Origin of the sequence: Loigolactobacillus binensis, assembly GCF_005405165.1 — a bacterium.
GTDB classification, from domain to species: domain Bacteria; phylum Bacillota; class Bacilli; order Lactobacillales; family Lactobacillaceae; genus Loigolactobacillus; species Loigolactobacillus binensis.
Window position 1 is genome coordinate 1 of record NZ_BJDN01000015.1, and the last position, 57671, is coordinate 57671.

Genomic DNA, 57671 nt, shown 5'->3' on the forward strand with positions numbered 1-57671 from the left:
TTTAATATTGAGCGCAAATTTTATATGATGGTCTATAGGGTTCACGGTTTTCTCATATCCTTTTAAATGATACTGTTGTGGGTGGATTTTTTGGATGGGGGCTGTGGGCTCTTTTTTGCACAAAAAATCCTGTTAATAGCTTACCACTTTGTAAACGATCAACAGGAAAAAGTATAGAGCCAAAAGTGTTTACCAACAAGCTTCTGCTGGTAAACACTTTTTATATAACCGTTATTTTTCCGCGGCGGCTAACAGTTGACGTAGTGGGATCAATCCTTGCGCTTGATATTTTTCAATAAAAGCTGCGACCGTTGCCGAATCTTGGGTGGTGCTATCTAATTGGAGTTGTTCAACTGGTAATGGCCGTTTATTGGCAATTTTAACATCGATCACCACTGGCCCATTGGCGGCTGCTGCCTGCGCAAAAGCAGTTTTTAATTCAGTTAAAGTCGTTACTTTAAAGCCAGTGGCCCCCATATTTTTGGCGATACCGGCCCAATCGGCGTCGATCAAGTCAACACCGGAGCGGGGTTGCTTAGTGTCATCCTGTTCGGCTTCAATGAAGCCAAGTGATTGGTTACTTAACACCACATTGATGATCGGTAGTTGTTCCTTGACTTGGGTCAGGAGATCTTGCATCACCATCGACCAACCACCATCACCGGAGATCGAGAAGACTTGACGTTCTGGAAATGCTTCTTGAGCACCGATCGCGGCCGGTAAGGCGTAACCCATCGTCGCATACCAACCTGAGGTAGTAAATTGTTCATGGTGGTTCATTCGTAAGAAACGCATACCATCAATGGTGACATTGCCAACATCCACTTGGAAAATCGCATCTGGTTTGGCTAAGTCATTGATCTGCTTGAAAATCGGTTCAACCCGCATTGGGGTTTGTTCAGCTTCTTCAAAACGATCGATCCATTGGCGCCAATTGGCCTTATTTGCTAGAGCGGCCTGATAGAATGGTTTAGCATCTACCGCGGCGCCGCTACGCTGAACCAACGCACGGAAAGTTTTAATGGCATCAGCTAAAATTGAAATTTCAACGGCGTGCCGCTTACCCAATTTGGCTGAATCAGTATCGACCTGAATGAATTTAGCTTCTGGTTTGAAGAAATGAGTTGTAAAGGGGAAATCAGTGCCGACGAATAAAACTGTGTCGGCGGCTTGCGCTGTTTCCACACCAGGTTTACTAGCAACGCGGCCGGCAGAACCCATGTAGGCTTTGTAATCATCGGGAATGATCCCTTTGGCGGGCGCTGTTGACATGATCGGAATAGCCAATTTTTCTGATAAGGCGATAATATCGTTTCTTGCACCACGTGCGCCTTGGCCAACGTAGATCAAAGGCCTGGTCGCCGCCTTAAGTAAAGCGATGGCCGCGTCAATTTTTTCATTAGTTGGCGCAATGGTATCACCGGTAGTAGCAGCAGTGGCCGTCGATACAAAATTGTCGTCGATCTCGGCCCAGCCAAGATCTTTAGGAATCGTCACGACTGCAACGCCGCGATACTTATACGCTTGACGGATCGCTTCATCAACAACGTGCGGTAGACCAGCAGCTGTGGTAGCAGTTCGATTATAAACAGCAACATCGGCGAACATCGGATTCTCGTTCATTTCTTGAAAGTAGTCTGTATTCATCATTGACGTTGGTACTTGACCAACTAACGCCAATACAGGCACATGGTCGTACTGTGCATCGTATAAGCCATTGAGCAAATGGACGGCACCAGGACCAGCTGACCCAAAAGTGACCCCAATTTTACCGGTAACTTTTGCTTCACCACTAGCCGCCAGCGCACCGACTTCTTCATGGCGAACTTGAACATAATGCAAGGTTTCACGCCGATTATACAAAGCGTTCATTGTGGAATCAAAAGAACCACCAGGTAAGCCATAAATATTTTTAACGCCCCAATCTTCCAGTACTTTTAGCATTGCATCAGCCGCGTTGATCTTTGTGGTCATCGTTAAAACGCCTCCTTAAATTGAACGAACTCGTTTAGATACTTACTTTTTATAAGTATAGTCTTTAGTATAATAACCTTTCTAAATTTGTAAACCATTTATACTCAATGTAATCGGTTGCTCCTGCGTTAGCAAGAAAAACGCTTGTTAACAGTAAACCGGCTATTTAGCGAAGTAACATGAAAACGGATCGTTTAACGATTAGAAGTAATAGCCAGATACAAGTAGCTTTTTCGTTGTTACGTACGCAAAAAAATCGACTAGATCATCAAACCCTACACGCGGCATTAAAGGATGTTAACGTCCGCAATAGTGTTAGCGGCAGTAAGCTTATTTCTTTTAAAATAGTGCATGCGCTGGTTCGTGAATCATTGGCTACGACAGAACCTAGTATATTAGGTTAGTCACTAGTACAGATTTACGGTTAGCATGTTGCGGCCACTGAACCGTGAGCAATTTAGGGTGCACTTCTTGGTTGGTTTTTTCGTGTATGATAGGCCCGGCTAGACAATTAAAGTGGGCTATGCTAGCGTTAACAATGGTCAAAGCATGATGATGCCTCGTTTACCTGTTTTGAGTTTCAATATGCTATGCTTAGACCAGATAATTGAAATATTAGGAGACAAAGGTATGGCAGATTTAGTTTATCAACGCATTATTAAGGATTTGACCCGGCGGATCTTCGCCGGTGAATTTGCGGCAGAGATGAAATTACCGGATGAGCGCCACCTTAGTGAAGAATATGCGGTCAGTCGTAGTTCGATCAAGCGGGCGTTGGCTTTGTTGGCTAACGATGGCGTGGTGTTTAAAAAGCGCGGTTCAGGTACATTTATTAATCCACTTTATTTAGAAAATCAGTCATTATTCAACTATGAAGGTAGTAACTTAGGTATCACCGATAATTTACAAATGGCTGGTAAGAAACCAGGAATCAAATTATTGGCGTTTGCGGTGATTCCAGCAACAACAACTTTACAACGGGATCTATTTCTACAGCAGGGTGAGTTTGTTTATCAAATCAAGCGGCTACGATTATTAGATGAGCAACCATTTATGATCGAAGAAAGCTTTATTCCCATTAAAGTCGTGCCGGAGCTAAATCGGGATATTGCTGGACATTCGATTTTTAATTATTTACAATCTGTAAAAAAGCAGGCAGTGACGAAGTCGTTTCTGACTATCGGGGCGGCGCCGGCAACGGCTGAAGATCAGAAATTATTGCAACTGAAAGTCAATGAACCAGTAGGAACAATGGCCGGAATTTTCTTTCTTGATGATGGAACACCAATCGAGTATTCATTTATGCGGATGCATTATCGTTATTTAAAATTTAATTCTTTTGTAGCAATTGATAAGCCAGAATAAACTTCACTAAATTAGCGAAGTTTTTGTTTAAACTATTTTTAATATTGGTACGACCCAATTATCAAAAAGGTTGACTTTTACAGCCGAATTGATTATCTTAGTACGTGAAGTTAGAAACTGATCCGCTGAACTTAGTTTGTTAAGGCAATTGTTGTTTTAAAAACCATTTAATTTGTAAAGGAGAATCGATCATGACGGAAACACAAACCGTAGATTATTCATCACCAGAATATTTCAAAAAATTAGATGCTTACTGGCGAGCGGCCAATTATCTTTCTGTTGGTCAGCTTTATTTAAAGGCTAATCCATTATTGCGGCAACCATTAAAGGCTAGCGATGTTAAAATTTATCCGATCGGCCATTGGGGCACGATCGCTGGCCAGAATTTCTTGTACGCCCATTTAAACAGGGTGATCAACAAGTACAATTTGAATATGTTCTATATTGAAGGTCCCGGTCATGGTGGCCAGGTCATGGTTTCTAATTCCTATCTGGATGGTTCATACAGTGATATCTACCCCGAGATCACTCAGGATGAACAAGGAATGCAAAAGTTGTTTAAACAATTCTCTTTCCCTGGCGGGGTGGCTTCTCATGCGGCAGCTGAAACACCAGGTTCGATCCATGAAGGTGGCGAACTCGGTTACACATTATCCCACGCAACAGGTGCGATCTTGGATAATCCTGATGTGATCGCTGCGGCAGTCACTGGTGATGGTGAAACTGAAACAGGTCCATTGGCAGCTTCCTGGTTCTCCAACACGTTTATCAACCCAATTCATGATGGCGCGATTTTACCGATCGTTAACATGAATGGTTTCAAGATCTCGAACCCAACGATTTTGGCCCGTAAATCTGATACTGATTTGCGTAAGTATTTTGAAGGAATGGGCTGGGCACCGATCTTCGTTGAAGGTGACGATCCTAAAGTGATGCATCCTGCTTTGGCTAAGGCAATGGACGAAGCAATCGAATCGATCAAAGCCATTCAAAAGAATGCCCGGGAAAACAATGATCCCACGCAACCAACGTGGCCAGTGATCATTTTCCGCGCACCAAAAGGTTGGACAGGTCCTAAAACTTGGGCTGGCGAACCAATTGAAGGTTCATTCCGCGCCCACCAGATTCCAATTCCAGTTAACCAAAAAGACATGGCCCACGCTGATGCCTTAGTTGACTGGTTAGAATCATATAAACCTGAGGAATTATTTGACGAAAATGGCACCTTGATCCCTGAATTGCGGGCCTTGGCACCAAAAGGCGAGCAGCGGATGTCAACTAATCCGATCACTAACGGTGGGATCGATCCTAAAGATCTGAACTTACCTGATTATCGGCAGTATGCCTTGGATAACACTAAACACGGTCAACAAGTCAAGCAAGATATGATCGTTTGGTCAGATTACTTACGTGATCTGATCAAGAAAAATCCAGATAATTTCCGGATCTTCGGCCCTGATGAAACTATGTCTAACCGCTTATATGGCCTATTTGAAGCAACTAGCCGACAATGGTTGGAACCGATCAAGGAACCTCAAGACGAATTTATGGCACCATCTGGTCGGATCATTGATTCACAATTATCTGAACATCAAGCTGAAGGTTTCAATGAAGCTTATACGTTAACTGGTCGGCATGGTTTGTTTACAAGCTATGAAGCCTTCTTACGAGTAGTTGATTCAATGTTGACCCAGCACTTCAAGTGGATCCGTAAGGCTGATGAATTAGATTGGCGCAACAAGTACCCATCCTTGAATGTGGTCTCAACTTCAACCAGCTTCCAACAGGACCATAATGGTTATACCCATCAAGATCCTGGTATCTTGACCCACATGGCGGAAAAGAAACCAGAATATATCCGTGAGTATTTGCCAGCCGACGCCAACTCATTGTTGGCGGTTAGCCCATTGATCTTTAACAGCAAGCAAACGGTTAATATTTTGATCACTTCCAAGCAACCACGGCCACAGTTCTACAACATTGATGAAGCCACTAAATTAGCAACTAATGGTTTAGGCATCATCGATTGGGCTTCAACTGACCAGGGAAGCAAGCCGGATATCGTGATCGCCGCTGCCGGAACGGAACCCAATATGGAAAGCTTAGCGGCTATTAATATTTTGCACGACAACTTCCCAGACTTGAAGATCCGCTTCATCAACGTGATCGATCTGTTGAAACTGCGCAGCCCAGAACGTGATTCACGTGGGTTGTCTGATGCTGAATTTGATCATTACTTTACTAAGGACACCCCAGTCTTGTTCGCTTATCATGGTTTTGAAGACTTACCACGGGACATCTTCTTCGATCGCCATAATCGCAACATTATGTTCCACGGTTATCGTGAAGAAGGCGACATCACCACATCGTTTGACATGAGGGTGGTCAACGAACTTGATCGGTTCCATTTAGCGAAGGATATCATCATGCACTTACCAGAATTTGCCGATAAGGGCGCTGCCTTTGTGCAACAAATGGACGATAAATTACAATACCATCACGATTATATCCGTGAAAATGGGGAAGATATTCCCGAAGTCCGCGATTGGACTTGGCAACCATTGAAATAACGCGCAGTAAAAAATCGACTTTTTAAAGTCGATTTTTTTATTTGCTCGAAAGTCGTGACATACAGTGTGCTACGGCTTTTTTTATCTTTGCATACTTGGCTGCCTGCGATTTATAGATAGTTTCCTGTTATGCAAAGTTTAATCAAATGGGCAAGTCGCATTAATTCACGAATAAGATGGTGAAGTTAGCTTAGCATATTTCTAGAAATCAGTTTAACTTTCGGTATACGATTATGGAGCAGATAAGTAATCATTGATAGCGAAATGGAGGCCTAGCTTGTGGACGATTTAGGTAAATGCATTTTGAATTTAGGCATTGGTAATTTTGAGTATGGCTTTACTTGGGGTTTGGAAGTAGAACGCCATCGTATGAGTGCTAATGGCTATTTAAGTACAGAACCTTATCCAGAACTTTTGGGTCAGCAAAATGCCAATCCGTATATTAAAAATGATTATTTCAATACGCAAAGTGAAGTGATTACCCCAGTAGCCAATTCAATAGGCAACGCTATGAATTATTTAGCGGCGTTAGATCACACTTTGCGTGCTGGCCTGGCCACAAATGAATATCTTTGGCCGTTTTCGTTACCACCTAAGTTGACGGTGGCTCGTAGTGAGCTGGCTTATGCTGATGTTGATCCACAGAAATTGGCCTATTATCAGGAATTGGCTCGACGCTACGGCTTGACTGAAGGCCTACCGGCAGGAATTCATGTTAATTTAGCACCGAAGCGGATCTGGACACAGATGATCGCACAAAAGCTACGTCAGGATCCGCAAAAAGCGCGGGATGAATTATTGCTTAAGCAAGCAATCGGGTTTATGCACTATCGGTGGCTGTTTACTTATTTAAATGGTGCTAGTCCAATTGCTGAAGCTAATTATTTGGCTGATTTACCACCACAACCAGTTCGCTCATTGCGTAATTCGCGCCAATTCGGTTACGGTTTTGCCAGCCATTTTAAAGGTGATTATACTTCAGTAACGGCCTATAGTGAACAGATGCGAGCAGCAATCGCAGCCGATGATTTGATCGCTGAAACGGCTTTTCATGAGGCGGTACGCTTACGTCATCCGGCTGGACTGATGGCTATGCAGCAGCATGGTGTGAGTCATATTGAATTACGGATGTTAGATTTAGATCCAACAACTGCCATTGGAATTCGTGGTTCAACCTTGTTATTGGTACAATTATTAGCGTTGCATTTTATGCTGATGCCTAAGTTAGATGCGACCGTTTTAGTTACAGCTAGTGCAATCAATGATCAAGTTGCCTTGGAGCAACCGCAACAATTAACTAGCCAACAGCAAGTTGGCTTAAAGTTGTTTGAACAATTGCAGAAATTAGTTGTTGTGGCTGACTTACCACCGATTTACGCGGCAGTAGTTACCCAAGCGGCCGAAAAAATGGTGCATCCACAGTTAACTGCTGCAGGCCAACTACTGCCGCGGATCCACTGCCAGTCACTGGCTCGTTACGGCTTACAGCAGGCACGTAATTTTCAATTACAGTCTCATTTGAATCCGTCACCAATTTATCATGGTTTCCAAAGCAATCCGCATCCGTCCCGTGCGGTTCTACAACGTGATCTCTTTGACCGTTTTCGCCATTTACCACGATTGAAACGGTCCGAAACGGAAGCTAGTTCGTATTTTTAAATGAATGACGCCTCTGCTAAAAAGTAAGCAACTAATTTTTAGTTCTACGCTGATTTTTATCGCCAAACTTGATTTAAATCAATTGCATCCACTGAACCTGGCGTTAAACTAGAACCATAAGTTAATTAAGAAAACGGAGGTCATCATTATGGAAAAAGCGATTATGCAATTAGATAACTTAACTTGCCCGTCATGTATGCAAAAAATTGAAGGGGCGTTAAAACAACAAACCGGTGTCAGTGAAATTAAGGTATTGTTCAATGCCGCTAAAGTTAAGGTTGATTTCGACACTAACCAAACGACTGCGGAAAAGTTGGCCGCTGTGGTTGAACGTTTAGGTTATCCAGTCAAGAAAATGAAAGTTAAAGAACTAAGCTAATATCAGGGATCCTGTTTCGGCTAGCTCATTTAGAAAAGTAAATTAGATGGCGCGTCATATGATCGTATATGGTGCGCCTTTTTTGTTGTTTGAAAGAATTGTACCGGTGAACAAAAACGAGCAGTGGGATCAAAATCAATTTGCGTAAATTAAAAATCAATGAGATAATTTAGTCCTTAAGCTAAAAATTAGTATCTAGTGGCGTAGGGTCTTGTTGCAACTCGCGGTTTGCGCGGTAGTTGCATGGACACTGCCCGTAACATCAATAATTATTAGCGTTTTGGGCTAATAATTGACCTTAATATGTGGCGTAGGGCCATGTTGCAACTCGCGGTTTGCGCGGTAGTTGCATGGACACCGCCCGTAACATCAATAATTATTAGCGTTTTGGGCTAATAATTGACCTTAATATGTGGAGTAGGGGATTAATTTATGCAGGAACGTCATAAAATTGGTTTATTTTCATTAGTAATGCTGGCATTGAGCTCGATCATCGGTTCTGGTTGGTTGTTTGGTTCCGGAGAAGCGGCAGTAGTTGCCGGACCAGCAGCAATTATTTCTTGGATCATCGGTGCGATCGTGATCATGGCGATCGCCTTTAATTACGTCGAGTTAGGGGCAATGTTTCCCGAAAGTGGCGGTATGAGCCGTTACGCCCAGTACAGCCACGGTCCGTTGCTAGGCTTTATTGCGGCATGGGCGAATTGGGTATCGCTGGTGACGATCATCCCCATCGAAGCAGTGGCCGCGGTTCAGTATATGAGCTCGTGGCCGTGGACTTGGGCCAACTGGACGCAAAGATTTGTTGCGCATGGGGATGTGACCACATTGGGGCTGGTGATCGTCTTTTTGTTCATGCTAGTTTTTACACTGCTGAATTTTTGGTCGATCAGGCTACTAACCCGTTTTACTAGTTTGATCGCGATCTTTAAAATGGTGGTGCCGGCGCTAACGATCATTTTGTTAGTGGCTTCCGGTTTTCACAGCGCTAACTTTGGCCATAGTTGGGCGACCTTTGCACCGCGGGGAAGTGCGGCTATTTTTCAAGCGACGACGGCTTCAGGCATTATTTTTTCCTATAATGCTTTTCAAACGGTGATCAATATGGGCAGTGAAATTCGTGATTCACGGCATAATGTGGCGCGGGGGATCGCGATCTCGTTAGCGATCAGCGCGGTGATCTATACATTATTACAGGTCACTTTTATCGGCAGTGTTCCCCCACATTTGTTAGCTCAAAGTGGGTGGCATGGGTTAAATTTTGCTTCACCATTTGCGGACCTAGCGATTCTATTAGGGTTGCAATGGTGGTCAATTTTGCTTTACCTAGATGCCTTTGTGTCGCCATTTGGTACTGGGGTCACTTTTGTTGCGGTGACAAGTCGGACATTGTGGGCGATGGCGAAAAATAAACATATGCCCCAATGGCTAGGGCGATTAAATCGGCGTTATGGCATTCCGCGCTTAGCTATGGTAGCTAACTTGGTGATCAGTCTACTGATGGTCAGTGTTTTTCGTAATTGGAGCGTACTGGCCAGTGTGATCTCTACTTCGACACTGATCGCTTATTTAACCGGTCCAGTGACCGTGATCTCTTTGCGTAAATTACGGCCTGACTTTAAGCGACCTGTTGCTTCAAAATGGTTGCGAATCGTGGCACCGTTGGCCTTTGTTTTGGCTAGTCTAGCGACTTATTGGGCCATGTGGCCGACTACGATTGAGGTCATTTTAGTTATTTTGTTAGGGTTGCCGTTTTATATTTACTATGAATGGCGCCAAGGTTTTCCGGCGTTACGCCAGCAGCTTAAAGGCAGCTTATGGCTGATCATCTACTTGGTATTTTTATCCGTGGTCTCTTACTTAGGTAGCCGAGCGTTTGGTGGCACCAATTGGCTGCATTATCCGTGGGATTTTGTTTTGATCAGCGTGGTAGCGTATGTTTTCTATCGGTGGGGGGTTGCTAGTCGCTTGGAAAGCGCAGAATTAGTGGCAGCGGCTAAAGTTAATGAACAAGTTAAGGTTGATGATGATTAAAAATGTGGTTAGATAAAGGATCGTAACGTAAATAGCGTTACGATCCTTTATTAGTTACAGTTAAGTTTTGGTGACGACAACTTAGTTTGATTCTCAATTAAATATTACAAATAAATTACAAATGAACTTTGTTTTCAATTACCATTGCTTAAAAAAACGCTTTCTTGCTATAATTAAAGCTGTTTACAAGATGTTTTCAACCTATTTGCATTTTATAGTAATTGATTTAGAATTAATTTAATCAATTTTTAATTTTAAAACTGAACTAAATTAATGCTTAATTTATTTTTGACGTTATACAAATGCAATAAGCGTTTATGCTGATTTGTGAAGGGCTTAACGGAAGGAGTACTTTTTATGAAAGCTTTAGCCGAATTAAGGAGTCAAGGTAAATATATCATTGTCCAGGTCCTTGGTGAAACACGTTTGGTGAAACATTTAGCCGAGATCGGGATGATTCCCGGTCGCGATATTACGGTGATTTCGCTGGCTTCCACAACTTCGGGAATGATGATCTATTTTCAAGGGCAACGTTTGGCCATTAGTAATGATATTGCACAACGGATCGTTGTCCGTGGGGTCAATGATGCGGCCGCTGCTAAGTTAACGCCTTTGGCTAAGTTGGCGGTGGGCAAATCGGGGATCATTCGCAAAATGCTGGGTGATCGCGCGTTACGGCGCCGCTTGATGGATATGGGGCTGACTAACAATACCTTGATCAAGGTTAGTCAAGTCGCGCCTTTAGGTGATCCGATCGAACTACATGTGCGCGGCTACAAATTAAGCCTGCGTAAGCAAGACGCAACCTGTATTTTGTTAGAGGAGGCCGATTAAGATGGAGATGACAACAACTGCTTGGTCCTTGGCGGGGAACCCTAATAGTGGCAAGACCACACTATTCAATGTTTTAACTGGCTCCAATCAGCATATTGGTAACTGGCCTGGGGTAACGATTGAGCGCAAAAGCGGCAAATTAAAACACAATAGTCAGGTTGAGATTCAGGATCTACCAGGAATTTATTCTTTATCACCATACAGTTCTGAGGAGATCATCACCCGTAATTATATTTTAAATGGTCAAACTGACCGCGTTTTGGACGTTGTTGATGCGACTAATTTGGAACGTAATTTGTATTTGACACTGCAGTTAATGGAAACGGGTGTCCCGCTGATTGTTGGTTTGAATATGATGGATCGTCTGAAAAAAGAAGGCAATCGTAAAATTAATTTGAAAAAACTGGCTTATATTCTGAACCTACCGGTGGTCAGCATCAGTGCATTAAAAAATCAAAACGTCGATCAATTAGTTAAACAGATGCAAGAATCAGATCTACAAACTTATACATACCCTGAATATGATGATCGCTTAGAATCAGCGATCAAACTGATCAGTGCCACCATACAAGGTCTGGTTCCAACCAGTCAGTTGCGTTGGTACGCGATTAAATTATTTGAACGCGATGAAGAAATCAGCGCTGATTTGAAATTAACGGCGGTCCAAAGACAAGAAATCGAAAACACGATCAATACAACTGAAAAAGTATTTGATGATGTTAGCGATAGTATTGTGGTCAATACTCGCTATGACTACATTACTCGTATCATGAATATGTGTGTGATCGATACCAACGATTTTTCCATGTCGTGGAGTGATCGCGTCGATCGCATTGTCACTAACCGTTTCCTGGCGTTACCGATTTTTGTTTTTGTGATGTGGGTCGTTTATTATTTATCGATTCAAACCATTGGCACTATTGGTAGCGATTGGATGAATGATGTGTTGTTTGGTAAAGGGATTCCGGCCGCAACCACTAGTTTACTGAATCAGTGGCAAATCCAACCGTGGTTAATTAGTTTAGTCGTGGATGGTATTATCAGCGGAATTGGTTCTGTATTAGGCTTTTTACCGCAGATCATGATGCTATTTTTATGTCTGAGTATTTTAGAAGATTGTGGTTATATGGCGCGGATCGCTTTTGTCATGGATCGTATTTTCCACCGTTTCAATCTTTCGGGGAAATCATTTATTCCCATGCTGATCTCCACTGGTTGTGGCGTACCAGGCATCATGGCCACAAGGACGATCGAAAATGAAAAAGATCGGCGGATGACGATCATGTTGACTACCTTTATGCCTTGTTCAGCTAAGTTAACTGTGATCGCTTTGATCAGTGGGACCTTTTTCTCAGGCAATTCCTGGGTGGCACCGTCGGCCTATTTCTTAGGTATTATTGCTGTGATCGGGTCGGGGGTTTTCTTGAAAAAAACCCGTATTTTCAGTGGGGCACCGGCACCATTTGTGATGGAGTTGCCAGCCTACCATTTACCCCGCTTCAGTAATATTGTCCAAAGTGTTTGGCAGCGAGCTGAGGCTTTTATTATCAAAGCCGGAACGATTATTTTCCTATCTTGTGTGGCGATCTGGTTCTTATCCAGCTTTAATTTTCGCCTACAAATGGTTGGCCAAAACCACAGTATTTTAAAAGTCTTAGGTTCGTTGTTGGCGCCGGTTTTTGCGCCGTTAGGTTTTGGTGACTGGCACGCAACCGTGGCGGTGCTCGCTGGTTTGATTGCCAAGGAAAATTGTGTGGGTACGTTGCACATTACTTTCGGTGCCGGCACCAGTCATGCGTCATTTGTTTCCGCTTTGCAGTCGGTTTATTCGCCAATGGCTGGGTACGCCTTCTTAGTTTTCAATTTACTCTGCGCACCTTGTTTTGCTTCTATCGGCACTATGTATAAAGAATTTGGTGATACTGGTTGGACATTACGGGCAGTTGGCTATCAAACTTTAGTGGCCTATATGGTGGCCGTCGTGCTCTACCAAGGCTCACAAGTGGCCACGGCGCAGTTCTCACCACTTAGCCTAACTATTGCGGTGATTGCCTTAGCTCTGATGATCTACGGTATTTTTGTAAAAAGAGAAAAAACAGAGGGGATCCTTGATTTAAATAGTAGTGCGGCTTAACTTTGATAATTGTTTGTCAATAGTTTTGCCACAAAAATGGTCATCGGTCGTAACATCAAGGTTTATTAGCTTTTTAGGCTAATAAGCTACTAGCAGAAAGGGGATTTCGCAATGTCAACATTTATTTTAGCGGTGGTGCTATTTGCCGCTGCAGGTGCCATTGTCTATTTACGATTTTTCAAAAAGGGTGGCCATTCTAGTTGTCATGACTGCTCAGACGTGGGGTGCCCGCTGGCTGATCAAGCACATATCTTGCAGAATAATAATCAAAAGCGCGGTTAAGTTAGTTTGATCCGTGCTGTCCATCTAACAAGTGTTGGCTGACACCGCACTTGTTTTTTTGTGCCGTGAAAAGGATTAAACTTAGACTATGTAGAATAGGAGGAAATTAATTTGATTAAAAAATATTTTTTCTTCGATATTGATGGCACGTTAACGGATCGCAAAACCAACCAGATCGTGCCCAGTGCGCAGATGGCCTTGGATCAGTTACAGGCTAAGGGCTATTTCGTAGCGATTGCTACTGGCCGAGCACATTATAAGGCAGTACCGTTTATGCAGCAGGTAGGTTTACGTAACATGGTTTGTTCCGGTGGTGGCGGGTTGGTAGTGGAGCAGAAGTTGATCCAGAACAAGCCCTTAGATCTAAGTAAGGCTAAAGCAGTAATTCAGCAGGCCGAGAACCTAGGATACGGAGTTTTAGTGATGCGGGATGATTCAATTCGGGTGTGGAGCAAAAATGATTTATTCCGTCAGCAAGTTGGCGAGCGCCAAGAAGCCACTGACTACATCATTGATCCGCAATTGGATTTTCAAACGCTACCGGTGATCTACAAAATTTACGTCGCGATTCCAGCGGCGGCGGAGATGAAATTGACTTTGAAAGCGACCTTAGGTCATTTACGCTTTGTGCCGGAGTATCTAATGTTTCAATATGACGATAAGTATCGAGGAATCGTGGAGATGATGCAGCGACTTAATGCACCACTTAAGGATGTGGTGGTGTTCGGTGATGGTCTGAATGATCTCGTTATGTTTCGGTCACAATGGACCAGTATTGCTTTGGGCAACGCGGCGTCAGCGGTTAAAACACAAGCTGACTACGTGACTGCCGCTAACACTGATGATGGCGTATACCGAGCTTGTCAGAAATTTGGTTGGCTCTAGACTGACTTAACGGAAACTAGAATTTCCCCTATTTAGGCGCATGGTATAATAGAAAATAGGTGCAAGGGAGGAATTATGGTGCGAGCCAAACAATTAAAGGGGATTTTATTAGCGACGATCGGGGCAATTTTATGGGGTGTTTCTGGACCGATCGCGCAGTGGTTGTTTACTGCTTATCAGGTGGATTTGGTCTGGTTGATCGAATCAAAAATGCTGATTTCTGGCGTTTTATTATTACTAGTTGCAGCTTTATTGCCGCGCGAACGACAGCGTCTGTTTACAATTTGGCATTCTTGGCGAAGTAGCGGTGAATTGCTTATCTTCACCGTTGGCGGGATGTTGGCGATGCAATTTGTGTATTATAAAGCGGTCGCAGTGGGCAATGCTGCAACGGCCACTATTTTGCAGTTTTTGTCGCCAGTTTTCATTGTGGTTTACACCATGTTACGTGAACGGGCGGTACCGCGGCGCGCGGATGTTATTGCAGTTTTAGTTGCTTTGTTAGGGACTTTTTTGTTAGTTACAGGTGGGCAACCAACGCATTTAACGATTTCACCGGCCGCATTATTTTGGGGTGTGGCAACTGGAGTAGCTGCTGCGGCCTATGTTTTGTTACCTATTCGGTTGTTAGCACAATATGGTGCGATCGTGGTCTCCGGTTGGGCCATGGTTTTAGGTGGGTTATTATTTAACCTAGTTCATCCTGGCTGGCAGCAACTACCGCACTTGGATTTATTCGGCCAGTTAGGTTACTGGTTCATTGTTATTTTTGGTACTGTTTTTGCTTATTCACTCTATTTAGCTAGCTTAGACTATGCTTCGGCAACTGCAGTTGGGCTGTTGGATGCTTTTGAGCCATTAGCAGCAACGATTCTAGCCGTTTTATATTTAAATGTTCGTTTTGGTTGGGTCGAGTTTGGCGGCACCATGCTAATTTTAAGCACAGTCTTTATTTTGGCCTTAGCCCGGCCGCAACCGTTGACCAAGCAAGCTGGACAATAAGAAGTACAAATAGATTGGCTGGTCGAGGGTCTATTTGCGGCAAAAGGCTGATAGCGTTGTATACTAATTGCCAATAGTTTATTCACTAACGATCGGTGCATTGTGTAGATCTTGGATCTGCTGAACAAATTGGGCGATCAATTCTAATTGTTCAGGTTGATAGTTGGCTAATAAAAGTTGCATTTGGTGATCCAGTTGTTGATGTAATTGCTGGTGTGCGTAGTTTAATTGCTGCCCTTTTTCGGATAGAGAATAGTACACTTCCTTCCGGTTATCAGTGCGCTTAAATTTATCGATCAGTTCAAACTTGATCAGCTTGTTAACCGTTTTAGAAATGGCGCCTTTAGAAACCTGTAAATGGGCGGTTAATTCGGTACCGTTGACAGGCTGATTCTTACCAATATCAGCCAAAGTATGTAGCGAAAGCAACGGTAGATTGTTCAAAACTTGTTGCCATTCTGGTGTTGTTTTTAGGCGTTTGAGCAGCCATTCTTGTTCAAAGGAGCTATTACTGGCGGTGGTAGTCGCAACTTGCAGTAATAGCGGTTCGATAGTTTGTTTAAAATAATTGATTTTATCCATGTGTTTTACGGCCCCTTATTGAATTGATCTAATCCACAAAAAACAGCGACTTCTTACGGTATGATCTAAATAGTTTCCAGTCAAAAGATTAGGCGTTATTGATCGAAGTGCGGTAAACTTAGTTTCAGTGTAAACTATAGCATGAATTTTGTGATCGAAGCAATTACGGACTAATAATTAAACCGAAATGGAGGTCAATTTAATGACAACTTTTATCGTGGGCGCACATGGCCAAATTGGGCAGTTAACAACTAAGGCATTAGCAGCTACAGGTGAAAAGGTCGTCGCGGGAATTCGCGATCAACAGCAAGCAGCGACGTTAAGTGCGTTAGGTGCGCAGCCACAGGCCTTTGATCTAGCCAGTTTACCGGCTGAACAAGCGATTGCTTTTGAAGGTGTCGATAATGTGGTATTTACTGCTGGTTCTGGTGGTAATACCGGCTATGATGGCACCTTGCAAATTGATTTAGACGGTGCGATCAAAACGATGATCGCTGCCGAACAGGCTGGCGTCAAACGTTACGTGATCGTCAGTGCACTTTACGCAGAACAGCGTGATAAATGGGCACAAACTGGGATCGCGCCTTATTACGTGGCGAAATATTACGCCGATGAATGGTTACAGCACCGCACTCAGTTGGACTACACGATTTTACGACCAGGAGTGTTGACCAATGCTGTGGGCACAGGCAAAATTGATCTACAACCGGCCGCGGCTAAGGTTAAAAAAATACCGCGGGCGGACGTTGCGGCAGCAATTGTGGCCGTCCTGAAACAGCCGCAAACTTATAAACGTGTTTATGATTTAGTCAGCGGTACTACTGACGTTAATACCGCGTTTGCTTAAGCAATACTCGAGTAAGAAAACAATCTAAAATTAGTCCTGATGTCAATCGTTGAAAACCGATTAATACCAGAACTTTTTTGTTTACACTGAGAGTAAGGACAAAATTGAACATACTCCCTAAGATTTCAAGCTCAGCATTCAAAGAGACAATCATCATTTTCGGTGCACAAATAAGAATTTTCAAGATCTGGTTTAAGAGATGACATAATGTGTTGAGCATGAAAAAAATGAGTCTCAAAATTTTTAGAAAACAGTGATATCTTGTCTGATGCTAACATATGGAATGTTTGAAAAATTATAGTTACGTTTAAGACTTCTACATTACAAAGGGGGCGATGGGTATTGTACCAAGCCATTTAAAATTACGTATAGATTGTTATGGCTAAACGAACATCGGCCAAGTGAAAATAAAGCATGAGGTTTACTTCATGACCTATTTTTTAAATGTTTTGGTTGATAGCGCTTCTTTAAATGTAAAAATTGGACAGATAAACCGGAAAATGAGAGTAGCCACCAATAAATTACGCCTGCGATTAACGTAAAGATTGAACAAAATACAAATTGAGTAATTCTAGTATTGCTTAAAGAAATTAAAGATGACAGCCATTGAAGAATAATGATCACAACAATATATATGGCATTAATTTTAACTAGTGTAGTTAGATTGGCAAAGTTCCGAGTGACGCTACATTCCTGTAGGAGAAAGTGTACTGCTAGAACAGCTGGTACACCAAAGGCGATGGCCGTTGCTAATAAGGCACCATAGTCATAAAAAAGGTTAATCAGTGGATATTGAATCAGTATTTTGATTAGCAAACCGATCACTAATAGTAATACAGCAATACGGTGTTTACCAACAGCTTGCAATGAAGTTAAAATATCAGTGAAAATTGCTAGTATAAAACTAATCATGATTGCAAAACTCATTAAATGGCTACCTCGTATATTATAACCGAAAAAAATTGTATTGATTGGTCCAGCCAAGGCACTTAATGTGATGACAGTTGGGGTTAAGAGGCCGAATAGTAATTTGAAATTATCCTCAATAATTTGACTAACTTTTTTTTGATTATGCTGAGCCCCGGCCAAAATTGGTAATGTAGTTTCGGCGATTGCCAACGCTAGCGAAATAATTACCGTAGTTATTTTGTTTGGATTGGCCGAAAATAAGGTGAATAAATTCTGAATTTGAGTTTGTGTCCAATGTGTTGACTGCGCCATTATTTGCATAAATGTGAATTGATCAATCAGTTGACCGAGTGTTATTCCTGAACCAACGAACACAAACGGTAGCGCTTCTTTAAAAATATTTTTAAATAAACGTAGGTTTTTTGCTGGCTTGGCCGGTAAACTCTCTGCACTAAGTTGCCGGTAAATACCTGATTGTGATCGCAAGTAATAATAAAGATAACTTAAACTGGCTAATGCACCAATAAAAGCAGCGAAAGTACTCAAGGCGATGGCGGTTGTAAGTGATTGCCGTAGCAAAGTATAACTAGTAAAAGTAGCCAATAAAATAAAAATTACTCGAATAAATTGTTCAAGTAATTGTGATAAGCCAAATGGTTTCATATCTTGATTTCCTTGAAACCAGCCACGTGTTACACTCATGAGTGGTAAAATCAGCAATGCCGGTACTAGGGAGCGAATAACTGTTGTAGCTGCACTTTTGTTGACTATTGGTGATGCAGCTGCAATTAATGGAGCCAAAATAAAGAAAAGGCCACCACAAATAAGCCCAGAAATTGCCATGAAGAGTAATGCAGACTGAAATAATTTTTTACTATCTAAGAAACGATTTTGTGCGTTATAAATCGCGATTTTTCGAGAAATAGCAGTCGGAATGCCCGATGTACCTAGGACAAGGAACAGACCATAGGGTGTATAGGCCGTATTATATAGCGCCTGGGCACTATATTGATTTTGCACTGAACCTAACATTAATAGCCAAGGAATAATGTATAGAACGCCTAGTACTCGAGAGAAAATACTACCAAAAGACATCCAGAAGGTGCCGGCAAGCATTTTATTTTTCATTACTAAACCTCATTTAGATGTTTTTAACTACTTAAGATTATTAAATAGGCTTCCGTGACACAGTATATCATTGATGACGGTCGAACAAGAACATTAGTTGATGCGAACATGTTGATAGGAGACCTGCTTTTTAGACGAGGCAACCGGCAAAGCTTTTGTCCTTGCCTTAAGGGCCGTCAAGTTCATTATATTAAAATTGTGTTTGCCATATGTTGTCTAGTGGCCCAATTGACAAACTTGGTTATTTGGACTTAGCTAGTTTTCTTGAAGTGTGTGTCTAGATCTAGGTATACAATAATTCTCTTAATTCAGATGAATGATATTATTTGATTCGCGAGAGTGATAAAGGATTGCCGCAGATTCTAGCTACTTTCTTTACCGCGTTCTTAAATGGGGCTGGGATTAAGCTCGGTTTGTTGTATCTAATATTTGCAAACTTAAATGTCGATAAAAGTTAAGTCGTGTATCAACGTTAGTCGCTTTTTTTGCTGGCGGGAATAGAAAACCTAGGTTATACTAGACGGGTAAATAACGGATGAGCAATATCGTTATATTGAAGCGGAGGTTTTTACCGAATGGAAATGCAAAGCCAAGAATTTATCGCGGCGATCCGCGCAGAACAGTATACGACGACTGAAGTAGAATTGACGGCCACCGATATTAAGAAAGCGGATCTAACCAAATTAACGGCTGCTTATGCGCAACTACAGAAACAACTAGCGGCCGACCGGATCAGCCAGATCAAGATCACCTTACCTTTTGTTGAACCGGCAATGATTGAAATTCAAGCAAATATTATTAATTTGCCTTATGAATTAGTTGACAAAATTGCGTTACTGACCAATGCCGAGGAACAGCGACCGGTGAATCTTTATTTGATCACGACAGCAGCTAATTTGAATGCTTCTGGAATGCGAATTGATCAAATCAGCAGTGTCGCGGCTTTTATAGAGGCACCGGAAACAATTGCTGACCAAATCGATACGGCGATCAAACAAAAGCTGATCGAGTTACAAGCGGCTGCCGATGCTCCTGCTGAAGAATGAGTGAGCACGTTTAATTTTGTTATTAAAGTGAAATTGAAGCATAACGTAATTAATGCTATTCTTATAGTAGCAAGTTACGTGATATAATTAAAAAAAGCGTTGCCAATCAATGGTAATGTTAGAATGATTCTTAATTTTGGGAATCAACTTTATTTACAAGAAGGAGCCACGTCCATGAATCGATTGTCACAATTAAAAATGAATACACATCTTTTTGCGACGGACCTGGGGGATTTAGGCGCCGGGGAGTTTTTCTGTCCTAATTGTGGTGCACCGATCATGACGAGCGATAAGCAGTGCGCCAATTGTGGATTTGACTTAGTCGCTTATCGCGAAGGTCGTCCGCAACCTGCGACAAGCACATCAGCGTCCGCAACACCTACTAGTGAAGCGCAAAGTGCTACTTCAGTTGCGTCACCCACATCTAGTGCGGCAACCTCGGCTAGTGCAGTTGCTGCTAGTGAAAATTCACCTTTAAGTCAGGCAGCAACTTCCACTGCCGCTTCAGCAACCAGTACGCCAGATAGTGCACTGCCAAACGTTGACGAGCGGGTGATCGAAAGTGCTGCCTCTGCAGCAGCAATTTTATCGGCGATCCAAGCCGATGAAAACCCTGAAGAAGTTATTGCTAAATTAAAGGCTGCAACTCAGCAGTTGATGCCAGAAGACCTAGGATCACCGGCTAGTGCACAGCCTGAATCGAGTGCCTCATTATCCAGTCGCCGTGAGGCGCACATTGCTGACAAGACTAAAGATATCAGTGATATTGTGGATCAGGTCCGTGCTGCCACTGATAGCAATCAGGCGCATCTCTTACCAGAGGATCTTAAGCTTGAATCGACGGCTGCTTCGTCGGCACAATCCGCCACGCGAATGTCGCGGCATGAAAAAGCTACAACAAACGATGCAGCGGCCTCGTATACGGCACAGCGAGCAATTACGCCAGAAGAACGTGCCGCAGCTTCATTAAAGCAAGATGCTACTGCCAAAGCGACCGCAAGTGAACAACCGGATGAACCAGCTGCGAAACCAACGGCCACACAAAAGGATGAACCAAGCCACAGTAGTCATAAAAGTAAACGTAAGTGGTGGATCATTGCGATTATCGTCGTGGTGATTTTATTAGGTGCGTTTGTTTTTGGCCAACAGTATTTTAGTCGTGGGGCACAGCTAGATCGCGCTTTTGCGGTGCTAGCGACTAATAATCCGAGTCAGGTCAGTCAGATCATGGCCAGTAGCAGTACTGATCTACGGTTAACTCCAGGTAATAGCCGCCCTTTTGTACGTTTCACCAAGGCTAACCCGCAATACTTAAAAAAAAGTAAGGCACAATTAAAACAAGCTAGTTCAACTAAGGATGGGACCCTAGGTTTTATTAAAGAGGGTCACCATTTTATTTTTACGGCTTATCAATTGACGATCACACCAACTTATCGTACGATCTCCACTGATCTACCCGCGCCATCAATTTATTTAGATGGCCAAAACGTGACCGCTAAGAAACCTGCAGCAACACAGAAAATTGGTCCGTTTATTCCAGGAACTTATACCCTAAAGGTTGAAGCACAAAGTGGTGACAAAACGTTGTCACGAACGGTACACCCAACTTTTCTAGTAGCCGACGCACAAACGATCGATATGACGTTAAAGCCCGTGACGCCGGTGGTACACAGTAATGTGGCCAATGCAACTGTATACGTCAATAATGAAAATAAGGGCACGTTGCAAAATGGACAGTTAAAACTACCTGCTTTAAACTGGGAAGCTAATTTAAAATTACATTTAGAAACACAAATTGCTGGTAAAACGGTCAAGACTAAGGCAGTGACGCTGACAAAAGCGACTAATCAAAGTATTGACGCTAATTTTACCAATCTACCAACTAAAGCTCAGACTCAGGATCTGTTGAATCGGCTTTATCAAACAGCTGGAAATGCTACCAATGCTAATAATACCAACAATACTGCTGCCTTAGCTGCATTTTTCAAGAACGGCACTAACGCTGCAGCCTATAAAAAATTGGCAACTTTTATTAGTCAGGCGCGGGACAGTAATAGTAACATCGACCATACTGATTTTAAAGTTCAGGTGGAACAAGTGTTGACCAGTAATGATCAGACGACAGTTAATTTTACGGTCACCTATACAACTAGCTATGTTCAAACAGCTGGTTTACAAACCCGGATCCAGACTTATCGCTATACAGGTGCGCATTTAACCAGTGCCAGTAAGAATCTCCAGGTTATTGATTTTGGTAGCCATGAAGAAAAAACTGCTGATAATAATGCCAATTAAATAATGCTTAGAAAAATAGGAGTTATGCCGAAGTGGCGTAATTCCTATTTTGGTGTTTTATAATCAAAATGCTTTTAAAAGCTAGATGTTACTTACTTTAAGAACTTCTACGGGTAACTACTGGAAATAGTTGAGCGAGTCTTGTGGTGGCAGATAGGCCGTTAAGGATGATCTGCTGCAAAGTGACTTCACGCTGCCGATCATAAATAAGGAGCTGCGTACCTTGATGTTTGATATGAAGTCCACGTTGGTAAGCCGCAATTAATAAATCTTGCTGCTCAATCGTCATGCCCGTTGCTTCAGGTAGCAGGGCACGGCTACGTTGTTGGTGATGGGCTGCCGCTTGTTTGAGGGCAAAGGCAGTCATTGAAGTGGTGGCCGCGCTTTTCATGATTTGCGCGCTAGGCGTCAGCTCTGGCCGCGTTACTCGCTGGAGTACTGCAGCCACTGCTTGCCGATAGCTTAACGGCCAACTTTGACTAAATGTTTGGAGCGGCTGTAACCAGGCCGCCATTGCGGTGGCAAAAACTGAATGTGCTTGGGGTACTTCTAAAGCAGTGATTCGGTTACGTTGGTGTGCAGTGGCTAATGCGGTAGCCAGATCTGTTGGTAACGGTCGCACTGCTAGATAGCTTAAGAACACTTTGAAAAAGCGTAATGTTGTTGAACTAAGTGCATTGCTACTAAAAGGATCTAGATCAAAGATCCTAAATTCCAAATAGGTGATGCCTTGGTCAGATAAGGCGCTAAGGTCTTCTTGGCCCTTTAGACGCACTGGTCCGTAAAATTCGTGAGGGGAATACAGCTCGCCAGAACGAATACCGGCACTGATGCCATTTAAATAAGTAGTTAGTGAAGTATAAGCAACTTGTTCAGAAGCAGCGTTAGTGAAGCCATATTCACTATTACGTACACTGCGTACTGGGTGCAGTAGCGCAGTTGGCGTCGTGGTGAAATAATTAGGCGCAGCTTGCGGGCTGGCACCAAACAAATAAGTAAGCAACCAGCGACTTAGCATGAAGTTTTGGACAATATGAAAGTAAAGCTCATTACGAGCCATAATGGTTTGGCCGGCTAATAAAGTGGCTGGTAAACTAAAGCTAACGTGGCTGCCAGTCGTGATCTCATGTTGGATACCGTATTTTTCTAATAAATAATCGCGATAATTTTGGTAAGTTGGGCGCTCAAAATGCTGAGCGATAAAAGCTAATTCGGTGGTATTAACTGTAGGTGGCAGCGACAGCGGCCAGATCAGTTCACCTGGTTGCAGCGCCCGAGTGAGGATCATTTGTAAGGTTGCTAATTGCCGGCTTAAGGCAGTTATTGAACGGTGTGGATCAGTGATCAATTCAGCCTGACTTTCGGCGAAATCGGATTGGAAGTAAGGTTGTGAACGACGGTCACCTAAAGCTGCGGGATGGGCGCTCTGGCTCAGATGGCCCTTTTGATCGATTCGGTGTTCTTCCACTTCAACACCTAATTGGCTTTGTTGCAGTAAAGCTATTTGTTGCGGATTAACTAACAGATTGCGCACAACGATCACCACTTTATTTGGGATTGAATTTATTATACAGATTTCTAGGCTAAAGTGGTATTAAAAAACAAAATTTAATGCGCAATTAAAAGTGAAATGCTAAAATTAAACTGTTGTCTATTGTGTAAAGCTGATCTTTAGAAAGCAGGTTACAAATATGAAATTTGTTGATCTTGGTCACAGTGGGTTAAAGGCTTCTAATGTTGCACTAGGTGTTATGCGTATTGATGGCTTAGCGGATGATACTGCGGCTCAAAAGGTTTTAGAAACTGCCGTTGCCAATGGTATTAATTTTTTTGATAACGCAGATATGTACGGAAAGGGCGCATGTGAGACACGTTTTGGTCGGGCCTTACGACAATCAAATATTAAGCGCGAAGACATTCTGATTCAAACTAAAGTCGGTATTTTAGATCACGCCTATGATTTTTCAAAGGCGCATTTAGTGGCGGCCGTCGATGGTAGCCTACAGCGTTTAGGCGTTGACTATGTGGATTCGCTATTGTTGCATCGACCGGATGCACTGATCGAGCCGGAAGCGATCGCGGAAGTTTTCAATGACTTGCAAAATGCAGGTAAGGTACGGCAATTTGGGGTCAGTAACATGAATCCGGGACAAGTTGAATTATTACAACATAGTGTACAGCAAAAATTGATCGTCAACCAATTACAGTTTGGCATTATGCATACTGGTCCAATTGATGCCGGAATACACGTTAATATGACTGATTCTCGCAGCGTTGATCATGATGGGGGCATTATTGAATATTCGCGCTTACATGATATGACGATCCAAGCATGGAGTCCATTTCAGTACGGTTTCTTCGAAGGTGTCTTCATTGATAATCCAAAGTTTGCTGAATTAAATGCTGAATTACAAAAATTAGCGGATAAATACCAGGTCACAAAAAATGCGATCGCGGTAGCGTGGATCCTGCGGCACCCAGCCCATATGCAGGTGATCCTAGGTAGTATGAATCAGACGCGGATCGCGCAAATGGCGGTGGGCTCGGATGTTGAGTTGACCCATCAGGAATGGTACGACGTTTATTTAGCCGCTGGCAATGATTTACCATAGAAACACAAAAAGCATTTGGAAATTTCATTCCAAATGCTTTTTGTATCGTCTAAGTGAAACAACTGGTTAATAGGCGGCATAAATATTAGGTAAGGTCGGGAATTTCTGCAGGTAAATCTCCCGCGCACGAAGTAATGGTGAAATTTCTGATTCGGCAGAGCCTTGATGGAAATAAAGAACGCGTTTGTCAGCGTGATTAGTCACGTCTAAATAAAATGAAACTGATGAGGTGAAAATCAAATCATAATCGGCAAAATCGGTGGTATCATAAGGCTCGATATCAATGTATTTAAAGCCGCTGTAAAGATCGAAATAACGCCGATAAAGCATGCTATCACCAGGGATCATTAAGCCGACGCGCAGATGGTATTCCTTCTTGTGCTCCGTGTAGATCGGTAATAGCAACTGGTACAATGATTGCACTAATTGTTCACGGTCTCCTTGGAAATCAGCATATTTTTCTGGTAAGTTGGCCACATAATCACCGATTTCGTGGTATAGCTCCGCATAATCATAGCCACCAGTTAAAATATTGCGTTCGGCGTTGGCAATGATCGTTAAGCTAGGCGTTACCCCGTTGAACAAATAACTAGTTAAGGAGACGTTGATCACATTTCCTAATAAAACGCGGTCTAAAACTAAACGTTTATTGACTTTAAAACTATTTTCTTGCATGTAATTTAAGAACTCAGTTGCAAATTGCCAAACCAAATTTCGTTGGCAATAAAAGTAATCCAAAGTGGTTTGCAGATAGGCGTCATCCTTACGGAAAATCGGCAACAAGTTCAATAATTGATAGCCAAAATGTAAGGCGGCCTGCTTGCGTGCAGCTGTAAAATCAGGGTAATGGCGTTCATCGATCAGATCGAGATCAAACAAATGAGCGTCATAATTTTGATTTCCTTTCAGCAAAATCTCATAGCGCTGATCATCCTGAACAAAGTTACCTTGGTGCATTCGTAAGCTGGCAACGGCTAAGATCAGTGGAAAAACATCTGAGCTTTCAAATTCACTAGGAACCTGTAAACGGGTCATAAATTGATCGCGCGCACCGACTGCTAGTGTTTCTAAATGCTCACCAAAAGGCCAGATCACACCTTCAGTAGCTAAACGGAAAATACAGAATAAGAAAAGAATCGTTTTACGTTCGTCACCAACAATATTCATGTGACTAAAAGTAAAGTGTAAGCCAAAGATGTGTAATTGATCATTTAAAGGCTTGATCTTACGGAATACTGTGGCACGACTGGTTTCATAACGTTTGCAGAAATCATCGATTGAAGGTTCATCTTCGGTCACTAAATAATAAATAGCTTGGTAAGGTAATTGATTTGAGATCAAATGATAGCGCAAGGTATTTAAATCGACCGTTAAATGAGTGGTGTCTAGGCTCCCGTTATCAGCGATCAATGAGCTGGCCGTTGGGTCGATCAAAGTCAGTTCATCAACTAAACCTTGAGTCAATTTATAGGCCTTGGGATAAGGTAGGTCAACGCGTTGGGCAATATCATTGATTGAGTAAACATCTTGGCGCATGGAGATCAGGGTACTATAGATACGAAAATATTGATAAGCACGATCATTTAGCATCATTTGTTCAAAGTTCATATTAATTATTTCCTCCAGAAATCATTAAGTCTGATCAGTAGTCATATATATTTAATCACTTAAATTGATTAAGCTATTCGGTTGCTTGCAGTCTGAATTTTAATAATATTCTAAGTTATTTGTAAACCACATACAAAATAGTAACACTTTATTGAGAAATTTTCACTCAAAATTATATGAAATTAATAATAAATTTTTGACGTAAATTAAATATAAACGGTTATTGACTAGCTGGTGGTCTAATCAAGTCAAAATTATTGGTCGTTTTTGACCAATTCAATCATGGACAATTTAATTAATAATCATAGATAGACGCATGAAAAATAATTTTAATTTAGTATTATTAGTGCTTGATTAAAACTATGATCATAAATATTAGTTTACCGAACCTGAAAGGCAACAAAAAAAGAATTTCAACATTATTGTTGAAATTCTTAAGTAAAGTCAACTATTTTTAGCGCTAAAACTTAGTCACGATTGTTGTTACCAAATAGAATGAGCAACCGTAATAATTGAAGGAAAGTGGCCAAGGCCGCTGCTACGTAAGTTAAAGCAGCAGCAGCTAATACACGGCGTACCATTGGCACTTCATCCGCAGCCAAAATGCCGCCAGTGGCAAGAATTTGGATTGCTCGTCGGGAAGCATTGAACTCAACTGGTAGTGTAACTAATTGGAAAAGCAATGCCAGTGAGAAAGCAGCGATCCCAATGTTGATCAATGTATGGTTCATTCCTAAAATAACACCTAACAGGATCAACGGAAAAGACAACGTCGAGCCAATATTGGCTACCGGAACGATCGCGGTTCGTAACCGCATGGGGATATAGTTGCGCTGGTCTTGAACTGCGTGACCACATTCATGGGCGGCAACACCAATGGCAGCAACAGAAGTTGATTGTGCTGTTGAAGCAGATAAACTGAGGATCTTAGTTTGACCGTTGTAATTATCAGTCAGGTCGCCAGCAATTTCTTGTACATCAACATCGGTAATTCCAGATTGTTGAAGGATGTAGCGCGCCGCGTCGGTGCCCGTGACGTTACTGCGGCTGTGGACTTCATCATAACGGCGGAAAGTTCGATTAACGTAGCTTGAAGCGGCCATTGAGATCAATAGGCCAATAATGACTAAAATATAAGTAGGATCCCAAAAAAACATAGTTAGTCACGACCTTTCAGAGTGATAGTGAGTTTATTATGTCAAAATCGTGGTGAAAAGTACTCAGTCTAAAGACGGATTAAGCTTGAACTGTAGCTAGGCGTGCTTGATGATTACTGATGATCTGGTCGGCGATAGCGGCTGCCAAATTAACGTTTTTTAGCAGTGGACCGTGAGCATAGCTGCCGATTGTCCCCTTGTAACGCATACCTTCAACCCCATCTTCTGGATTGTTACCATAACCAGTGATCATTTTGCCTAAGGGTTTTAATTTTACATTATCGTCAAAATAAGTACGACCGCTGTGATTCTCAAAAGCCTTGACTGTGCCCCATTCAGTTTCAAATTCGGTATCACCGATCATGCGCGCGTCCGCTTTAAAAACAGTGTGCAGTGGTAAAATACCTAGCCCCTTAATTGTCGTCCCTTCACTAGTTTCGTAATAATCGCCTAGTAATTGATAGCCACCACAAATTGCGAGCATTGGCTTGCCGGCTTCAATATAATCCGCAATGGTTTGGCTATGGCGTAATAAATCTTTGGCGACAACTGTCTGTTCAAAATCCTGACCACCGCCAAAAAAAAGGAAATCATAGTCCTGGGCGTTAAATTTTGGTGTGTCGATACTGACATCATCAACTTGAGTTTCGTAGCCCCGTTGTTTTAACAGGTAACTAAGGATCTTAACGTCGCCGCTGTCACCATAGGTATTCATTAAGTCTTCATATAGATAAGCGATTTTAATAACTCCGGTCATGAAAAGGTTCCTTTCTATTACACGATTAGGGTAAAAAGTGCATCTTACTGCTTCAGGCGGACATACCAGCAGAGCGTTGGCCTACTTAGTAATTAAAGTAAAATTAGTTAGCATAGATTTCCCAAAAAAGCATAGCATATCTTGCGGTGATGAACAATGCATTAACTTTGTTTGGCTTGCCATTTAGCTAACTTACGTTGCACCAGGGCAGTTAATTCAGCATCGCTAGTATCCAATTTTTGGAGTAGCGCACAAGTGACTAACAGAACGTCGACGTACTCCTCCTTGGCATCTGCAGTTGATAAATGTTTATAGCCATCACCGGAGACTTTTTCCATTGAAAGCAATGCCTCGGCCGCTTCGCCAACTTCTTCGCTTAATTTAATTGCTTGTTGTTCTAAAGTTTTTGGTTCTTGCTGTGAAAGCAACTTGATCGTTTGCCATAATTTATCCATATTATTTCCGCTAGTCTTCAATTTGCATGCCCCGATCAGCAACTACATTGGAGAATACAATTTGAGTAGTCGTTCGACCGAATTGTTGTAAATGATTGATAAAATCATCCAATTCTTCAGTTGAGCGGTAGATCACTTTCATGATCATAGAATACTGGCCGGTGATACAATCACATTCTAAAACGTTGGCTGTGCTATTTACAAAACGGTAAAATTGTGGTTTTTGCGTTGGTTGAAGATCTAAACTAACGTAAGCTTTTATTACATATCCTAAAGTCTTATAATCCACTTGGGCCTGATAACCGTGCAGCAATGTTTGTTCTAAATGATTTAACCGTGTTGCAGCTGTTGGTGCCGAAATAAACGCTTGTTGTGCAAGATCTTTTAACGAAGTACGTGCATTTTTTTGTAAAAGATTCAATAGTTTACGATCTGTTGCGTCCATATAATGACCCTCCAATTAGAACTTAGCCTGTGATAAAGTGAATTTTCCAGTGGATTCTTTAGTAAAACTAAAAGCGATGCTTAAAAAAGGCATGAAAATAAGAACTTAGCCGCATTATATCACAAAACCAGTTGTTTGTGATATCTTATAACATATAAAGCGATTGTGCAGTGCACATTAAAGGGATTGCTTTTCGTAGCCTGACTTGCTGTTTTTCTTAAGCAAATATAATCAAAATCCGGGCTAATTCTAAACTGGAATAGATATACTCAGTTTTGTTATTCCGGCTTAGCTCAGTTGGTAGAGCGTCTGACTGTTAATCAGAATGTCGTTGGTTCGAGTCCGACAGCCGGAGTTATTCGACCAGTAGCGATTGCTACTGGTCTTTTTTTATTTTTTTGCGATAATAGACTAAACAAAATTTTTAATAGAAACCGAGGGTTGCCCAGTGATAACATTTTTCGTAGGCTTGTTTTATGTGGCTTTGATCGTTACCGTAGGTTTGATCGTTTACCGGGTATATTTATTAACTAAACATGAGCGTGTGCGTGGACCTAAAGTCAGTCGTTATGTATTGTATGCTGCCGCTGCAGCAATGGTTTGCGCTATTGTGATCGGCGCATTACTCCAGAAATAACAAAAGCCACCGGCTGGGTGACCGGTGGCAAAAAAAGGAGTTGGGGTGAGTTTACGTTGGGAGGGCGTAAACTCTTTTTTTCATACTTTGGAGGAGAATGAAAAAGTTAGGGTTATCTGGTTGTTGGGTATAGATCAACAGTGCCGCTAAAGTGAATCAAATTTGATTGGCTGAAGCGTTCTGTTTATCTATGCTACCTACTATAAAGAAGAAATGTGAAGAAAATATGATGAATTCTGCATATAAATTTGAAAATAAACTAAAAGCAGACTTAAATGTACTGCTAAGTCTAGGTAGCAGTATACTTAGGTTAAGTAATAATAGTTATTAACTTAAAAAGAAGCAAGGGGGATTAAGGATGACAACAATTTTAGCTTTAGTTAAACAAAATGATGCGTTATCACATTTACAACAAGAATTACCTACCGATGTGCGGCTTTTGACGGCGGATAAAATGACAGCTTCTGCGTTAAGCCAAATTGATATTATTTATGGTTGGAATCAAATGGGGCAACAAATACTAGCTTTACCTGATCATCAAGTTAAATGGATTCAAACGATTTCGGCCGGTGTGGATGCACTGCCTTTAGCACAATTGCAACAGGAGCATATTTTATTGGCTAACACTAGCGGCATCCATGCAGAATCAATCGCTGAATCGGTGTTAGGGATGCTATTGATGCATGTACGTGGTTTGCAACAGTCGGCGGTACAGCAAACTAAGGCGCAATGGCAAAAGCCAGAACATCATCGGTTGACGACTTTAAAAGATAAAAACTTGTTGATCTATGGAACTGGTCATATTGGCCAACGAATTGCGGAATTAGCCACTGCAGTGGGGATGCACGTCAGTGGTGTTAATCGTAGCGGCCATGCGGCGCCATATTTTGCGGCAACTTATACAATGACGACTGCGCCGCGCGCATTGGCACAAACAGATGTGATTGTTAATGTTATGCCGCTGACAGCGAGCACGCAGCATTTTTTTTAATGCCACATTTTTTGGCCAACTACAGCGGCAGCCGATTTTTGTTAATGTAGGGCGTGGACCGTCAGTGGACACAACCGCACTATTGAATGCACTACGGCAAAAACAAGTGGGCTTTGCCGCCTTAGATGTTTTTGAACAGGAACCATTACCAACCGCTGACCTGTTGTGGCAACAAGATAATGTGTTATTGATGCCACACATTTCTGGTATTTTTGATGGGTATATGCGCGCGGCTAACCAAATCTTTTTGGCCAATTTACAACAATTTTTAATCAATGGGCAATTAGCTCAAAATCAGGTAGATTTAACCCAAGGCTATTGACGTGTATGCCGATTTTGCGTATTCTGATTAGAAATCTATTAGAAAAGATCTGATCAAATGCAACTTCGTCCGATTATTCCAGCTGATAATCAGCAAATGAAGGCAATCATCCAAACTTCACTGGCCGCATACCATTTAAATTTACCTGGGACCGCTTATTTTGATCCACAACTGGATCATTTAGCAGAATATTACGCACAGAAGCCTAACAGTCAGTATTGGGTATTAACGGCTGCCACTGGTAAGGTCATCGGTGGGGCGGGCGTTGGGATGTTTGCGGCGGAACGTGGTATCGCTGAACTACAAAAATTGTATATTCTCCCCACCTTTCGTGGCCAGGGTCTTGCCCATCAGCTGATGCAGCAGGCGTTAACCTTTGCACAACAGTATTACCAGCAATTGTATCTCGAAACCTTTTCTGTCCTGCAGCCAGCTAATCGACTTTATCATCAATACCAGTTTGAACCGTTAGCGGCGCCGCTAGTTGGTAGTGAGCACAGTGCCTGTGATACTTGGTATTTGCGTTCACTACATTAAAGCGCTGTCAATCTAATTCTGAAAAGCACCCCTAATTTTTCAGAAAAATTATTCCCATTATTTTTGATTATGTGTTAGAATAAAGCAGTAAATGTACAACTAGATTGGCTCGGATTTTTAATCACGGGTTGGTCGTTGTAATACAATTTAGGAGGACTAATATTTATGTCATTAGTACATGGTACTGAACTGTTTGCTGCTGCTCGTAAAGGTCATTATGCTATCGGTGCGTTTAACACAAACAACTTGGAATGGACTCGCGCTATCTTAGGTGCTGCTCAAGAATTAAACGTTCCTGTTTTGATCCAAACTTCAATGGGCGCTGCAAAGTACATGGGTGGTTATGAACTTTGCCAACAATTAGTTGAAGCAACGATCAAATCAATGAACATCACGGTTCCTGTTGTTATGCATTTAGACCATGGTAACTACGAAGCTGCTAAAGCTGCTATTGCTGCTGGCTACAACTCCGTTATGTTCGACGGCCATGATTTACCATTTGCTGAGAACTTAGAAAAGACTAAGGAAATCGTTGCTTTAGCTCATGCTAAAGGCATCTCCGTTGAAGCTGAAGTAGGTTCAATCGGTGGTGAAGAAGACGGTGTCGTTGGTGAAGGTGAATTAGCTGACGTTGAAGAAGCTAAACAATTAGCTGCAACTGGCATCGACTTCTTAGCAGCCGGCATTGGTAATATCCATGGCCAATACCCAGCTAACTGGAAAGGCCTACACTTCGATCGTTTACAAGAATTAGCTAACGTCATCGAACAACCACTTGTATTACATGGTGGTTCAGGTATTCCTCAAGCACAAGTTGAAAAAGCAATTTCAATGGGTGTTGCTAAATTGAACATCAACACTGAATGCCAATTAGCTTTTGCTAAAGCAACACGTGAATACATCGAAGCTGGTAAAGACCAAGAAGGTAAAGGCTTCGACCCTCGTAAATTATTGGCTCCTGGTACAAAAGCAATTGAAGATACGGTTAAAGAAATCATTGGTTGGATGGGCACAAAGCCAGTTAAATTAGTTCCTGAAGAACTTTAATTTAATTTAATCTAACTAAGTTGAAAATAGATCAATTCCATTAAGGAATTGATCTATTTTTTTACGCCTAAAAATCAGTTGTAATGCCTACCTCTCAATTAAAAAGTGTGTGATCAGCAATGATTGAAACACCGCAAGCGGCCCTATAACGATCAATGGCGCAAACCATACCCACAAATATTAATTAAGATCAAGGTGTCTTTGAATGTAGTGAAATAAAGATGAGCCTTAGTTTGTACAGCCCAGAATTAAATTACCTGCATCAGTCTATGTGTTATTGTATGATATTAAATAAAAGTCTGCTCTTATACCATTTGCTGAGAAAAACCTAATCTTGAAGGTTGATTTGTCAATAAGAGTACTGATACAAGGTGTTTAGTGAAATCAGCTATAGATAAAAATTTTTCAAAAATTATTTTGCAATAAAAATTATCGCGTGGTATGGTAGAGAAGAATATTAATTATAATAGGATAATATTTTAACGAGGAGGCTTACCATGACAGCAATCGTACAGCTAGTTGAGGCCCAGTACGCTGATCTTTCCCGGCAAGAGCGTAAGGTGGCGTTAAAAGTAATGCAGGAACCAGAACAAATTCAGCAAATGAGCATCAATCATTTAGCCGAAAGTGTCGGCGTTAGTAACGCAACGATCACCCGCTTTGTTAAAAAAATGCAGTGTGCTAATTTTTATGAATTTAAACTGCGTTTGGCTAAAGCTGGTGCACCAAATCCGGTTATACCAACCAAGGGAACGATTGCTGATGATGTTTATGATTTTTATCAGAAAGTCTTAAAGGCAACACAACAATTGCTGGATCCAGCAACATTAGCGGCTGCGGTGAAGCTGATGCAACAAAGTCAGCGGTTGTACATTTTTGGTTTGGGAAGCTCCGGTTACACTGCTAATGAAATGACGCAGCGGTTATTGCGCATGGGGATCACGGCTTTTGCTATGACCGATAGCCACATGATGTATATCACTAGTGGTATTATGCAACCAGGCGACGTGGTGTTGGTGCTATCAACTTCTGGCAACACCAGTGAAGTCAACCAGGCAGTATCGGCAGCTAAGGCTAACGGTGCACAAATTATCGCTATCACTGGTTTCACTCATAGCCCATTACTGGAACAGTCAAATCTAGCAGTGGTGGTGAAAAACAGTAATTTTGTGGACAACAGCCGTTTCGTCAATTCTCAGTTTGCGTTGACTTACGTACTGGATATTATGACGACAATGTTACTGGAAAATGATGATTACCGAGCAAAAATGGATCAGACAGTGGAAATGATCATGAATAATAAATTGAAGAATAAATAAAAATAGCTTTTTCAAAGGCTCAGTTACGCGAATACCAAACGACAGTGCTTATTCGGTTTCATTGTGAACTAGCAGCCCTTTTTAATTGGTGTGAAAAGCCAAAAATGCAAGTGCCGCATGATCAATGCGGGTCACTTGCATTTTTAGATAGCGCTGGCTAGATAAGCCTGCAGTCGCGTTGTGTTATTGGCTAAAAAACTGGGCCGGTGCAGGCTTTATCGCCAGTCTAAAAGATTAATTAAAATGGGATTTAGCTATTTGCTACGTGAACTGCTTAAAAATAGAGATATTGAACTGATTGGAAAATGATCAGAATGATTAGGCTAGGCAGAAAATTAGACACCCGAATTTTAGTTAATTTCATGATGTTCAAACCGATAGCAATGATCAATAGACCGCCGATCTGACTGATACCGGCCATTAAAATCGTTAACAAGGCTTGGGGAACATAGCTGACGAAAACACTGGCCAATAAGGTGATCAATCCTTGATAGATGAAAACGGGGAAACTGGAGAACAATACACCTAGACCTAACGAAGCAGTCAACATAACTGCCATAAAGCCATCCATTACAGCTTTTGTATACAGTGTTTGATTATTACCAGAAACACCGCTTTGAATAGCACCGATGATTCCCATTGAACCGATCACAAAAATTAAAGTGCTGGTGACGAAACCTTCCGCAAAGTTACTATTATTTTTAGCAAAGTGGTTTTGTAGGAATAAACCAAAGCGATTCATGCCGGTTTCGATTTTTAAACCTTCACCTAGCAGGGCGCCTAAACAAAGACTGATCAAAATTAAAATAAATGAATTTGTTTTAAGTGCCATTTGTAAACCTAGTACTATCACGCCGATTCCAATACCCTTAGTAACGGTATCTTTGGTTTGCTCGCTAATGTTACGTAAGACAGTACCCGCCAGGCTACCACCGACGATTGCCAGACCATTAACTATTGAGCCCAATAAAATCATGAATTATCCCCATCCTTTAACGCTAATTATTAAAATCGTATCATAAATTAGCGAAAGAACAAATAGGTATTAGGTAATCTGATGAAAATAATTCGCGAACAAAGGATGTTTTGGTGGATACAAAAAAGATCGTCAGATGACGATCTTTTTAAACGTATTAGCCTTGTGTCGAATTATGAGTGTGGCTTGGTGCTGTGTCCGACAGTGCGTTAAGTGTCGCCATATCAGAGGCGCTAATGACAAAATCTAATTGGGCATTATTTTGGATATGGTCAGTACCGACTGCTTTAGGTAACGGTAAAATATCGTTTTGCAAGCAAAAACGCAATGCCAACTGAGCGACACTAACATTGTATTTTGCAGCTAAAGCCTTCATCTGCGTATTTTGTAACATACCGCCAGTAGCTAACGGCGAATATGCTTCGACTAGAAGACCGTTCTTTTTAGCAAACTCAGTGATCTTAGGTTCAGTAAAACCAACGTAGTACTGGATCTGATCCACCATAGGTTTAACTTTAGCGGTGGGCAGAATGTTTTCCAAATCATGGACGTTGAAATTAGATACGCCGATAGCTTTAACTTTACCAGTAGCGTAGATAGCTTCCATTGCCCGCCAAATTTCAATATTTTCTTGGTCACAATTTTTACCGATCTCCGTCCATGGCCATGGTGCGTGAACCAAATATAAATCTAAATAATCAATATTTAATTGTTCCATGGTACTGTTAAAATCGGCCATAGCACCGGCATAAGTTTTAGTGGCCCCAGGTAATTTTGACGTCACGAAAATTTCTTCCCGCGGAATACCGGAGTCACGAATAGCGCGGCCAACATCGGCTTCATTACGATAGGCCTTGGCCGTATCAATATGCCGATACCCCGTTTTTAATGCGGTTGCGGCTGCTTGATAAGCAGTGTCACCAAGAGGAACCTGCCACATACCAAACCCAACCTTGGGAATCTTGACGCCATTAGCTAACTTAAATGTATCTGTTAAAATTGCCACGATTTTTCACCTACTTTTATAAATTGATCGAACACTTTAATTATACGCGTTTTAGTGAAAACTAGGTCAAAATGTGTTGCTGAATCTAGTGTAAAACGTTCTTACACGTGGATTATATGGTAATATAGTGACAATAGTTAGATGCGCTAAAAAATAATTTGTAGCAAGCGCATCAGCAACTTCAAAGGGTTGATTACTTTTGAAACGGGGAGCACACAACATGACACAGAAAAATAAGGCGTACCACATCAGTATCCTGGCAATGTTTATTGCGGTTATTATTATTCAAAATTTTATTCCGTTGTTCGGTTATATTCCACTTGGTTTGCTGGATCTAACGACGATTCACATCACTGTGATCATTGCTGCAATTATTTTAGGGCCGCGGGATGGCGCTTTAGTTGGTGGTGTGTGGGGGCTGATCACGTTTATCCGGGCTTTTACGTCGCCAACTAGTCCGCTGGCGCCATTGGTTTTCACCAACCCAGTGGTTTCGATCGTACCGCGGGTTCTGATCGGCGTGGTCGCCGGTTGGTTGTTCATCTGGCTACAACATAAAATTAAACGGACGCCAGCGATGATGGTGGCGGCCTTGGCCGGTGCATTGATCAACACACTTTTAGTGCTCGGGTTAATTTATCTATTTTATCGAACACCGGCGGTTGCTAAGGCCTATGGTACTGCTGATATTAGCCGTCTTGGTGGCTTATTATTAGTTGTTGTGGGGACCAATGGTATTCCCGAGGCAATTTTAGCCGCAATTGTGGCACCACTGATCTGCACACCGTTATTACGCTTTCGTAAATGAAAAGCACACAGTTCAATACAAAGCGCTCCGCCTACTGTCAGTTTGCAAGTAGGCGGAGCGCTTTGTTGATGAATTAGTCATATTCGTTGTTGTTTTGCATATAGACGATTTCGTCATAAGAAATCTGTTCACGAAGTTGACTGGCCGTGTTGGTGGAAATTTGCTGATCCCGAAGTTGATTTTCAACATAGTCATATTCATATTGAAAAACGGTGATGAATAAATGCATTTGCTTCTGATTGGTATCGTCAGGATTGTTGAAGCGGCGATGGCGAACGCTATAGGATTGGCGCACTAATGCAATGGCAGCATAGGTTTCCGGAGTCGTCTGCTGATTTAAGTAATCAATGACTGCATTGTAACCATATTCTTCGATCTGTGCCAATCGCTGCCGTTGCGGTTTTAAATGGTTACTTTTTTGTTGCAATTGTTGATATTGCTGTTTCATTAGGCGCCTTTTAAATAAAAATTTACCACGAAATTTGAATAATAGTTTAAAACGCAGCAATAATAAACGCCAAGCTGATTGCCGCGCTGTATAATTATTAGCAGTTAAAAAGCGTTGGTACCAAGCCTCCAGCTCAGCAGTTAATTTACCCTGTTGTTTAAGCTGGGCTAAGGCGGTTTGTTCAGTGGCTTGAGCCTGCACAAAAAATTGTTGCACTTGTTCTCGACTTGGCCGTGTGTAATCCTGTTTTTGGTGATAAAGGGTCTCCAGAACAGTTTGCTGTGCCACTGTGTTTGCGGGACTATTTTGTAACTGTTTAATCGCATAATCCAGCATGTCATTCCGCACTAAGCGCAAATTAACTGCGGCCACCGGTTGTGTTGTTTTAGGTAGTAGCAACGGAATGACAAAGGTAGGGATGAGCAGACTCAATAAAATAACACTGGCAGCGATGAAAATGATCTCGTCACGCATGGGAAAGCTTTGCCCAGCGCTGATGAATGGAATTGATAGAGCCATGGATAAGGTTACCGTACCGTGAATACCGCCCGTAGCCATTAAGGCACTGATCGTCGTGCGCGAATGGTCGCGCATGTAAAGTCGAATAAACCCAAAATAGGTCCAGAAAAACCGCAATCCAGTAGCAAGCAAATAGATCAACAGCGCCAAACCGAATAAAGCGACGGCATGTAATGGGTGCTGTTTGCTTAAGGTCCAAATCACGGATGGTAAGGTCAGGCCGAGCAAAACAAAAACAAAGCCATTGAGAATATCACTAATAATTTGCCAAGTCGTTTGGGACACAAATTGGACTTTAGTGGAAGTTAGGCGCAAACGATCTTGTTCAACGCCATGGATCAAACCGGCCGCAACAACGGCTAAAATACCCGAAGTGCCTAATTGTTCAGCGATAAAATAAATTAGAAAAGGGGTTAGAATCTGAATGGGTAGGAGGATCTGCACCGCACCAATATCGTGTTGTCGTAATAAAATACGTAATTGCACAATAACAAAGCCAAGCAAGGTACCGACCAATAAACCACCTAAGAAAACGTAAAAAAAGTCAGCGATTCCATGACCAACTGAAAAATGCCCTGAACTTAGCGCTCCCAAACTTAATTCTAAAGCGACGATCCCGGTGGCATCGTTGAATAAAGCCTCATTTTCTAAAGTACTCAAAATACGTTTTGGTAAGGGTAAATTGGTGGTGATCGATTTTACAGCAACGGCATCAGTTGGACTAACAATGGCACCTAAAGCAAAGGCTAATGGCAGTGTAAACAGTGGCACTAAAGCGTGAATACTAACGCCTAAGACGATCACGGTAACGACGACTAAGGTGATCGCCAGTGACAAGGTGGTGCCTAGATTACGCGATAGGTCACGCCGCGAAATATTTTGCGCATCGTTAAACATTAATGGTGTAATGATTGCGTATAAGAAAATAGACGGATCAAGCTGATAGTTATGGTAAAGCGGCAGTAACGTAAATAATAGACCCATACCAATTTGGTAAAAGGCTAACGGAATCTTGGCGTAAAGCCCGTATAGAATATTTGCGGCGATGACGGCGCCTAACAATAAAATGATCGCAAAAACGGCTTCCAAAATATTTAGCTCCTTTGCATGAGTGAAGTAGCGGTATTGTGCTTGCATTATACCGCAGTTAGATCAGGTTTCAAACAGTTGTTAAGGCACCATAAAAGGCGTGGTGACCGAAAAATCGGACCCACGCCTTTTTAAATTTTATGCCAGATCATGCTAAAACCTGGACCCCTAAACCAATCAAGCCAGGACCAGTATGCACACCTAAAGCAGGTGAAACATTACCAGTGAAAATATGTTCTGCCTGAGGATAAAGTTGGTGAAGCTCAGCAGTAAGTTGAGCGGCAATCTTATGATTAGCACCATCGGCTACAGCTAAATTGAAGCGTTTCGCCCCAGCAATCGTGTCGGCCAGTAGTTTTTTCATTTTTAGCAACGTTTTTTTCTCGCCGCGGACTTTAGCGATCGGATAATAAATACCATTTTCATCACAAGAAATGATCGGTTTAATGTTAAGCAGTGTACCGGCCATTCCGGCAACACGGCCAATACGACCACCTTTTTGCAAATAAGTTAATGTCGGTACATAGAAAAAGACCTTTGTGCGTTTAGCAACGGTACGAAGCCGGGCTTCGATCTCACCTTTATGCAGTCCTTCTTCGCTAAGTTGTGCCGCTAAAATGGCCGTTAAACCACTGGCAATACCAATATTTTTGGTGTCGATCACGCTGACATCTAGCTCAGAAACTCGTGCGGCTAATTGGACCTGCTGATAAGTGCCGGATAATCCACTAGAAATACAGATCGCGATCACTTCTTTATAGCCATCAGCTTTAATATTAGCAAAGGCCTCAGCAATTAGGTTACCGGTTGGTGAAGCCGTCTTAGGAATTTCTTTATCTAAATTGGCATAAACCGTTTCTGGATCGATGGTGACTTTATCCAAATAAATCTCATCCCGGTAGGCGATCGTCATTGGGACCATATATAGGTGGTGTGCCGCAATAAAATCGGCAGGCACATCTGAACAAGAATCGACGAGAATTGCTACGTGTTGGCTAAGTTTAGTCATGAAGGTTAACTCCTTTATTAATATGCGGCGCATGTTGTAACAGCCGCCTACTGATCAATTGATAAATAACGGTGGTTACTGCCGTTTGCTGTAGAGCATCTGCCCAAATAAATTCGGTATTGGTTGGCAGTGGTACCGCTTGGGCCGACTGCAATGTTTGTAATTGTGTTGTGAAATTGGTGATAAAACGATCATAAGCTGCTTGCGCCGATAATGCGTTTAATTCACCAGCAAAACCGGTACGGATCATTTCCAAGGGGAAAACAGTTTTCAGCAAGGTTAAGGTGACCACCGCAGCTAAATGTTCACGCCGATAACGTTTTTTAACTGGTTTGAACATGACCTTGTGCTTGACATAGTTATTGATCATTGCCGGGGTTACTGGATCTAAAGCTAACGGAGCTAGATATTGATTCACTAAATTGACCAATTGCTCCATATAGATATCAAAATCCGGAAAGTCTTTCCAGTAGGGAAGCTGCAAAGTTTGTAGCTGAGCCAACCAAGTTGGAAAGTCTTCTGCTATTGGTGCCATTGTTTGTTCCTCTTTTACTATTTGATTATTGACAGTATAAACTTATCATCTAGTTTTGTAAACTAGATTGTGCGGATATACAATTTGCTAGCTCTAACTCAGTAAAAAGGCAGGCTTTAACCTGATCAAGGCCAAGCCGTGATCAAAATTGGTTTAGGGCTTTGCCGTTAGTTTCTAAAATTTACTCAGTTATGATTAAGCATTATTTGACAAATTAAAATGAATGCGCGATACTCATAAAGTTAACAGCATATACTATATAGCACGTTAACAAAATAAAATGGGGAAATGGTGGCGTTGGTATTATGCAAACCGTTAAACAGCATTCACGACTTTTATTATTATTAAGCTTAATTGTTATTATTCCGTTGCTATTATTATTCATTGCCATGAATTTTGTGGCCTATGAGCAACACACAAGCACTAGTCGTATCAATGTTGCCGTGGTCGATCAAGATCAACCGGCAAAATTTCAAGGCAAAACAGTGGCCTTAGGTGCAGGGGTCAAAAAGCAACTATTACATAATCATCAGGTGACGTGGCATTTTGTTTCTGCCCAAGTAGCTAATGCACGGTTGAAAGATGGAACGTATTTGATGAAGGTCACTTTACCACATAATTTTTCTAAAAACGCGACGACGGCCTTAAATGCACGGCCTAAAACTAGTCATATCAAAGTCGCTTTATCTGACCACAATAATTTTGCGTCACATTTGATCACGCAGCAAGTGGCAGAAAAGCTACGGGCGGAAGTGGTCGCTAATGTCCAGCAGGCCTATGATCAAAACGTATTCACGGCACTGAAACAATTGGGCAGCGGTGTTAGCCAGGCCCACGCTGGAACTAAAAAGTTAAAAACTGGGACCACACAATTAAGTTCCGGTAGTAAACAATTAAACAGTGGTTTAACGCAATTACAAAGTAAAACACAACCTTTGGCCTCCGGAGTTTACCAACTTTATTCCGGTAGTGCTACATTAAACACTGGCGTCAAAAGTTATACGAACGGCGTTAGTCAACTTAACAGTGGATTAGGAACGTTACAAGCAGGCACCGCACCGCTAGCATCTGGCGTAACACGTTTAGCCACTGGTAGCAAACAGCTAAACACAGGTGTTAAAAGTTACACTGCTGGCACTAGTCAACTCAATAATGGTTTAGCAACTTTACAAGCAGGTACTGTTCCGTTAGCGTCGGGAGTAGCACGGTTGACCACCGGTAGTGGTCAAGTCAGTGCTGGCATCCAAACCTATACTAATGGTACTAGCCAGCTTAATACTGGTTTAACAGCACTAAAGGCTGGAACAGGTCCATTAGCTACTGGTGTGGCGCAATTAACCACTGGCAGCGGTCAGCTTAATAGTGGCATTCAAACCTATACTGCAGGTACCAGCCAACTTAATAGTGGCCTGGCGACCCTAGTCAAAAACAATTCGGCACTTAATAATGGAACGCAACAAGTTAGTACTGCCGTCAGCCAATTAACCACTGGTAGTCAACAATTGCAAAGTTCCTTACAGGCTGCGGCCGATAAAATTGATCAACAATTAGCCGCAGGAAAGCCACAGATTGCTCAATTAAATAGCGGTTTAACGGCCCTTAATCAAGGTATTAGTGACTTGAATAATAATGTGAATGGAACTGGTAGTCAGCAATTGACTAACGATTTAACAACAGTTGGTGGTGCTTTGACTAGTATGAAAACGTCATTGACTAGTGTTCAAGGTAGTATGAATTCTTTGCAAACCAACTTAACCACTGCTGGGACTAACTTTACGGCGGCTGGTACTGCGGCCACACAAGTTGCTACAATTCTTGGGGATACCCAAGTTGCGGCCGCAATTTTTAAAGCCGATCCAGCGGCTGCAATCAAATTAGCCGAACTCAAGGGAACCTTGACTAAGAATATGACGGCTGGGGCAACTGCATTGACTGCTGCGGCAACCAATGCAACTAGTGTGGGGACGGATCTAACTAGTACAGGAACTTCACTGGCTAAAACACAAGCTCCAATGACGGATGTTCAAACACAGTTAAAAACTTTGCAGGCGGGGGTAGCAAAATTAGCTGATCAGAATACTGGTGCACCAGCAGCAGTCAGCGGGACTAAAAAAGCAATTGCAACACTACAAGCTGGACTAACTGAAGTCAGCACAGGTTTACAGCAACAAGGTCATACAGCAAGTACAATGGGCGCCATTCAGGCTAGTGGTGCTATTCATGATGGCCTGGTCAAGGTTAGTGCTGGTCTAAATGGCTCCAGTGGCCTGATCGCTGGCATTAAGTCTTATACAGCAGGTGCGCAACAAGCAGCAACCGGCAGCAGTCAGTTAGTGGCCAATAACGGTCAATTAACTTCAGGGTCGATACAAGTTGCTAATGGGTTAAATCAGCTCAATGGTCAGGTACCGACACTGACTTCAGGGGTAACTAAGTTGGCTAACGGTAGCCAGCAGTTGGTGGCTAATAACAGTCAATTAACTTCAGGGTCGACACAAGTTGCTAATGGGTTAAGTCAACTTAATGGTCAAGTGCCAACACTGACTTCAGGAGTAACTAAGTTGGCTAACGGTAGCCAGCAGTTGGTGGCTAATAACAGTCAATTAACTTCAGGGTCGACACAAGTTACTAATGGATTAAATCAGCTTAATGGGCAAGTACCGACGCTGACGTCAGGAGTAACCCAATTAACCAATGGTAGCCAGCAATTAGTGGCCAATAATAATCAGCTCACTTCAGGGACCACTCAATTAGCTACTGGCTTAGGCCAACTTAATAGCCAGATTCCGACATTGGTCGCCGGCGTTAAACAGTTAACGACAGGTGCTGGTCAATTGGACAGCGGTTTAGCCCAAGAAAATGCAGGGATGAACACACTTAATAATAAATTAGCGGCTGGCAGTCAAAAGGTCAGCAACTTAAGCTTTACTTCAGCTAATGTGGATCATTTTGTGACGCCAGTGGCTAATCAAACCCAGGCAGATAATCTAGCTAAACCACTGTTATCCGTTTTGGCGCCACTAGTGATTTTTATGGTATTGTTTATCGGTGCGATCCTGACAGAGCTTGGCTTTAACCGTTATAGTCAACGATTCCAGGCACAACCACGACGCCAGAAATTTGCGTTATTAGCAGCAGCAATTATTTTACAGGCCGTTGGGATCGCGATTGTTACCATACTGATGGGGATCAGTGTGGCGCATCCAGTTAGCCTGTTACTGTTATTGTTATTAGGTAGTGGTCTATTCACCTTGATCGTCTTTAATTTTGATCGTTGGTGGGGAACATTAGGGGTTTTGGCAACCTTAGCGATTCTATTTATTCAACTGATCGTTTCTGGTGGGTTATTACCTAACGCTATGCTTTCCGCCGTTTATCGTGGGATCAGTACGATTTTACCGGGAACCTATTTGCTTAACGGGTTAAATTATGCCTTAAACGATTTAGCTACTAAACCGGTGCTCAATGGCCTGATCTTGATTATTTTTGCCGTTATTTTCAGTTTACCTTTTGTCTTTAAACGACAATTTAACGCGCTAAATCATGGATAATATGGTACGCTCAATATAAACAATTGAGAAAGCGAGTAATTCAGGATGAGTCAGGCGCATGATGCTTTATTAGAAGCGTATATTGATGTTTACATGTCAGGGTTTAAATACATTAGTGATCTCGTTTCGGAGCCAACTAAGGAATTTAATTTATCCTTTGAACAGTTTTTGATCATGCGCGATATTGCTGCCGGTCAGCAAGTTGCAATGTCGGATATTGCGACTAAACGTGGTGTGACTAAGGCGGCTATTTCGCGGCAGATTCGCGTGATGCTGGAGCATAACTACATTGAACAAGAACGTGATGCCAATGACCGGCGCCGTTTATACTTGCGGTTAACGCCGGAGGGCCAGAAGGTTGCGCAAGCAATTAATCAGGCCATTCACCAGCGCTTTCATGGTTGGGTTGCCTTGTTTGGTGAAGAAGAGGCGCAAGAATTATTGCGCCTAATGCGTAAGGTCAGCACTAAGATCATCCATCAGGACGGCAAATAAATGACGGAAAATGGGAATGATCTAAAATTGATTGTGGCTTAACGCTGGTTAGCTACATGAACCTATAATTTTGGCGTATGTGCTAAAGACGGGTTTGAAAATAAGCAGTGGCTAGGACTTTTGTCCCGGCCACTGCTTTTGTTTTCAAGCAGATTATTTTCAGATTGACTTGTGCTTTAATAGTCGGTAAGTGAATGGTTTAATCACTTGAAAAAAAGCTTTGCCCAAGTTATACTTTTTTTGTAATGAAAGCGTTTTATGATCGTTTCATAACAAAAAGGGTGTACCAAAAAAATAATTTTTACTGGGTAAAGGAGTAACGGATTATGGCGGAAACAAAAAAACAGGATCTAAAGGCGATCATGGGGTTGATCGTGAATGGTGGGAACGCAAAAAGTGCGGCCTTTGCGGCAATTAATGCAGCTAAACTAGGTGACTTCACTACTGCTAGCACTAAACTAAAGGAAGCCGATCGTTATTTAGTAGTGGCCCATAATTTGCAAACTGATTTGTTAGCGGCTGAAGCTAACGGGGAGCATATGCAGGTTACCTTATTGGCCGTTCATGGCCAAGATCAGATCATGAATGCGATCGCTTTCCGTGATCTAGCTGGCGAAATTGTTGTGCTATACCAGCGTTTAGTCCACTGAATTGTTGCAAAGGTCGCCTTATGGAAAATAAAAAAGCTGTGGTAATTGCGCCCACAGCCGTTGTCAGCGGCCCAAGTGGGCTGCTGACTTTTTTTAACTAAATTTTTTGAACAATCTCGTTGATGTTGACTTTTAAAACTTCACGTAGCCAGGGAAACTTGGTGTGCATTTCGTCAAATTCAGCACCGGATTTAATGAACTCACCAGTTCCATGAATATGGAAGCCAGCACCTGGGCCTACAGTACCTTCGACGGCTTTACTGCCCATAGTCAAGGTCACAGTATTATCCGTGGCAAAATCATGTTCAATACTCCGCATTCCTGCTGCTGGAATCAATAAGTAATTTTGAGCTTGATTGATTTTAATATATGAATTCCAAGTATTTACAACACTGGCAGGATGTGCATTGACAGTTACGATCGTAGTTGGTCCTTCGTGATGCATAACATCGAGAAATTTTTGATCCATCTAGTTAACCTTCTTTACTTTTTTGTAGGCTCATTATAGCATGCTTTTTAGTGCGAATCAAACAAATGTTCCCGCAAAGTTCAAAAATAAAAACGCCTATTTTTTAGGCGCCTTTGCGGTGGTACCAAAACGTTTTTTGACAAAGTATGCGACCCCGATCACTAAAGCAAGGATCAGTACAATCAGGGTAATGTGAGCAAACGTGTCAATGTAGCCGGCAATTTGTGTCCAAGCTCTACCCGCATGGTGGCCTAACATGACCAAAACAATATTCCAGATAAAAGTACCTGCAGTGGTCAAAATGATGAATTGGGTCAACGGCATTTTGGTGGTACCAGCGGGAATAGAGATCAAACTGCGGACAATGGGAACGAAGCGGCAGAAAAATAAGGTGCTTTTGCCGCGTTTAGTAAACCAACGTTCAGCCTTTTCTAAATCACTGCGTTTAAAGTGGAGCATTCTGCCGACTTTACCATCAATCAAACGTTGCAGACGCTCGACGGAAAGTAGGCGGCCGACTGCGTAGAGAATGATGGCACCGGCAACGGAACCCGCAGTTGCCGCAAGCACAACGCCAGTCAGGTTTAGATTAGAATGTAAAGTCATAAAACCGCTAAAAGTCAGAACAATTTCTGAAGGAATCGGGGGGAAGACATTTTCCAGCGTGATTAGCAGGAAGATGCCGAAATAACCAAATTGGTCGATAAAATCAACGATCATATTTTGCATAAGTGACCTCCCTAGGTGGCTTGTACTTTTAATATAGCGTGAATACCTAGTGGGCGTCAATCAATAACCAAGAGGTACTAGCTGCTTTTGCAATAAAATACAAGCCACACCATCTTCAATAAAAGGCCTACCGACTGATTGGTAGCCTAATTTAGCATAAAAACCGCGAGCAGTCATTTCGCTGTGAATTTCTGACTGCGTGCAGCCATGTTCGCGACCAACTTGTTCTAAGCCAGCAATAATTTGGGCCCCTAAACCTTCACCGCGATGACTGGCTAAGGTGGCGATACGGCCAGGACGCATCGTGGTGGCAGACAATTGCTGGTAGCGACCAGTTGCCACCGGTAGATCCCCAGCATACAACACTGCATAAATAGTACCATCAGTATCATGATCATCAAATTCGGCCTGCAGGCTCAGACCACGTTCTTGAACAAAAACCTGTAGACGTACGGCAAAGGCGGCGGCCCGCTGCCAATTAGTGGCGTTAACTTTAAGTTGCATCTATAAATCTCCTGTCCTTATTTATTCTATGTAGTTGGATTCTTCAACTAGTATAGCAAAGTCGGGTCAGCGTGTTAGAATAAAAGTAATTAATTTTTGCGAAAGTAGGTGGGCAAATGCGCCCAAGAATTGCGATCACTAATACTAAGGAAATACAGGGGGTACGCCAACTCTCTGCCACCCCAGAAACCTATGCACACGCGGTAACAGCTAGTGGCGGGTTACCGCTAATGATTCCGGCAATGGCTCCTGCGTTGGTTCCGGAAGTTTTGGCCACAGTCGATGCTGTACTTTTAAGTGGTGGGCACGATGTTTCACCAGATTTGTATGGTGCGGCATTAGATCCTGCCACCGGTGAATTAGATCGAGCCCGTGATTTATTTGAAATTGCGCTGGTCAAACAGGCGTTAGCCGCACATAAGCCAATTTTGGGTATTTGTCGGGGGCAACAAATTATCAACGTGGCGTTAGGGGGTACCTTGATTCAAGATATTAAAAGCACGGTGATCAAACATCAGCAACGGCCAATTACGGGAACTCAGCCGACGCATCAAGTTCAAGTTGTTGCGGGAACACAGTTGGCCGGCCTTTTGCAAGGCGCTTATGGGGTGAACTCCTTTCATCATCAGGCTGTGGCGCAAGTTGCTCCGGGGCTTAAGATTAGTGCACGTAGTAGTGATGGTGTGATCGAAGCATTGGAGGCACCGCAGCGGCAGCTTTTTTCGGTACAATGGCATCCTGAGATCATGTACCCTGCTTATCCGGCGGCACAGCGCTTATTTCAGGCGTTTATCCAACAGGCAGTCGGTATTGGGCAAAGTGCTTCTTAAACCGAATCCGGCTTGCATGGCCGTTAGAATAGTGGAATAATAGAACCGATCAAAATAAACGACTGTCTGTGAGCAGTCATTTTGGAGGAATTGAATATGGAAACACTAATTAAGCAGCATGCAAGTACTAGCATCAGTCCGTATCAGCGTAAAGTGATCATGTCGTCAGCGGCAGGATTCGGCTTAGAAAATATGGATGTTATGTTTCTATCCTTTGCTTTGTCGTCGATTATCGCGACTTTACATGTATCGGGTACGCAAGCAGGACTGATCGCTTCAGTAACCAATTTGGGCATGCTAGTTGGTGGTGTGATTTTTGGCTTATTAGCAGATCGTTACGGACGCGTTAAGGTGTTTTCGCAGACGATCTTTATTTTTGCCATTGCCACTGCTGCTATGTATTTTGCCAACACGATTTGGACCGTTTACCTGTGGCGTTTTGTTGCGGGGATCGGCGCAGGTGGTGAGTATGGGTGTGGTATTGCCTTGATTGCGGAGTGTTTTCCGCAGCGCCAAGTCGGTAAAATGACTTCCGTTGCCGCTATCGGTGGTCAAATTGGGGCGATTCTAGCAGCGCTTTTGGCGGCCTTGATTTTGCCGCATTTTGGCTGGCACGGCTTGTTTCTTTGCGGAGTGTTACCGGTGATCTTAATCTTCTTTGTTCGGCGCCATTTGAAGGAAAGTCCTGCCTTTACTGCACTGCAACAAGATAAAAGAACGCACCAAAAAGCGACGATCACGGCATTATTCAAGACTCGCCGGTTAGCTTGGCAAACAACTGCTTTAACGATCATGGTAATGGTTCAAATTGCTGGTTATTTTGGCTTAATGAACTGGTTGCCAGCGATCATGCAGCAGCGCTTAGGAATCAGTGCGGCTAGTTCATCATTGTGGATGATCGCAACGATCATCGGGATGAGCTTAGGCATGTTTGTTTTTGGCGCGATCATGGATAAGTTTGGTGCCCGCCGCGCCTTTATTATTTTCTTGATCATCTCAGCGGTGGCCGTTTTTGCCATTACTTTGGCCAATAATCAATGGACTTTGTTGTTGGCAGAAGTGCTGATCGGCTTTTTTTCAAATGGGATGTATGGTGGTTATGGCGCAGTGATCAGCCGTTTATATCCAGTTGAAATTCGTGCCACTGCGAACAATACGATCATGAACGTCGGTCGTGCAGTGGGTGGTTTCTCGTCAATGGTGATCGGTTTCTTGATGGATCGGTATAATTTGCTGATCGTTATGCTGTTCTTATCGTTACTGTATGTGCTCAGTTTATTGACCTTACTGACAATTCGTAATTTGCGGATGGTTAATTAGGTGCAGCCTTAGTAAGGTGTACACCGTTGATTACTTTAAGTAAAGTAGCCAACCGTGTATATTTTTTGCTTTAGCCGGTGTTTTCACCGCTAGGGTTACTTTTCAGTCAATGAGAAGAACTTAAGCTAGTTAAAAAAGCCAACCGTTACTGAATTTAGTTTCAGTAGCAGTTGGCTTTTTGACAACAACTTATTTACTTAGATTTTTTTCTAATGATTTTTTATGTTCTAATTCTTGACGTTCAGCACTAATTTTTTGTTGTAATTCATTAGGCGTTCCTGGTTTGCGTAATAATTTGGCGAACACGCCATGATACTGCATGCTGGCGTCTTGTTCAGCAAAGCGATTGCCTAAGAACATGATCACAGAACCAATGACGATAACGACGATCCCGACAACTGTTGGGGTAACGATTTTATCATGTAACATGAACATGGCCATGATCGGGGCTAAGGCAGGCTTAATGAAGAAAACTAGGGAAGCGGTCGATACATCAGAGGTTTCCATTGCGAGGAAGTAAAAACCGAAACCACCAGCGGTGACCCCAATGCAAATGTAGGCTAATAATAAAATATTCTGCCAAGCAATACCTTGAACGAAAGGCACCGCAGCGAAAGTTTTCAGCGCCGGGACACTGCTTAAACCAGCGGCGATGCTGGGAATATGGGATAAGCCCATTAAAATGGCTAATTCCGCGGAGCCGGCCAGAAAAGTTAAGCTGGTCATAGTCAAACCGTTAAATTTACGCCGCATGGATCCCCAACGAGAAATGATCGAGTATAAACCAAAAGTGATCGCGGAAGTGATCGATAAAGTCAGACCCAGCGGATTAGTTAAATGGGCTGGATTGACAATGATCAGTAAGCCGACCAAGGAGATCGCAACTGCGATCAAGTTGGTTCGACTTAACCGCTCACGGAGGATCAAGAAAGAAAAGATCAAAGCAAAGATTGGGTTACAACTGAATAAAACGGCAACGATCGATGCCTGATCGACTTCTACGGCTAATTGGTAGAAGGTCATGCTGATCAAAACACAACTTAATCCGGTGAGCATAAACAAAAGCAGATCATGGCCAGTTAAGCGAAGATGCTGTTTTTTTAACGCACTGACAGCAAAGGGTAGTAGAAACAAACCACCAACAAAGAAACGGAGAAAATTAAGTTGAATCCCATTAAAGGCACTACCGGCCAGTTTCAGTGAGATTTCCATGGAACTAAATAAAAACGTGGAAATCAAAACGTACAAATAAGTTCGTTTCATAAAAGATTAATCGATCCTTCCCAAATAACTAACAACGAAAATAGTAGGTGTTTAAATTGATCTATGTTTGGTCAATAGAATAAGGTTTAAGCCAGTTGTAAACACCAATTAAAAGCTGACTAGCAAGCAAAATTAAGCAGATCATGAAAATTGCCTTAGAACTACTTTACCAAGGTGACTTAGCTACTATTGTAAAACTGATTGAAAACTTGTCAATGGTACGGCCACAATTAATCTTGAAAAAGCTGTAGATGCTGGGCTAAATATTTACCAGTGATGCTGGTGGTATTGGTGGCAATTTGTTGTGGCGTACCACTGGCAACAATTTTGCCTCCTTCATTACCGCCGCGTGGGCCAACATCAACAACATAATCAGCGTTGGCAACGATGTCGAGGTCGTGTTCAATGGTAATAATCGTAGCCCCTTGAGCTAATAATTGATCGAAAACTTGGATCAGAGTGCGTGTATCCAGCGGATGTAAACCGACAGAAGGCTCATCAAAAATAAATAGGGTGCCTTGCTGGGTTTGGCCCATTTCTGCAACCAACTTTAGGCGTTGCGCTTCACCACCGGATAATTGTGGGGTAGCCTCACCTAATTTTAAATAGCCTAAGCCCATATCTTGCAGCGCGAGAACTAAATGGTGCAAACTTTTATCATGTGTGAATAAAGGCACTGCTTGATCGACGGACAATGCGAGAACATCGGCGATGGTCAAATCATGCCATTTGATCGTCAATGTAGCTGGATTATACCGCTGGCCATGACAAGTGGGGCAGGCCTGTTGAATGTCAGGTAAATATTGTACGTCTAGCGAAATTTGGCCGGTTCCTTTGCAGGTTGGGCAAGCGCCTTGTGTCGTGTTATAAGAAAAATGAGCTGCACCCCAATGCTGGTTTTTGGCCGCCGGCGTTTGTGCAAATAATTTGCGTAAGCGATCGAGAATACCAGTATAAGTAGCCACAGTGGAACGGGTATTTTTGCCGACAGGGGTGGAATCAATCATGACCACGCGCTGTAAAGCAGCATTGAGTTGATCAACATGGGCCGGCAAAGGTTCGTGTTTCAGTTGTGCTTGTAGTGCAGGCACTAAACTGTCGAGAACCAAGGTTGTTTTACCGGCACCAGAAAAACCGGTGACGACACTTAGTCGCTTTAATGGAAATTTAGCGGTCACATCATGCAAATTGTAGCGGTGGGTGACGTGAAAACTGAATTGTCCCGCTGCGAAAACAGCGGTTTGCGGTTGTCGAGCTAATAAAGGCGCTTGGCCCGTCAAATACGGTGCAATCAGCGAATCAGCCTGTTTTTTAATTTGGGCAACGTTACCTTGATGTAAGATCTGACCGCCTTTACGGCCTGCACCGGGACCGATCTCAATTACAGTGTCCGCTGCAGCAATCACCCGTGTATTGTGATCAACGACTACTAATGAATTACCTTGAGCGACTAAGGCACGCATGATTTTGATCAAGCCAGTGACATTGGCGGGATGCAGGCCGATCGAAGGCTCATCTAGAACGTACAGCACACCGGTGGTGGCGGTGCGCAGTGTTCGGCTCAGTTGAATCCGTTGCAATTCACCAGTGGATAAGGTCATCCCGGCGCGACTAAGGGTCAGGTAATCCAGCCCAAGTTCCAATAATGGCGTTAGACTAGCTAACCACTCGTTTACTAAGTTTTGCCCGATTTTGTGCATAGTGGCTGGCAGCCAAGAAACGATCGTTTGGGCAAATGCAGGCAGTTCTTTTAATGGCAAATCACTGACCTCAGCGATATTTTTGCCAGCCACCAATGTTTTTAGCAATTGGGGATCGAAACGATTACCTTGGCAAGTGGGACAAGTAGTGAAGGCGTAAAACCGATTCAAACGCTGAATCGCCCGCTCGTTTTTAGTTGTGGCTAGGCTGTCAGTGACGGCAGCATAGGCATTTTCAAACTGGGCGTTATCCATGTGAAAGATTTTGCCGGTGGCACTAGGAATATTAATGGCATATTTACGCTTTTCCCCGTGTAAAACGATGGCCCGATCGGCTGCCTTCAGTTGATTAAATGGGGTATCAATATCAACACCAATTGCTTGGGCGACCAGCGGCATAAAATTACGTCCCGGTAAGCGCCAGGAAGCGATTGCGCCTGCCCGGATGGTCAGGCTTTCATCAGGAACTAACCGCTCCGGTACCAATTGGCGAATTTGGCCGCTGCCGTGGCAAGTGGGACAAGCGCCAGCAGAATTAAAAGCGAAGCGTTCGGCTCCAGGACCGCGAAAACTGGTACCATCACCGGCAGCAATCGGCAGATCTTCAGCTACATGTAGGGTCGGTGCCACACGTTGACCACTAGGGGAAACATGGGAACCCAGCCGGGAAAATAGTAACCGTAACACGTTGAAACTTTCAGTCATGGTACCGACAGTACTGCGCTGACTGGGAATATTTGGCCGCTGCCGTAAAGCTAATGCTGCCGGTAAATGCCGCACAGCGCGTACATTAGCCTTACCCATTTGGCTGATGCGTCGTCGAGTGTAAGTGGACAAAGCATCTAAGTAACGACGTGCGCCTTCTGCGTAGAGCACACCCAGTGCTAAAGATGACTTACCTGAACCGGATAAACCAGTGATGGCAACAAATTGATGTAATGGAATGTCCACATCAATATTTTTTAAATTATTGACCTGAGCACCGCGTACTTCGATTTTAGTTGGTTGATTTTGTTGCATAAATAAGCCCCGCAATCATAAAATAAAATTTAGTTACTACTTCCATGATAGCAGGCAAGTTAAATTTCGGCGACGCTGCTTTCATGGCTGTAATGAATGTGCTATGCTTATTGCGCTAAAAATTTCCGGAAAGTTTAAGTTAAAATTTGTTATGGAAAGTAGGCAATAATATGCGCTTAACGATCGCTGATCAACATTTTTTTGCATGGCTACGAAGCGGTCAAGTCATGTTTTTTAAGGATACTTTAGTTTTATTACCATTAGCTACTGAGTATCAGCAAGTTTTGCAATTAGTTGAACAAGATTATCAAACGCTACACGCTGAATTTACTGGTGGTACTTTTACTTATAGTATTGCACCGGATGTCGATTTGGCACAGGCGCAGATCGAACTCAGCGTGGTCAGTGCCGATACCGAGCAAACTATCAGCAAGGTGTACCATGTTTTCTTAGATAGTGTCCATTAAAAAAGAACTGCATCAATTGACTTGACGCAGTTCTCAGGCAGCATTAAGTTCGAAACGAACAAGTGCGAGTTCAGTTTGTTGGAATGTGTAGAAAGTTTCATGGTAAGTGGGGTCAAGTTGAAACCCCACTTTTTCCAATAAACGCCGTGACGGTAAATTAGTCGCACCGGTAACTGCGTATATTTTTTTCAGACCGAGTTGCTTAAAGGCTAGCTGAGTAACTGGCGGCAGGACTTCTTGCATAATGCCGTGGCGCTGCCACTGTGTAATGATCTCATAACCGATCTCAGCAGTTTGCTGCTGAAAATGCCACAACTGAACTAAACCATAAAAAGTATCTGTGTGGCGATCCATGATCCCCCACATCAAATAATCCCCGCGAATCGTGCCACGATACATGCGGCTGATGTATTGCATTGTTGCAGCTAGATCGTGGTCGATACTGCGTCCTGTTGCGGCGGCAACGGTGGCATCATGCCGCAACGTATAAACACCTTTGGCCGGCACTGTATTTAAAAAGCGCAGTTCATAATGCGGCAAAGTAACATGAGCAAAGGCTTGGGTTTGCATATAATCCCTGCTTTCTTAAAATTTATCAAGAGGTGAACCTTATGGAAAAAGAATTGACGTTAATAAAAACAATGTTACCACTGATCATTGGGCAACAAGAGCTAGCACGATTCGATGAATTCTTTCACCCAGCTTTTATTGCAGTACTCAATGGTGAAAATATCAATCGTACGCGGTACGTTGAACGATTACAAGCATTAAAAAATAATGCTGCAGCACCTACGATCATCCAGATTCGTGATCTTTTTTGGGCGGAAGCGGGGGCAGCAGTCACTGTTCATTATATCGCGACGATCGCGTCGACAACAGGGCAGAAGCACCAAATCGATGTCTTAGCCTTGTGGCAATTTAAGGCAGATCGTTTGATTTTCGTTAATGAAGTTGCCTGGCCACTGGCGCCAGTGGTTGCCGATTTTGCTGCCGTGCGCGCCTTTATCCACAATTATATTATTTAAAGCGCTAGACGTCGCACTAAATAATCGGCCATGCCGTCTTCAGCGTTACTCAGCGGCGTGACATCATCGGCTACTGCCTTGATCGCTGGCCGCGCATTTTGCATCGCCACACCCCAGCCAGCGAGAGTTAACATGTCACGATCGTTATCATCATCGCCAAAGGCCAGCATATCAGCTGGTTGTAGCTGATAATAATCTAATAAATATTGGAGTGCGGTGGCCTTATGGGTGGCTTCGCGAACGATTTCTAAAGCGGCTGCATCACCACTCCAGGCGCCCCAGGTTTGTGCAGTTACGTGTGGGAAGCGCTGGCGAACGGCTTCTTGTAAGTGCGGTAAGGTGAGCGCATCAGTGAAAAGCGATAGTGAGATCGGTGCTTGCCGTAAAGAATCCGCATTAAGCAACGTTTTTGGTGCCGGCATGTCGGTAAAAAAAGGCAGATCATGAAAAGGACGGTCAGGCAAAACAAATTGTTTCCCTTCAGCGATCGCTACTTTGATCGGAAACTCTTTTTTTAAGGCCAACAATGCTAAAGCGGTTGCTGGTGGAAGGGTACTCGCTTGTTCGTGTGCCCACTGTTGATGAGGAATGTGGATCAGCCCACCGTTGAAATTGATCATCGGGGTTGTTAAGTTTAATTGATCATAAAAGTTGGTACTAATATTATCCGGTCGGCCTGTGGTGATCACAATTTTGTGGCCACGTTGGCTGGCAGTCCGCAAAACATTTCGAGTTTTTTCGCTTAATTGGCTGGTTGAGTTTAAAGTGGTGCCATCAAGATCGAGGGCAATTAGTTTGGTTGACATAAGGAGCCTTCTTTCTAAAAAGTTGCTGTCTACTAATTTAACATGAATTAGTGGGAAATAAAGTAAAATAGTTGAAAAACTAGGATTAAGGTTATTTTTTAAAAGCAAGCAAGATTAGAACTATATTATTTATTTCTAATTAAATTTTAATGTAAAATCGTAATTATGATAGTATAGTTAAAAATATATTATAAAAGAAGAAGATGTTTCGTTATGAAAAGAACCAACGCCCAAGTTAATATTATTATTATCAGCGCCATTATTAGGTAATGCGGGCTGACATTTTTAATTGCCCGCATTGCGCGGGCAGCGTTGGTAAAGCCAAGAGCTGCTACAGCAGCCCTTGGCTTTTTTCTTTTCTACAGTAGGGGAGGTGGAAATTGCTTAAATAATAATTGAAATAAACATTGCGGTAATATTAAAAAAAGATGAGATAGGAAGCGGATTGAATATGCAAGATACAAAAGGCTTTTCAGAAACACAAACAAGTACCGTGTTGAAGCGCGATCCTGTACGAACCGTTGTCTTTGCTTCAATGATCGGTACGGCAATTGAATTTTTTGATTTTTACGCTTACGGGACTGCGGCAGCAGCGTATTTTCCAAAGGTGTTCTTCCCGGAAGTCACCACGACCATTGCGACGTTACTAAGTTTATTGACCTTTGGGGTTGCTTTTGTTGCTCGGCCATTAGGTTCGTTTATTTTTGGCCATTTTGGCGATAAAATCGGGCGTAAACGGACATTAGTCGTTTCGTTATTATTAATGGGTTGTTCCACTGTTTTGATCGGTTTATTGCCTAGTTATTCGACATTAGGTATCCTTGCAGTCATATTATTATGTCTCTGCCGCTTTATTCAAGGGATCGGCCTTGGCGGTGAATGGTCCGGTGCTGCCTTAGTCGCCACTGAAAATGCACCGAAAAAGAAACGGGCATTATACGGTGCCTTTCCAGAATTAGGGGCACCATTAGGCTTCTTCTTAAGCAACGGCTTGTTCTTTGTTTTAGAGTCATTTTTAACACCGGCACAGATGATCAGTTTTGGTTGGCGTGTACCATTTTTGGCTTCTGCTATTTTAGTTTTAGTTGGTTTCTGGGTTCGGGAACAAATGCAAGAAACGCCATTATTCCGTTTAGCTCAAGCGAAGAAACAAGTTACTAAATCACCGTTGACCACTGTCTTTAAAACTAGCTGGCGGCAAATTGTTCAGGGCACTTTTATTGTTTCGGTTACTTATACATTATTTTATACATTAGCTACTTGGTCATTAACGTACGCGACCACAAATTTAGGCTTTACTAATCGTGAATACTTATCCTTATTGATGGGCGCCATCATTGTTTTCGCCGTCATGATTTTAGTTGCATCCTACTATGCTGATGTTTGGGGGCGGCGCCGGATTCTTATGGGCTCTTCAATTGCTTTAGTTGTCTTCGCATTATTATTTCCATTTCTACTGCAAGGTCAACGTAACTTTGCGGGTGTGATCACTTTCTTAGTTGTTGGTTTTGTTTTGATGGGGGTTTCCTTTGGACCGGTTGGTGCTGTTTTGCCGGAATTATTCTCGACTAAGGTTCGTTACTCAGGCGCCGGAATTTCCTATAACTTGGCTGCCATCATTGGTGCTGCTTTTGCACCGACGATCGCTACTTGGTTGGCCGACAACTGGGGAGTTCGCTCAGTTGGTATTTATCTTGGTGTGATGGCGGTTGCGTGCATTATTTCATTGGCGACCACCAAAGAAACTAAATCAGTTGATTTTACTAAATAATAATTGAAAAGAGTTCGGTCATTTGTGACCGAACTCTTTTTGGTTAGTGAATCTATTCTTTATCTGCTAGTAATTGCCGTAATACTGCGACCTGTTGCTTTAATTCAGCACCAATATCCGTTTCAGCAACTAACTTGCGCTCGGTGACCTGATCGACGATTCGCTTGGTGGAAATAATATCGGTTAAATTGGCGATTGCATCGGCCTTAGAGGTAAATGGCTGGTGGGTCACTAGCTGCATACCATAAGAATTATATAATAAAGTGTAGCCCCCAATGCCTGTCGTTTTGTGGTACGGTTTTGAAAAGCCGCCGTCAATGACGATCATTTTGCGGTCAGCCATCACCGGTGTTTTGCCTTTCTTAACGGGTGTATGGCCGTTGATCACATGACCAGTAGCCGGAGACATTCCGAATTCCTGAAGCACAGAATCGACAAACCAAGCCTCGCGCCGTAATTTATAGTACGGGTTGGTTTTCTCTTCGTGGGTCGCTGGATCACTGATGAAGTAGCGTTCAAAGGTAGTCATATCATGTTTGCCAAATAATGGCGACAGCGGGCCTGTCCATAAGTACCACAATAAATCAGTGGCGCAATCATCTTCATCACCAGGATGGGCGAAGCTTGCCCGTAAATTACGTTCAAAAACGTCTAGTAAGGCTTTGCCAGCATATTCCTTACCGTGCAATTTAAAGGACTGGAATTGACCGTCGGCAGTGACCGGGATACATCCATGAAATAGGAGATTATCATTATAAGTTAAGTACATACTACCTTTGCGCATTAAAAAGGCCATGTGACGTTGTAATTTATCAGCATTACGAAAAGCAGATAAAAGCTGATCAATAACGCGCTGCTCTTCTGGCAAT

Annotated in this window: 51 protein-coding genes and 1 tRNA gene (1 of these 52 running past the window's edge); 30 read left to right on the top strand and 22 right to left on the bottom strand. The window is 42.7% G+C overall.

Going from position 1 to position 57671, the window contains the following annotated elements; all coding sequences use genetic code 11:
* Positions 1-231 precede the first annotated feature (231 nt).
* Positions 232-1974: a pyruvate oxidase gene (spxB, locus tag FFM78_RS08030; RefSeq protein WP_137637927.1), complete on the bottom strand. Its 1743-nt coding sequence runs from the start codon at positions 1972-1974 to the stop codon at positions 232-234.
* Between the two features lie 630 nt (positions 1975-2604).
* Here spxB and FFM78_RS08035 point away from each other — a divergent pair.
* From FFM78_RS08035 to FFM78_RS08080, 10 genes are all read left to right on the top strand, one after another.
* Positions 2605-3339, top strand: a complete 735-nt coding sequence (locus FFM78_RS08035) for a GntR family transcriptional regulator (RefSeq protein ID WP_137637928.1) — start codon at positions 2605-2607, stop codon at positions 3337-3339.
* Positions 3340-3530: 191 nt separating this feature from the next.
* Complete coding sequence (locus tag FFM78_RS08040; RefSeq protein ID WP_223877036.1) at positions 3531-5909, top strand: phosphoketolase family protein; 2379 nt, start codon at positions 3531-3533, stop codon at positions 5907-5909.
* A gap of 279 nt (positions 5910-6188) precedes the next feature.
* A complete protein-coding gene (locus tag FFM78_RS08045; protein WP_137637930.1) occupies positions 6189-7568 on the top strand; it encodes a glutathione synthase in 1380 nt (459 codons plus the stop codon).
* Between the two features lie 148 nt (positions 7569-7716).
* A complete protein-coding gene (locus FFM78_RS08050; protein ID WP_137637931.1) occupies positions 7717-7947 on the top strand; it encodes a heavy-metal-associated domain-containing protein in 231 nt (76 codons plus the stop codon).
* A 432-nt stretch (positions 7948-8379) separates the two neighbouring features.
* Positions 8380-9981, top strand: coding sequence for an APC family permease (locus FFM78_RS08055; protein ID WP_137637932.1), 1602 nt, complete (start codon positions 8380-8382; stop codon positions 9979-9981).
* 357 nt (positions 9982-10338) lie between these two features.
* Positions 10339-10815: a FeoA family protein gene (locus tag FFM78_RS08060; RefSeq protein ID WP_137637933.1), complete on the top strand. Its 477-nt coding sequence runs from the start codon at positions 10339-10341 to the stop codon at positions 10813-10815.
* 1 nt (position 10816) lies between these two features.
* Positions 10817-12949, top strand: coding sequence for a ferrous iron transport protein B (feoB, locus tag FFM78_RS08065; protein WP_137637934.1), 2133 nt, complete (start codon positions 10817-10819; stop codon positions 12947-12949).
* Between the two features lie 111 nt (positions 12950-13060).
* Positions 13061-13231, top strand: coding sequence for a FeoB-associated Cys-rich membrane protein (locus FFM78_RS08070; RefSeq protein ID WP_137637935.1), 171 nt, complete (start codon positions 13061-13063; stop codon positions 13229-13231).
* 111 nt (positions 13232-13342) lie between these two features.
* The gene (locus FFM78_RS08075; protein WP_137637936.1) at positions 13343-14116 is read left to right on the top strand and encodes an HAD-IIB family hydrolase; all 774 of its coding nucleotides are present in this window, start codon (positions 13343-13345) and stop codon (positions 14114-14116) included.
* A gap of 78 nt (positions 14117-14194) precedes the next feature.
* Positions 14195-15118, top strand: coding sequence for a DMT family transporter (locus FFM78_RS08080; RefSeq protein WP_137637982.1), 924 nt, complete (start codon positions 14195-14197; stop codon positions 15116-15118).
* A 78-nt stretch (positions 15119-15196) separates the two neighbouring features.
* Here FFM78_RS08080 and FFM78_RS08085 read toward each other — a convergent pair whose 3' ends face one another.
* A complete protein-coding gene (locus FFM78_RS08085; RefSeq protein WP_137637937.1) occupies positions 15197-15700 on the bottom strand; it encodes a MarR family transcriptional regulator in 504 nt (167 codons plus the stop codon).
* A gap of 202 nt (positions 15701-15902) precedes the next feature.
* Here FFM78_RS08085 and FFM78_RS08090 point away from each other — a divergent pair, with 202 nt between their 5' ends.
* Positions 15903-16547 carry an SDR family oxidoreductase gene (locus tag FFM78_RS08090; RefSeq protein ID WP_137637938.1) on the top strand — a complete coding sequence of 215 codons (645 nt, stop codon included), beginning with the start codon at positions 15903-15905 and terminating at the stop codon, positions 16545-16547.
* 426 nt (positions 16548-16973) lie between these two features.
* Here the strand turns inward: FFM78_RS08090 and FFM78_RS08095 are convergent, their stop codons facing one another.
* Entirely contained in the window at positions 16974-18584 is a 1611-nt protein-coding gene (locus FFM78_RS08095) for a putative polysaccharide biosynthesis protein (protein WP_137637939.1), read from the bottom strand.
* Between the two features lie 575 nt (positions 18585-19159).
* On the opposite strand from FFM78_RS08095, the gene FFM78_RS08100 reads away from it, so the two are divergent.
* Positions 19160-19630 carry a hypothetical protein gene (locus FFM78_RS08100; protein WP_137637940.1) on the top strand — a complete coding sequence of 157 codons (471 nt, stop codon included), beginning with the start codon at positions 19160-19162 and terminating at the stop codon, positions 19628-19630.
* Positions 19631-19804: 174 nt separating this feature from the next.
* Entirely contained in the window at positions 19805-21925 is a 2121-nt protein-coding gene (locus FFM78_RS08105; RefSeq protein WP_137637941.1) for a TcaA 3rd/4th domain-containing protein, read from the top strand.
* A gap of 97 nt (positions 21926-22022) precedes the next feature.
* On the opposite strand, the gene FFM78_RS08110 is transcribed toward FFM78_RS08105, so the two are convergent.
* Positions 22023-23459 (bottom strand): gamma-glutamylcysteine synthetase, encoded by a 1437-nt coding sequence (locus FFM78_RS08110; protein ID WP_137637942.1) that lies wholly within the window; start codon positions 23457-23459, stop codon positions 22023-22025.
* Between the two features lie 157 nt (positions 23460-23616).
* Between FFM78_RS08110 and FFM78_RS08115 the strand changes: the two genes are divergently transcribed.
* A complete protein-coding gene (locus FFM78_RS08115) occupies positions 23617-24537 on the top strand; it encodes an aldo/keto reductase (RefSeq protein ID WP_137637943.1) in 921 nt (306 codons plus the stop codon).
* 66 nt (positions 24538-24603) lie between these two features.
* Here FFM78_RS08115 and FFM78_RS08120 read toward each other — a convergent pair whose 3' ends face one another.
* From FFM78_RS08120 to FFM78_RS08140, 5 genes are all read right to left on the bottom strand, one after another.
* Complete coding sequence (locus FFM78_RS08120) at positions 24604-26145, bottom strand: helix-turn-helix domain-containing protein (RefSeq protein WP_137637944.1); 1542 nt, start codon at positions 26143-26145, stop codon at positions 24604-24606.
* Positions 26146-26612: 467 nt separating this feature from the next.
* Positions 26613-27302, bottom strand: coding sequence for a zinc metallopeptidase (locus tag FFM78_RS08125; protein WP_137637945.1), 690 nt, complete (start codon positions 27300-27302; stop codon positions 26613-26615).
* Between the two features lie 79 nt (positions 27303-27381).
* Positions 27382-28059, bottom strand: a complete 678-nt coding sequence (locus FFM78_RS08130) for a type 1 glutamine amidotransferase (RefSeq protein ID WP_137637946.1) — start codon at positions 28057-28059, stop codon at positions 27382-27384.
* Between the two features lie 161 nt (positions 28060-28220).
* On the bottom strand, positions 28221-28514 hold the full coding sequence (locus FFM78_RS08135; RefSeq protein WP_137637947.1) for a MazG-like family protein: 294 nt from the start codon (positions 28512-28514) through the stop codon (positions 28221-28223).
* 10 nt (positions 28515-28524) lie between these two features.
* Complete coding sequence (locus FFM78_RS08140; protein WP_137637948.1) at positions 28525-28959, bottom strand: Lrp/AsnC family transcriptional regulator; 435 nt, start codon at positions 28957-28959, stop codon at positions 28525-28527.
* Between the two features lie 282 nt (positions 28960-29241).
* Here FFM78_RS08140 and FFM78_RS08145 point away from each other — a divergent pair.
* The 7 genes from FFM78_RS08145 to FFM78_RS08170 all read left to right on the top strand — a co-directional run bounded on the left by FFM78_RS08145 (position 29242) and on the right by FFM78_RS08170 (position 33812).
* A tRNA-Asn gene (locus FFM78_RS08145) sits at positions 29242-29314 on the top strand.
* A 93-nt stretch (positions 29315-29407) separates the two neighbouring features.
* The gene (locus tag FFM78_RS08150) at positions 29408-29596 is read left to right on the top strand and encodes a hypothetical protein (protein WP_137637949.1); all 189 of its coding nucleotides are present in this window, start codon (positions 29408-29410) and stop codon (positions 29594-29596) included.
* Between the two features lie 358 nt (positions 29597-29954).
* Positions 29955-30587: an NAD(P)-dependent oxidoreductase gene (locus FFM78_RS08155; protein WP_263390749.1), complete on the top strand. Its 633-nt coding sequence runs from the start codon at positions 29955-29957 to the stop codon at positions 30585-30587.
* Positions 30588-30621: 34 nt separating this feature from the next.
* On the top strand, positions 30622-30909 hold the full coding sequence (locus FFM78_RS14090; RefSeq protein WP_263390750.1) for an NAD(P)-dependent oxidoreductase: 288 nt from the start codon (positions 30622-30624) through the stop codon (positions 30907-30909).
* A 57-nt stretch (positions 30910-30966) separates the two neighbouring features.
* A complete protein-coding gene (locus FFM78_RS08160; RefSeq protein WP_137637950.1) occupies positions 30967-31446 on the top strand; it encodes a GNAT family N-acetyltransferase in 480 nt (159 codons plus the stop codon).
* Between the two features lie 165 nt (positions 31447-31611).
* On the top strand, positions 31612-32493 hold the full coding sequence (fba, locus tag FFM78_RS08165; protein ID WP_137637951.1) for a class II fructose-1,6-bisphosphate aldolase: 882 nt from the start codon (positions 31612-31614) through the stop codon (positions 32491-32493).
* A gap of 497 nt (positions 32494-32990) precedes the next feature.
* Positions 32991-33812, top strand: a complete 822-nt coding sequence (locus FFM78_RS08170; RefSeq protein ID WP_137637952.1) for a MurR/RpiR family transcriptional regulator — start codon at positions 32991-32993, stop codon at positions 33810-33812.
* Positions 33813-34086: 274 nt separating this feature from the next.
* On the opposite strand, the gene FFM78_RS08175 is transcribed toward FFM78_RS08170, so the two are convergent.
* Both FFM78_RS08175 and FFM78_RS08180 read right to left on the bottom strand, forming a co-directional pair.
* Entirely contained in the window at positions 34087-34788 is a 702-nt protein-coding gene (locus tag FFM78_RS08175) for a DUF554 domain-containing protein (protein ID WP_137637953.1), read from the bottom strand.
* A 157-nt stretch (positions 34789-34945) separates the two neighbouring features.
* A complete protein-coding gene (locus FFM78_RS08180; protein ID WP_137637954.1) occupies positions 34946-35794 on the bottom strand; it encodes an aldo/keto reductase in 849 nt (282 codons plus the stop codon).
* Between the two features lie 220 nt (positions 35795-36014).
* On the opposite strand from FFM78_RS08180, the gene FFM78_RS08185 reads away from it, so the two are divergent.
* Positions 36015-36602 carry an ECF transporter S component gene (locus FFM78_RS08185; protein ID WP_137637955.1) on the top strand — a complete coding sequence of 196 codons (588 nt, stop codon included), beginning with the start codon at positions 36015-36017 and terminating at the stop codon, positions 36600-36602.
* Between the two features lie 73 nt (positions 36603-36675).
* Here FFM78_RS08185 and FFM78_RS08190 read toward each other — a convergent pair whose 3' ends face one another.
* The 3 genes from FFM78_RS08190 to FFM78_RS08200 all read right to left on the bottom strand — a co-directional run bounded on the left by FFM78_RS08190 (position 36676) and on the right by FFM78_RS08200 (position 40202).
* Positions 36676-38658, bottom strand: coding sequence for a cation:proton antiporter (locus tag FFM78_RS08190; protein ID WP_137637956.1), 1983 nt, complete (start codon positions 38656-38658; stop codon positions 36676-36678).
* Positions 38659-38806: 148 nt separating this feature from the next.
* Positions 38807-39667, bottom strand: coding sequence for a DegV family protein (locus FFM78_RS08195; RefSeq protein ID WP_137637957.1), 861 nt, complete (start codon positions 39665-39667; stop codon positions 38807-38809).
* Positions 39660-40202: a DUF1836 domain-containing protein gene (locus FFM78_RS08200; RefSeq protein ID WP_137637958.1), complete on the bottom strand. Its 543-nt coding sequence runs from the start codon at positions 40200-40202 to the stop codon at positions 39660-39662. The genes FFM78_RS08195 and FFM78_RS08200 overlap by 8 nt, the downstream gene beginning before the upstream one ends.
* A 305-nt stretch (positions 40203-40507) precedes the next feature.
* Here FFM78_RS08200 and FFM78_RS08205 point away from each other — a divergent pair, with 305 nt between their 5' ends.
* The 3 genes from FFM78_RS08205 to FFM78_RS08215 all read left to right on the top strand — a co-directional run bounded on the left by FFM78_RS08205 (position 40508) and on the right by FFM78_RS08215 (position 44898).
* On the top strand, positions 40508-43753 hold the full coding sequence (locus tag FFM78_RS08205; protein WP_137637959.1) for a YhgE/Pip family protein: 3246 nt from the start codon (positions 40508-40510) through the stop codon (positions 43751-43753).
* Between the two features lie 45 nt (positions 43754-43798).
* Positions 43799-44248 carry a MarR family winged helix-turn-helix transcriptional regulator gene (locus FFM78_RS08210; protein WP_137637960.1) on the top strand — a complete coding sequence of 150 codons (450 nt, stop codon included), beginning with the start codon at positions 43799-43801 and terminating at the stop codon, positions 44246-44248.
* Positions 44249-44574: 326 nt separating this feature from the next.
* Positions 44575-44898 (top strand): PTS sugar transporter subunit IIA, encoded by a 324-nt coding sequence (locus tag FFM78_RS08215; protein ID WP_137637961.1) that lies wholly within the window; start codon positions 44575-44577, stop codon positions 44896-44898.
* 97 nt (positions 44899-44995) lie between these two features.
* Here the strand turns inward: FFM78_RS08215 and FFM78_RS08220 are convergent, their stop codons facing one another.
* From FFM78_RS08220 to FFM78_RS08230, 3 genes are all read right to left on the bottom strand, one after another.
* Positions 44996-45367, bottom strand: a complete 372-nt coding sequence (locus FFM78_RS08220) for a pyridoxamine 5'-phosphate oxidase family protein (RefSeq protein ID WP_137637962.1) — start codon at positions 45365-45367, stop codon at positions 44996-44998.
* Positions 45368-45463: 96 nt separating this feature from the next.
* Positions 45464-46096, bottom strand: a complete 633-nt coding sequence (locus FFM78_RS08225; protein WP_137637963.1) for a DedA family protein — start codon at positions 46094-46096, stop codon at positions 45464-45466.
* Between the two features lie 60 nt (positions 46097-46156).
* Positions 46157-46600, bottom strand: a complete 444-nt coding sequence (locus FFM78_RS08230; protein WP_137637964.1) for a GNAT family N-acetyltransferase — start codon at positions 46598-46600, stop codon at positions 46157-46159.
* Between the two features lie 116 nt (positions 46601-46716).
* Here FFM78_RS08230 and FFM78_RS08235 point away from each other — a divergent pair, with 116 nt between their 5' ends.
* Positions 46717-47430: a gamma-glutamyl-gamma-aminobutyrate hydrolase family protein gene (locus FFM78_RS08235; RefSeq protein ID WP_137637965.1), complete on the top strand. Its 714-nt coding sequence runs from the start codon at positions 46717-46719 to the stop codon at positions 47428-47430.
* 96 nt (positions 47431-47526) lie between these two features.
* The gene (locus FFM78_RS08240; RefSeq protein WP_137637966.1) at positions 47527-48750 is read left to right on the top strand and encodes an MFS transporter; all 1224 of its coding nucleotides are present in this window, start codon (positions 47527-47529) and stop codon (positions 48748-48750) included.
* Positions 48751-48939: 189 nt separating this feature from the next.
* On the opposite strand, the gene FFM78_RS08245 is transcribed toward FFM78_RS08240, so the two are convergent.
* The gene (locus tag FFM78_RS08245) at positions 48940-50013 is read right to left on the bottom strand and encodes a DMT family transporter (protein ID WP_137637967.1); all 1074 of its coding nucleotides are present in this window, start codon (positions 50011-50013) and stop codon (positions 48940-48942) included.
* A 230-nt stretch (positions 50014-50243) separates the two neighbouring features.
* The gene (locus tag FFM78_RS08250) at positions 50244-52733 is read right to left on the bottom strand and encodes an excinuclease ABC subunit UvrA (protein ID WP_137637968.1); all 2490 of its coding nucleotides are present in this window, start codon (positions 52731-52733) and stop codon (positions 50244-50246) included.
* A gap of 170 nt (positions 52734-52903) precedes the next feature.
* Here FFM78_RS08250 and FFM78_RS08255 point away from each other — a divergent pair, with 170 nt between their 5' ends.
* Entirely contained in the window at positions 52904-53200 is a 297-nt protein-coding gene (locus FFM78_RS08255) for a hypothetical protein (RefSeq protein ID WP_137637969.1), read from the top strand.
* A 33-nt stretch (positions 53201-53233) separates the two neighbouring features.
* Here FFM78_RS08255 and FFM78_RS08260 read toward each other — a convergent pair whose 3' ends face one another.
* Positions 53234-53770 (bottom strand): GNAT family N-acetyltransferase, encoded by a 537-nt coding sequence (locus tag FFM78_RS08260; protein ID WP_137637970.1) that lies wholly within the window; start codon positions 53768-53770, stop codon positions 53234-53236.
* A 41-nt stretch (positions 53771-53811) separates the two neighbouring features.
* On the opposite strand from FFM78_RS08260, the gene FFM78_RS08265 reads away from it, so the two are divergent.
* Positions 53812-54225, top strand: coding sequence for a hypothetical protein (locus tag FFM78_RS08265; RefSeq protein ID WP_137637971.1), 414 nt, complete (start codon positions 53812-53814; stop codon positions 54223-54225).
* Here the strand turns inward: FFM78_RS08265 and FFM78_RS08270 are convergent.
* Entirely contained in the window at positions 54222-55031 is an 810-nt protein-coding gene (locus FFM78_RS08270) for a Cof-type HAD-IIB family hydrolase (protein ID WP_137637972.1), read from the bottom strand. The genes FFM78_RS08265 and FFM78_RS08270 overlap by 4 nt on opposite strands.
* A gap of 451 nt (positions 55032-55482) precedes the next feature.
* Between FFM78_RS08270 and FFM78_RS08275 the strand changes: the two genes are divergently transcribed.
* Complete coding sequence (locus tag FFM78_RS08275) at positions 55483-56802, top strand: MFS transporter (RefSeq protein ID WP_137637973.1); 1320 nt, start codon at positions 55483-55485, stop codon at positions 56800-56802.
* Positions 56803-56854: 52 nt separating this feature from the next.
* On the opposite strand, the gene FFM78_RS08280 is transcribed toward FFM78_RS08275, so the two are convergent.
* Positions 56855-57671 carry the 3' end of a fructose-1,6-bisphosphatase gene (locus FFM78_RS08280; protein WP_137637974.1) on the bottom strand. It continues 1106 nt past the right edge of the window, so the window shows 817 of its 1923 coding nt (coding positions 1107-1923); its start codon lies off the right edge, out of view; the stop codon is at positions 56855-56857.

Bases quoted from the DNA above. Each gene is read 5' to 3' on its own strand.
- spxB (WP_137637927.1), bottom strand. From the start codon at position 1,974: ATGACCACAAAGATCAACGCGGCTGATGCAATGCTAAAAGTACTGGAA.
- FFM78_RS08035 (WP_137637928.1), top strand. From the start codon at position 2,605: ATGGCAGATTTAGTTTATCAACGCATTATTAAGGATTTGACCCGGCGG.
- FFM78_RS08040 (WP_223877036.1), top strand. From the start codon at position 3,531: ATGACGGAAACACAAACCGTAGATTATTCATCACCAGAATATTTCAAA.
- FFM78_RS08050 (WP_137637931.1), top strand. From the start codon at position 7,717: ATGGAAAAAGCGATTATGCAATTAGATAACTTAACTTGCCCGTCATGT.
- FFM78_RS08055 (WP_137637932.1), top strand. From the start codon at position 8,380: ATGCAGGAACGTCATAAAATTGGTTTATTTTCATTAGTAATGCTGGCA.
- FFM78_RS08060 (WP_137637933.1), top strand. From the start codon at position 10,339: ATGAAAGCTTTAGCCGAATTAAGGAGTCAAGGTAAATATATCATTGTC.
- feoB (WP_137637934.1), top strand. From the start codon at position 10,817: ATGGAGATGACAACAACTGCTTGGTCCTTGGCGGGGAACCCTAATAGT.
- FFM78_RS08070 (WP_137637935.1), top strand. From the start codon at position 13,061: ATGTCAACATTTATTTTAGCGGTGGTGCTATTTGCCGCTGCAGGTGCC.
- FFM78_RS08085 (WP_137637937.1), bottom strand. From the start codon at position 15,700: ATGGATAAAATCAATTATTTTAAACAAACTATCGAACCGCTATTACTG.
- FFM78_RS08090 (WP_137637938.1), top strand. From the start codon at position 15,903: ATGACAACTTTTATCGTGGGCGCACATGGCCAAATTGGGCAGTTAACA.
- FFM78_RS08095 (WP_137637939.1), bottom strand. From the start codon at position 18,584: ATGAAAAATAAAATGCTTGCCGGCACCTTCTGGATGTCTTTTGGTAGT.
- FFM78_RS08100 (WP_137637940.1), top strand. From the start codon at position 19,160: ATGGAAATGCAAAGCCAAGAATTTATCGCGGCGATCCGCGCAGAACAG.
- FFM78_RS08105 (WP_137637941.1), top strand. From the start codon at position 19,805: ATGAATCGATTGTCACAATTAAAAATGAATACACATCTTTTTGCGACG.
- FFM78_RS08115 (WP_137637943.1), top strand. From the start codon at position 23,617: ATGAAATTTGTTGATCTTGGTCACAGTGGGTTAAAGGCTTCTAATGTT.
- FFM78_RS08120 (WP_137637944.1), bottom strand. From the start codon at position 26,145: ATGAACTTTGAACAAATGATGCTAAATGATCGTGCTTATCAATATTTT.
- FFM78_RS08125 (WP_137637945.1), bottom strand. From the start codon at position 27,302: ATGTTTTTTTGGGATCCTACTTATATTTTAGTCATTATTGGCCTATTG.
- FFM78_RS08130 (WP_137637946.1), bottom strand. From the start codon at position 28,059: ATGACCGGAGTTATTAAAATCGCTTATCTATATGAAGACTTAATGAAT.
- FFM78_RS08135 (WP_137637947.1), bottom strand. From the start codon at position 28,514: ATGGATAAATTATGGCAAACGATCAAGTTGCTTTCACAGCAAGAACCA.
- FFM78_RS08140 (WP_137637948.1), bottom strand. From the start codon at position 28,959: ATGGACGCAACAGATCGTAAACTATTGAATCTTTTACAAAAAAATGCA.
- FFM78_RS08155 (WP_263390749.1), top strand. From the start codon at position 29,955: ATGACAACAATTTTAGCTTTAGTTAAACAAAATGATGCGTTATCACAT.
- FFM78_RS08160 (WP_137637950.1), top strand. From the start codon at position 30,967: ATGCAACTTCGTCCGATTATTCCAGCTGATAATCAGCAAATGAAGGCA.
- fba (WP_137637951.1), top strand. From the start codon at position 31,612: ATGTCATTAGTACATGGTACTGAACTGTTTGCTGCTGCTCGTAAAGGT.
- FFM78_RS08170 (WP_137637952.1), top strand. From the start codon at position 32,991: ATGACAGCAATCGTACAGCTAGTTGAGGCCCAGTACGCTGATCTTTCC.
- FFM78_RS08175 (WP_137637953.1), bottom strand. From the start codon at position 34,788: ATGATTTTATTGGGCTCAATAGTTAATGGTCTGGCAATCGTCGGTGGT.
- FFM78_RS08185 (WP_137637955.1), top strand. From the start codon at position 36,015: ATGACACAGAAAAATAAGGCGTACCACATCAGTATCCTGGCAATGTTT.
- FFM78_RS08195 (WP_137637957.1), bottom strand. From the start codon at position 39,667: ATGACTAAACTTAGCCAACACGTAGCAATTCTCGTCGATTCTTGTTCA.
- FFM78_RS08200 (WP_137637958.1), bottom strand. From the start codon at position 40,202: ATGGCACCAATAGCAGAAGACTTTCCAACTTGGTTGGCTCAGCTACAA.
- FFM78_RS08205 (WP_137637959.1), top strand. From the start codon at position 40,508: ATGCAAACCGTTAAACAGCATTCACGACTTTTATTATTATTAAGCTTA.
- FFM78_RS08210 (WP_137637960.1), top strand. From the start codon at position 43,799: ATGAGTCAGGCGCATGATGCTTTATTAGAAGCGTATATTGATGTTTAC.
- FFM78_RS08215 (WP_137637961.1), top strand. From the start codon at position 44,575: ATGGCGGAAACAAAAAAACAGGATCTAAAGGCGATCATGGGGTTGATC.
- FFM78_RS08220 (WP_137637962.1), bottom strand. From the start codon at position 45,367: ATGGATCAAAAATTTCTCGATGTTATGCATCACGAAGGACCAACTACG.
- FFM78_RS08225 (WP_137637963.1), bottom strand. From the start codon at position 46,096: ATGCAAAATATGATCGTTGATTTTATCGACCAATTTGGTTATTTCGGC.
- FFM78_RS08230 (WP_137637964.1), bottom strand. From the start codon at position 46,600: ATGCAACTTAAAGTTAACGCCACTAATTGGCAGCGGGCCGCCGCCTTT.
- FFM78_RS08235 (WP_137637965.1), top strand. From the start codon at position 46,717: ATGCGCCCAAGAATTGCGATCACTAATACTAAGGAAATACAGGGGGTA.
- FFM78_RS08240 (WP_137637966.1), top strand. From the start codon at position 47,527: ATGGAAACACTAATTAAGCAGCATGCAAGTACTAGCATCAGTCCGTAT.
- FFM78_RS08245 (WP_137637967.1), bottom strand. From the start codon at position 50,013: ATGAAACGAACTTATTTGTACGTTTTGATTTCCACGTTTTTATTTAGT.
- FFM78_RS08250 (WP_137637968.1), bottom strand. From the start codon at position 52,733: ATGCAACAAAATCAACCAACTAAAATCGAAGTACGCGGTGCTCAGGTC.
- FFM78_RS08255 (WP_137637969.1), top strand. From the start codon at position 52,904: ATGCGCTTAACGATCGCTGATCAACATTTTTTTGCATGGCTACGAAGC.
- FFM78_RS08260 (WP_137637970.1), bottom strand. From the start codon at position 53,770: ATGCAAACCCAAGCCTTTGCTCATGTTACTTTGCCGCATTATGAACTG.
- FFM78_RS08265 (WP_137637971.1), top strand. From the start codon at position 53,812: ATGGAAAAAGAATTGACGTTAATAAAAACAATGTTACCACTGATCATT.
- FFM78_RS08270 (WP_137637972.1), bottom strand. From the start codon at position 55,031: ATGTCAACCAAACTAATTGCCCTCGATCTTGATGGCACCACTTTAAAC.
- FFM78_RS08275 (WP_137637973.1), top strand. From the start codon at position 55,483: ATGCAAGATACAAAAGGCTTTTCAGAAACACAAACAAGTACCGTGTTG.